Origin of the sequence: Collinsella sp. BIOML-A6 (assembly GCF_009875845.1) — a bacterium.
In the GTDB taxonomy this organism is placed as follows: domain Bacteria; phylum Actinomycetota; class Coriobacteriia; order Coriobacteriales; family Coriobacteriaceae; genus Collinsella; species Collinsella aerofaciens_H.
The window spans coordinates 1-45,043 of record NZ_WWSL01000021.1 but is presented as its reverse complement, the minus strand read 5'-3'; the positions used below and the strand labels follow the sequence as shown (position 1 = coordinate 45,043).

Here is a 45,043-nt window from a genome sequence, read left to right as displayed (position 1 = left end):
AGGTATCGGGTTCCCACATTCATCCGCACATGTGCGGATGAATGTGGGAGGTGTTCGGATAAAGTTGATAATCAAGGCCCGATACCTTGGCGCATTCGACGCTATACTTGCCCGGATATGAGACTTCGTCAGGAGGTATTTCGTGGGTGGCTGCTCTATTATCCTGTTCCTGCCACTCCTCATGGGCGTCGGCTTCGCAATGGTGGTCCTTCCCATCGCGCTCTGGATCTATGTGGTCTGGGCGGTCATCATGCTCGTGCTGGTGCTCGCGGTCTATATAGCACTCTCCCGGCGCGGGGTGTTTAGGAACTATGGCGAGGATACCGGGTGGAAGCACTATGCTGCCAGGGGAACGAAGTGGGTGCCGATCATCTCGATGGTCTATCTGCTGTTGACGGGTGGCGCGGCAGTGGCGTTCCAGTTCATGGGGATGAAGACGCTGTTCGGTGCTAATCGCTCCGAGCCGGCTTCCGAGCAGACTGCCGATGCCCGGAGCGTGAAGAGCGCCGTCGTGCCCGACGTCCTCCTTGCGCGCTCGGAGGATCTGCGATGAGGGGCAACGCGACGGGCATGCTCATCGGCGCTGCCGTCGCCGCCGTCATCGTCGCCCTGATCATGTTTCTTGCCGGCGGGGTCTTCGCGGACATCGGCGACGATCTGGGCCCGCTGGTACTGGCGCCGTTTGTCTCCATCGCGTGCACGATTCCCTACGCGGCGCTCTTCGTCCACCGCGGGCAGCGCGCCCTGGAGGCGGACCTCACGGACGATGACGCCTTCCGCGCCCAGGTCGGCCGCGTGCGCCGCACGCGGTGGATCGGCCTGGGGCTCTGCGTCATCATCGCACTCTCGTTCGCCGTTCCCACCGCTCTTGGCCACATGGACGGCTATGGGCAGAGCGCCATCGAAGCCTTCCAACATTTGGATGAGAACCGGCGCGACTACGACGAACGGTACGGCGCGGGCGCCTACGAGCGCGACCTCAAGGCCTCCGGCCTCTCGCAGGGCGATTTTGACGACATCACCTTCGGCACGAACCTGCACGAGGTGATTCGCATGGTCGTGAACCCGCTCGCCTTGGGCAACGAGGTATTCTGGGGCGCGCTGTTTTGCTGCGTGATTGCGGTTGGCGGCATCGAGGTCGCGGTGGCCAAGCTGGCGTTCGACCCGCAGATCAAGGCGCTGCAGTCGGCGCATAAGGAGGAGGGAGCCAGCGCGGGCGGCCCGGACCTTCCCGAAGACGTGGCCGCCCTGCTGACCCGCGTGGGCAACACACCGGGTGTTCACGCGCGGCCGCTGTGGGAACCGGGGTCGGTCGGCTCGCCGCGCGCGGATGCGGTAAGCTCGCTCATCCAGAGCGTCGGCCTCTCCCACGTGCGCCAGGGCCTCTTCTGCGGCCTGGCCTTCTTCATCTCCGTGGTCCTTTCGCTAATCGGCGTCTTCCTCGGCCTGGTCGACTAACGCACCTGAACGATGGAACCAGGGCCGATCTTTCACCGAGCCGCTACGCAAGGCGGCTCGTGCTGAAAGAACGTCTCTGGTTCGATTTTGCACGCGTTGACTGGGGCGTTGGCGGTTCTGTATGATGTATGCATGCAGAACGCATGCAATGTGCGAGGAGGGCAACTTTGTCATGGGTGCCAATATCGCCGGCTTCCTGAAGGTCGCCACGCCATGCTCGCCCAGGGCGTCTGCTAAATCTTCGCTCGATATAGCCCAACGCGGCATCAGCTGATGCGCCTAAGGCTCCCGACCATATCGGCCGGGAGCCTTTTTGATCTTTTGAGGATGGAGAATAACGTGCCATTTCCCTCGGCTCGGCACCGCCCTTAACTTGCGGTGAAATAGTTCCTGTTGTGGGCTTCTGGGCTATAAAACAGGAACTATTTCACCGCAACTTATGGATGGGAGGGAGGTTTTTGTGCTGTGGAAGGGCACGGCCCCTCGTTTGGTACACTTAAACGTACTGGACAAGTGAAGAGATGGGGGAGAACGTGCTCAAGTTCGGTACCTACGTCCGTGTTGGAAACGCGGCCGAAGCCTATGAGCTCTTGCAGAAGAACCGCAACAACAAGGTTGTGGGCGGCGGCATCTGGATGCGTCTGGGTTCGCGTCGTGTGGCGACGGCGATTGACCTTTCGGCCTGTGGACTCGATCAGATCGAGGAGACCGAGACCGAGTTTCGCATCGGTGCCATGTGCACCCTGCGCCAGCTCGAGCGTCATGTCGGGCTCAACGCGCTTGTCAACCATGTCTTTGAGTTTGCCGTCCACGATATCGTGGGCGTGCAGCTGCGCAACACCGCCACGGTGGGCGGCAGCATCTACGGCCGCTTTGGCTTCTCGGACGTGCTCTCGGCGTTTCTGGCGCTCGATTCGTATGTTGAGCTGACGGGTGCCGGCCGCGTGCCGCTCGCCGAGTTCGTGCGGATGGGCTACGTGCGCGACGTGATCGAGCGCGTCGTGGTCGTTAAGCACGACTACCGCGCGAGCTATGAGGCCGTGCGCAAGGCCGCGACCGACTTCCCCTCGCTCAACGTCACTGCTGCCTGGTGGGACAACAGCTGGCATGTCACCGTGGGCGCCCGTCCGCTGCGCGCGACCCTGCTGCAGGGCGAGGGATGCGGCCTTACCAGCGAGCGGCCTTCCGAGGACGAGCTGCGTGCCCTAGCGGCGTCCGTACGCGCACTGAGCTACGGCACCAACCTGTGGGGCTCGGCCGACTACCGCCGTCGCATCTCGGCGCCGCTTGCCGTGCAGGCCGTGCGCCGCGCCGCTGGTATTGAGCTTTCGGCCGCACTTGCCCGCGAGCTCGAGGGCGTGCAGACACCTCAGTTTGCCACGGACGAGTATTCCTGCCGCCGCGTGCCCGGCGTCGATTCTAGCGAGGTGCGCTAATGGCTGCCAAACTCATCGATCTTTCCTTTACGCTCAACGGCCGCAAGGTCAAGGTTCAGATTGCCCCCGACACCATGCTCTTTGCGCTGCTGCGCGAGCAGGGTTGCGCGTCGGTACGCTGCGCCTGCGAGACTACCAACTGCGGCCTGTGCACGGTGTGGTTCGACGGCGACCCGGTGCTGAGCTGCTCGGTTCCCGCCGCCCGTGTTGAGGGACACGCCATCACCACGCTTGAGGGTCTCAAGGCCGAGTCCGAGGCGCTCGCCCACGCGATGGCTGCCGAAGGTGCCGAGCAGTGCGGTTTTTGCGCCCCCGGCCTTATCATGAACGTGCTGGCGCTTGCCCGCGCCGCCAAGGAAGATTCGAGCCTCGTCGCCACGCGCGAGGAGCTCTCGCGCCAGCTTGCCGGCAACCTCTGCCGTTGCAGCGGCTACGAGAGCCAGCTGCGCGCCATCGTCCGCTTCCTCATTGAGTCCGGCGTGCAGGTGGGCTTCGAGATGCCCGAGCTGCCGGTCAATAACACCAGCTCTGACGGCGTTACCTACAAGCAGATTACCCACAAGCAGCCCAAGAAGGACTCGAAGGCCCTGCTCGAAGGCCGTCCGGTCTACACGGGCGATATGGTGCCCGCCGGCGCGCTCATCGTCAAACTCAAGCGCAGCCCCTATGCTCGCGCCATGATCCGCTCCATCGATACGTCGCGCGCCCTGAAGGTGCCCGGCGTGGTGGGAGTTTACACCTATGAGGACGTGCCCAAGCGCCGCTTTACCATCGCCGGTCAGAGCTACCCACAGCCTTCGCCCTACGACCGCCTGATCCTCGAGAACCTCGTGCGCTACCAAAACGAGGAGGTGGCGATCGTCGCCGCCGAGACCGAGGAGGCCGCCGACAAGGCGCTCAAGCTCATCAAGGTCGACTACGAGGTGCTCGAGCCCCTGCTCGACTTTACCCAGGCGCTCGATAACAACATCGTGGTCCACCCCGAGGGCGACGTGACCTTTATGTTCCCGCAGGGCGGCGACGTTGCTCGCAACCTGGTGTGCAGCGGTACCAGCGATTATGGCGATCTGGACGAGGCTTTCGCCCAGAGCGACATCGTCTTTGAGCGCACCTACACCAGCCAGGCCACGCAGACCGCGCCCATGGAAACCTTCCGCGCCTTCGCGACGACCGACGCCTTCGGCCGCATCTCGGTGACCACCTCTACGCAGGTGCCCTTCCACGTGCGCCGCATGGTCGCACAGTCGCTCGATATTCCGCAGTCGCAGGTGCAGGTCATCAAGCCGCGCATCGGTGGCGGCTTTGGCTCCAAGCAGACGGGCTGCTGCGAGATCTTCGTGGCGTTCGTCACCCAACAGACCGGCCGTCCGAGCTACTGCTGCTATACCCGCGAGGAGACCATCACCGCGGGCAACTCGCGCCACCAGATGCAGATGACCGTCAAGCTGGGCGCCATGAACGACGGCACCATCACGGCCATCGACCTGCACACGCTGTCCAACGCCGGCGCGTACGGCGAGCACGCCACCACGACGATCGGCCTCTCGGGCCACAAGAGCCTGCCCATCTATAACCATGTGAAGGCGAGCCGCTTTAGGTGGGACGCCGTCTACACCAACACCAACCGCGGCGGCGCGTATCGCGGCTACGGTGCCACCCAGGGCCAGTTTGCCGTGGAGAGCGCCGTCAACGAGCTCGCCGACATGCTGCACATGGACCCCGCCGACCTGCGCCTTAAGAACATCGTGCGCGAGGGCGAGATTATGCCGCAGTACTACAACGAGAAGCTCAACGCCTGCGCGCTCGACCGCTGCCTGCTGCGCGCGATGGATATGGTCGGCTGGCGCGACAAGCCGCTGGCCGTGGACCTGGGCGACCGCGTGCGTGCTCTGGGCTGTGCGCTCACCATGCAGGGCTCGGGCATCTCCAGCGTGGACATCGCCGGCATCGACATGCGCCTGGAAGAGGACGGCTTCATTACCATCGGCACCGGCGCCACCGATAACGGCATGGGTGTCGACACGATCCTGGCGCAGATTGCCGCCGAGGAGCTGGGCGTGGAGAGCTCGTTGATCGTGGTACGCGGCGTAGACACCGACGTGTCGCCGTTCGACGCCGGCTCGTACGCGAGCTCCGGTACCTACGTGACGGGCCTTGCCGCCAAGAACGCCGCGGCCGAGCTGCGCGGGAAGATTTGCGCCAAGGCCGCCCAGATGTGGGACGTTGACGCCGCCGACGTGGTCTTCGACGGCCAGTACGTGCGCCTGTCCGACGAGCGTGCCGCTCGCGAGCGCGGTCGCTTCCTTACGCTGCGCGACTTTGCCAACCTGCGTGTCAAGAACATAGAAGGTGGCGACGCGCTGACCTCGCACGCCTCTGCCTGCCTGCCTGTTTCGCCCCCGCCGTTTATGGCTGGCATTGCCGAGGTCGAGGTCGACAAGGCCACCGGCAAGGTGACCGTGGTGGATTACGCGGCGGCTGTGGACTGCGGCACCGTGATCAACGAGGCGCTCGCTCGCGTCCAGGCCGAGGGCGGCATTGCCCAAGGTATCGGCCACGCGCTCTACGAGATTGTCGAGCACGATGACCGCGGCCGCCTGCGCACCGGCAACTTTATGAGCTACAAGCTGCCCACGCGCCTGGATATCGGCAGCATTCGCGTGGCCTTTGAGCCGAGCTACGAGCCGACGGGTCCGTTTGGTGCCAAGTCGATCGGCGAGGTCGTCATCAACACACCGCTCGCCGCCGTTGCCTCGGCCGTCGCGCATGCCACCGGCCACCAGGTCCGCTCGCTGCCGATCACTCCGGAGAAAGCGCTGCTGGGGGAGTAGGCGAGGCGCGGCTGTCGCCGCTCTTTGACAAGCCCGGAGAAACTGCAGCCTACTTTTCGACCGAATTGTGGGCTGCAGGGTAGCTAATTTGGGACGGGGCTTTTTTAGCTACCCCCACAAGCGGGGTAGCTAAAAAAGCCCCGTCCCAAATTAGCTACCCTGTTCCGCTGTAACTCGTGGTGAGGTCGTGAGCTACAAACGTGTGCGTGCGCTTGTCGTTCGTATCTGCTATCATTCCTAGTCTGTGCGCTCATGCGGGCGTGGCGGAATTGGTAGACGCGCCAGATTTAGGTTCTGGTGGGATTCCCGTGAAGGTTCGAGTCCTTTCGCCCGCACCATCGCACCTGCGTCGGCTCCCGCCGTCGCGACTCTTTGTTGCATAAAGGTACCAGCACCTCAGATAAGCTGGGCAGTATGAGGAGGAACGTGTTGAACATCACCGCTTCTGACGTCAAGGACGCCAAGCTCACCGCTACGGTCACCATCCCGGCCGCCGACGTCGACGCCGCGATCAAGAAGGCCTACAAGGACACCGCCAAGAAGTACCGCTTCCCGGGCTTCCGCGCCGGCAAGGCTCCCCGTCCGGTCATCGACTCCGCACTTGGCGCCGAGGCTACCCTCGCTCAGGCCACCAACGACCTGATCGCCGCCAACGAGCCCGCCGTCCTCAACGAGCTGGACATCGTCCCCACCAAGAACGGTGACTACAAGGAGCTCGACCTCGCCAAGGATCATGAGGACTACACCTACACCGTCGAGTTCTCCCTGCGTCCCGTCGCTGAGCTCTCCTCTTTCGACGCCGTCGAGATCGAGATGCCTCCCGCTGAGGTCACCGAGTCCGAGATCAACAACCAGGTCGAGATGCTCCTCAACTACCGCGCTACCTTCGAGGACGTCGAGGGCCGCGCCGTCGAGGCTGACGACTATGTGACCGTCGACCTCAAGGCCGTCGAGAACGCCGACAATTTCGCCGCCGAGGGCCGCATGCTCATCGCCGGCAGCGACAGCAACCCCGCCGAGCTCAACGAGGCCCTGATCGGCGCCAACGTTGACGACGTCAAGACCGTCACCTGGACCGACGAGGCTGAGGAGGGCGAGGAGGCCGAGGCCCATACCGTCGAGGTCACCGTCAAGGGCATCAAGGTCCGCAACACCCCCGAGCTCACCGACGAGCTCGTCAAGTCCGACTTTGGCTTCGACAGCATCGACGCCATGCGCGACGCCATCAAGCTCGAGATCGAGCAGGACAAGGCTTCCCGCCTGCCGGCCGAGAAGGAGAACCGTTGCGTCTCCGCTCTCGCCGAGCGTCTGCAGCTCGACGAGATGGACGCCGACTACGAGCAGTCCGTCTTTGAGGAGCTCGGCCAGAACTTCCTGTCTAACCTTTCTGCTCGCGGCATGACGCTGGACACCTGGCTGCCCGCTTCCGGCCTGACCATGGATCAGTTTGTCGGCGACCTGCACAAGCAGGCCAACGACGTTGCCCGTGAGTCCCTGGCGCTCGATGCTCTCGCCCGTGAGCTCAAGATCGAGGTTACCGAGGACGACATCAACGCCGAGTTCGAGAAGGCCGGCGTCAAGGACGTCGAGGCTTCCAAGGCCGAGTTCATTGCCGATGGCCGCATGCCTGCCGTCCGTGAGTCCATCCGTCGCTCCAAGGCCGTCGATCACCTGGTCGAGAACGCCAAGGTGACCGAGGTCGACGAGACCGCCAAGGACGCCGAGTAATTCTCGCCACCTTTCCCGCGAGCGCATGGATGCGCCCGTGATGGGGTAAAGTTATAAGCCGGTTATCCGGTTGCTTCGTACGGTGCCAGCCAATGCATAGCATGCGGGCACCGTACGTCTGTCTAGAACCACTATTGGTCCGTAAGAGAAATGGAGATGCGTATGATCGCTAAGTTCGATTCCGCCCTCGTGCCATACGTTATCGAGCAGACGCCGCGCGGCGAGCGCAGCTATGATATATATTCGCGCCTGCTCAACGACCGCATCATCTTCTTGGGCGAGGAGATTAACTCTGTCAGCGCCAACCTGGTCGTTGCCCAGCTGCTGCATCTTGAGAGCCAGGATGCCGAGAAGGATATCTCGCTCTACATCAATTCGCCCGGTGGCGAGGTCTACTCCGGTCTGGCGATTCTGGATACCATGAACTTCATTAAGCCGCAGGTTTCCACCATTTGCGTCGGTATGGCCGCATCTATGGCCGCCGTGCTGCTTTCGGCCGGCGCCAAGGGCAAGCGCTTCTGCCTGCCGCACTCCAAGGTCATGATTCACCAGCCCAGCGGTGGTGCCCAGGGACAGCAGACCGAGATCGAGATCGTGGCCGAGGAGATCAAGAAGACCCGTCGCGAGCTCAACCAGATCCTGTCCGACGCCTCGGGCCAGCCCATCGAGAAAGTCCAGGCCGATACCGAGCGTGACAACTACCTGACCGCTGCCGAGGCCCTCGACTACGGCCTGATCGACCGTATCGTCACCTCGCGCGATCTCGCCGCGAAGGAAGCCTAGGATGGCAGGTAACATGCAGGACAACTTCGACGAGAACGGCGACCCCATCCGCTGCTCCTTCTGCGGAAAAGAGCAAGGACAGGTACGCCGCCTTGTTAAGGGTCCGACCAACATCTTTATCTGCGACGAGTGCGTCGCCGCATGCTCCGAGATTCTTGAGGAGTCGCTGGCTTCGGACTTTATGGACGCTGCCCGCAACGGCAAGCTGCCGGGTTTCCTCAACGACCACGGCCAGGCTGCGTCCCAGCCCGCTGTTGACCCCGAGGCCGAGGGCTTTGAGCTCGAGGACGACCGTCAGGTCATCACGCACGTGCCGACGCCGCACGAGATCTATGACGAGCTTTCGGCCTATGTTATGGGCCAGGAGGACGCCAAGCGCGCCATGTCGGTGGCCGTGTACAACCACTACCGTCGCGTGATCGAGGGCGGTGCCGCGGTATCCGCCTTAGACGAGGCATCGGGCATGGACGCCCAGTTTGATGACGATATGGACGAGGTGGAGCTCGCCAAGTCCAATATTTTGCTGCTCGGCCCCACCGGTACCGGTAAGACGCTGCTGGCCCAGACGCTCGCGCGCATCCTCGAGGTGCCGTTTGCCATCGCCGACGCCACCGCGCTCACCGAGGCTGGCTACGTGGGCGAGGACGTGGAGAACATCCTGCTCAAGCTCATCAACGCTGCCGATGGCGACATTGAGCGCGCGCAGGTGGGCATCATCTACGTGGACGAGATCGATAAGATCGCTCGCAAGGCCGAGAACCTCTCCATCACCCGCGATGTTTCGGGCGAGGGCGTTCAGCAGGCGCTGCTTAAGATTCTTGAGGGCACGGTGGCCAGCGTTCCGCCCACCGGCGGCCGCAAGCATCCCCAGCAGGAGCTGCTGCAGATCGACACGACGAACATCCTGTTCATCTGCGGCGGTGCCTTTGTGGGTCTGGATAAGATCATCGCCGATCGCGTGGGCAACAAGGGCGTGGGCTTTAACTCCGAGATCGCCGGCCCCACCTCGGTCGATGAGAACGACCTGCTGCGCCAGGTGCTCCCGCAGGACCTCAACGCCTTTGGCATGATCCCCGAGTTCGTGGGTCGTACGCCCGTCGTCACCCAGACGCAGGCGCTCGACGAGGACGACCTGGTGTCGATCCTGACCGAGCCCAAGAACGCCGTGGTGCGCCAGTACCGCAAGATGTTCCAGCTCGAGGACGTCGATCTTGAGTTTGACGACGCCGCCCTGCACGAGATCGCCCGCATGGCGCTCGCCCGCAAGACCGGCGCTCGCGGCCTGCGCGCTATCTGCGAGGACGTGCTGCAGCAGACGATGTTCGACCTCCCCAGCGAGGAGGGCGTCGAGCGCGTCGTCGTAACCGAAGCCTCCGTCAAGGGCGAAGAACAGCCCCAGCGCATCTACCGTTCGGCGTAGGGCACGATGGGTACGCCGAAGTACATCCAGATCGAGAACACGCTTCGGTCCGAGATCGAGAGCGGGCGCTTCGAGTCGGGGGATTTGTTCTACAGCAACGCCGAACTGATCGAGCGGTTTGGGGTGAGCTCCATCACCGTGATCCATGCGGTGAACGACCTTGTAAACGAGGGTCTGCTGGTACGCTACCAGGGCAAAGGCACCTTCGTTTCCCGTTCGCGCCGGCACCGTCCCGTGCGCATCTCGGAGAGCGAGCGCTTCTTCGAGGGCGGCGGGGCGGCCGAGACGCGGGTGATCGGTCTCTCGTTTCCCGAGGGCGATGAACGCGACCCGGGTGTCGTCGAACGCCTCGGGCTCAGCGGGAGGGGCCGATACGCGGTTATCGAGCGCGTGCGCCTCTATAACGGGGTGCCCTATCAGCACCAGGTGTCCTACATCCCGCGACGCTACATCAAGCAGGATGTCAGTCCCTCGTATTACGAGTCGGTGTACCGGCGTCTTCGGGAGGATTTCGGTCTGTTTCTGTCGCGCGAGGCGGCGCATGAGGTGATGCGCATCGTGATGCCCGCCGACGAGAGGGTGCGCGCCGCGCTCTCTCTCACCGAAGTGGATCCGTGCGTGCGCAAGGAGCGCTGCACGATGCTCGCCGACGGTACGGTTGCCGAGTACATCATCATGCACAAGCGCTGGGACTTCTTCGAGCAGACCATCGATGAGAGCGCTCGTTAGGCACGAGGGCTCTCGGTCTGGGCTGGCCGCTTCGAGTTATCTCCGGGGCGGCCAGCCCCTTCAATCGCGGCGCTATATGGCCGGATGGGAGAGCACGGTCACGACCGGCCTACCTACCACGAGTTCGCCGTCGCGTACGAAGCCCTCTTCGCGCCCTTCGAGCTCTCGGACGAGCCAGAAGCGCATCTCGTCGACGCGCTCCCGTCGCGCCGGATCGGCGATGAGGTCGTGTTCCTCACGGGGGTCGTCTGCCAGGTCGAAATAGCGCTCGACCCCGGTCTGGCTGAACCAGATGTACTTGTCGCGCGGGGTGACGATGTAGTGGTGCGACTGCTCCTCCGTGAAGGCGTGCTCGCCGTGCACGTATGCGCGATCGATCGGCGCCCCGTCGAGCACCTCGCGCGCCAGCGATGTTCCGTCTACCTTCGCGGGCACGTCGATGCCGCACAGGTCGAGAAGGGTGGGCATGACGTCCATGAGCTCCACGACGCTTTCCGACCGGTGCGGGACGGTGCGGGCAATATGCGTGCCCATGCGAATGAAGAGGGGGATGTGCGCGGCGCCCTCGTAGGGGAGGAGTTTGCGCCACAGCGAGTGGTCGAAGAGCATCTCGCCGTGATCGGACAGGAAGACGATGATGGTGTCGTTGAACGAGCCGTCGCGTTTGAGCGCCGATATCAGCCGTCCCACCTGATGGTCGATGTGGGTGATGGCGGCATAGTATCCTGCGAGGGCCTCATGACGCATCTCGGCGTCGCGGCAGCCGTGCACACTCGCGGGCATCATGCCATCGCGCTCGGTCGCCTCGGTATCATCCCAGTCGCCGCAGGCGGGCTCGCGCAGGTCCCGTCCGATATAGCGGTCAAGGTAGGATTGCGGGGCGTCGAGGGGCGGATGCGGCCTCACGAAGCTCGCCATCGCGAAGAAAGGTCGGGTCCGGTCGCGCGTCTCCAGGAAGCGGATCGTCTCGTCGGCCACCCAGTTGGTGGGGTGCAGGCGCTCCTCGAAGATCCACGGGTGGCAGATCCACGAGTTGCATTCGGGGCCCGTGCTGTCGATGTAGGCGTCTGGGCCGATCTCGGCGCGCAAGAAGCGGAGGTAGTCGTCGTGCACGTCCTGGTGCATCCAATGGGGGATGTCGCCGCCCTGGTAGCAGCCCAGATACCCGTCGTGGAGTCTCAGGGTCTCGAAGCCGCAGGCGAGGCGCGGCGGGTGCACGTGGAGCTTGCCCACGCAGGCGGTCTGATAGCCGGCGTCGCGAAACTCCTGGGGCATCATATGGGGGAAGTTCCATGAGATGCCGTCCTCATAGCCTACGCGGCCGTGATGGCCCGGCGTCTGTCCGGTGAAGAGCGTGGCGCGCGCCGGAACGCAGGTGGGGCAGGCCGAGTAGGCCCGGTCGAAGAACGTGCCCTGTGCCGCGAGAGAGTCGAGAAACGGTGTCTTGACGTCGGGGTGGCCGGCAAAACCGAGGCAGTCGCCGCGAAACTGGTCGCACATGATGAGAAGGACGTTGGGCCTTGCGGGCGCCTCGGGGATCTGGGGTCCGGGCATGGCTTTCTCCTTTCTACTCCTAATGGGATTTGTACTCTGTTGCGGCCCGTGCCGCAACTCTTAGCATGAAAATAGCGGTGTCCCCGCTGAAGGAGCGGGGACACCGCCGGGGAGATGGCGCGGGGGTCAGCCCTTGGCGATGATGCCCAGGGCTGACAGCGCGACGGCCGCCACGAGCGCGATGAAGATCATCTTGGTCGAGGTCATGCCCTTACGTCCGAGGCCCCAGTAGATGATGCCGACGATCGCTGCTGGCAAGAGGCCCGGGAGCACCGTGTTCAGGGTGTTCTGGAGGTTGACGCTCGCGCCCGCCACGCTGGGCGTGACCGTGAACACCACGTTGATGTTGGATGCGATAAGCGACCCGACCATGAAGATGCCGAGCACGCTCGCCGAGGCAGTGAGGGCGTTCAGCTTGTCGTGCATGGTGGTGATGAGCGCGGTGCCCGTCTTATAGGCGAAGCCGGTCTCCCACCAGCGCAGAGCGAAGGTGAGGATGCATTCGACGGTCCAGAGGATCACGCCCAGAGGGTTTCCCTCGAGGGCCATGCTCGCAGCGAGCGCGCCGAAGATCGTGGGTACGAGGGAACCGAAGATGGCGTCGCCCACCGATGCGAACGGGCCCATAAGACCGGTCTTGAGGCCGATGACGGTCTCCTCGCCCTCTGCGCCCTCGTTCTCCTGGACGGCGAGGTCGATGCCGATGACGAGGTTGTTGAGGAAGTTCGACGTGTTGAAGAACTGGTTCTCCGTCCTCATCATCTGCTTGAGCTCGGGGGTGTGGTCCCCGTAGATCTTGCGCATGACGGGCAGCATCGCGAATAGGTACCCCGAGCCCTGCATGCGCTCGTAATTCCATCCGAGCTGGAACCCGAAGATGCTGCGACGGTTGATCTGATTGATATCGGCCTTGGTGACCGTGTAGCGCTTCTGCGCCTGCTCGGTGTTAGAGCTCATCGTCATCGTCCTCCTCCTGAGAGCTGCCGGCATTTTCGGTGAAGGGCCGAGCGCTCTGGGCCTTATAGTGGTTCACGGCGACGTAGAGGCCCACCAGGGCGATGCCGAGCATGGGCATGCCGATGAAGTTTCCGGAGAAGCCGTCGACGACCCCTGCCACCGCCCCACCGATGGTTTTGACGCCGTTAAAGAGGTAATTGAAGAACACGGTGACCACGAAGCCGAGAATCAGGTAGTGCCAGTTCACACGGACGGGCAGGTAGCGCAGGAGGATGGCGAAGCCGACGGCGGGGAGCACCGCGCCCGCCACGCCGAGACCCGTGCCCAGCCAGGCGAGCGGCCCGTTGAGGACATCCATCATCGCCTGCACCAGGCCCTGACCGAAGGCAAGGGCGAGGGCGGTGGGAAGTGCGCGGGAGAGCGCCCATGGGGCGATGCCGTACAGGAAGTTGCGCTGAATTCCCGCATAGTCCTCGCGTTCGATCAGCGTATCTATCCTGTGCTGGAAGAACGTGTTGCAGAAGCGGCCGAGTACGTCGGCGACGGTGAGAATCGCGGCTACGGGCACGGCGATGGCGGCGAGCGCCTGGGACGAGTCCATGCCGAGCGCTACGGAAAAGGCGGTGGCGATGATCGACCCGGTGTTCGCATCGATATGGCTCGACCCGCCGAAGGTTCCGATGCCAAGTACAGTGAGCTGCATGCTGCCGCCGATGAACAGTCCGGTGACGGGGTCGCCCATAACGAGACCCGCAACCATGCCGACAAAAACCGGCTGGTTGGCGGTCTGCCACCAGTTCTGTCCACACACGACGGTGAATGCAGCCAGGAGCGACAACAGCAGTATCTGAAGTGCACCGATCATGATTTCCCCTCTCTGTTAGATGGCTGCTTACTGTATATAACTATATATTAAGTTGTTGAAAATGAAGACAGAGGGCGGTCGCTTTTGTCCGTGAAAGGTAGGAAAACGCCCTTGGACGGTATGGGTGGTATCGGAGAGGCGCCGCATCCCTGCTATGGGCGGTACGCCGGAAGGGCCCCGGCGGCTTTCAGAGGGGGTCGGGTGGTCCTGCGCGAACTCATACGTATGCGCACCTCCTCCGAGGGCGCCGAACGGGCGATAGCCGACTATCTGATCGCCCATCGCTCCCGGCTCGGCTCCTTGGACGCCCGCGGGATCGCGGCGGAGGTCCATGTCGTACGCTCCACGGTGGTGAGGTTCTGCCAGCGTCTCGGATTCGTCGGGTACGCATCGTTTCGCTTCGCGGTGCAGACGGAGCTCTCCTACCTCATCTCTCATTTCGAGGAGATCGACCTCAATTACTCCTTCGATTTCGGCGACCAGCGCCTGGTGATAGCCCATAAGATCGGTTCGCTCTACCGCGAGATCTTCGACGACACCTTGGGCATCATCGAAGATAACGCCATCAATCGAACCGTGGGCGAGTCCCATGCCCCCGTGGCCGCGATAACCTCGTTCTGCGGCAACTCCCTGAGCTGCCTCTCGGACGTGTCCCTGTACGTTTCCTCGCGCGTGAAACGGCGCGGGCGTGCAACGGGAATCGCAACATCGTTCAAAAAACAACGCTTCCGCCTATTATAAATCTGCAGTTTATATATGATGAGAAACGGATAACTCATCATATGTTCTGGTTCTGGGGGTACCGAGCAAAATGCAGCTGCAATTCATTCCGGTCTTCATCGTATGCTTCCTTGCCTCGCTTCTGGGTCCGCTCTGCGGAATCGGCGGCGGGGTGATCATCAAGCCCATCGTCGATGCCATGGGGGTTATGAGCGTGAGCGCGGTGAGCTTTCTTTCGAGCATCTCCGTTCTCGTGATGTCGCTCTCGACGCTCACCCAGAATGCGGTGAGCCGGCAGTCGGAGATCGACACCCGGTCCATGGTCCCCATCGCGGTCGGTTCCGCCGTCGGCGGTGTTTTCGGCAAGGCGGTCTTCAACCGGCTCGGAACCGTTCTTCCCGACACCGAGCTCGTCGGCGCCGTCCAAGCGGCCATCCTCATCGTGCTCTCGCTGACGGTCCTTATCTACACTCTCAACAAAAGCCGGATAAGCGGAATGAAGCTCGAGCGCGCTGCCGCGCAGTCCGCCATAGGTTTCCTTGCCGGGGCATGCTGGTCGTTCCTCGGAATCGGGGGAGGCCCTTTCAACCTCGCCATCCTTGTCTTCTTCTTCAGTATGGAGAGCAAGCCGGCGGCTCAGGCATCTCTCTTCATCATCGCCTTCTCCCAGACCGCAAGCCTCATCTTCACGCTCGTCACGGGGAGCGTCCCGGCCTTCTCGCCGGTCGTGCTCGTCGGTATGGCCGCTATGGCGGTTCTTGGTTCGGTGGTGGGTAGGCGACTTCTGCGCCGTATGGATTCATCGGCGGTGGATCGTCTCTACATCTTCGCGCTTGTGCTCATCATTGTCATCTGCGTCTACAATTTCGTGCGCTTCGCTGTGCTGTAGGCTTTGACTGAAGGATCGGTATACCGGGGCGCCGCGGCATGGACCTTTCTCACCTCCCTAGATATTGTCACCGGTTTCCGTGAGACGCACCTCGTGACCTTCGCCCTGCTTCCCGTGGTGTCCGTCTTCATTGCGTGGCTCTACCGCAACCATGGGCGCGGTGCCGCCCGCGGGAACAACCTCGTGATCGACTGCGTGGTTTCGGGCAAGCGTATTCCGTCGGTGATGGCGCCTTTCACGTTCGTCTGCTTTGTAGCGACCCATCTGGCGGGCGGGTCGGCAGGCCATGACGTCATGGCGGTGCAGATCGGCGACACCATCACAGATTTCGTCTCTGGTCGCTTCGAGCTCGGCGAGTGCGATCACTAGGATCTGATCATGGCGGGAGCATGACGCGATTCATGACCCCGAGTGCGCGGAGTGCGTCGCCGTATTGCGCTCGACGCTCGTTGGGGTGCTTGAGGGCCGCGAAGAGGGGTTCGTCGCATCCGGTTCGCTCGTCGCCGAAAGCCCGATCGTGCCCTTTCTGAGGTAGTCGTCGGCGGTCGGCTCGAGAGGTGTCTGCCGACGATGGCGTCGCCGCGACCACCCCTATTCCCCTCGTATGGTTGTGCTACACTCATGTGCTGTTTTACGATTTGATGCGCAGGTCCCGCGACCTCGCGATCACGCCATTCGACTGGGAAGAGATACCCCATGGAAGAAATGCCCAAGAATTACGATCCGTCGACCAACGAGCCGGCGATCCTGCAGAAGTGGCTCGACGGCGGCTACTACAAGCGCCGCGAGGGTGTGGGCGACTGCACCGTCACCATTCCGCCTCCCAACGTGACCGGCAAGCTCCACATGGGCCACGCCACCGATGACTCCATCCAGGACGCCATCATCCGTATGGCCCGCATGCGCGGCAAGTCCACGCGCTGGGTGCTGGGCACCGACCATGCCGGTATCGCCACGCAGACCAAGGTCGATAAGAAGCTCAAAAGCGAGGGCATCAGCCGCCTGGAGATCGGTCGCGACAAGTTTGTCGACGCCTGCTGGGACTGGACCCACGAGTACGGCGGTATCATCGTCGAGCAGATCAAGCGCATGGGATGCTCTGTTGACTTCGACAACGAGCGCTTCACCATGGACGAGGACTATGCCCAGGCCGTGCGCAAGGTCTTCTGCGACTGGTACCACGACGGCCTGATCTATCGCGGCAAGCGCATCGTCAACTGGTGCCCCAACTGCACTACCGCTATCTCGGACGACGAGGCCGAGTACAAGGACGAGAAGGGCCACCTGTGGCACCTGCGCTACCCGCTGACCGAGCCGGTTAACGGCCAGGACTACATCGTCGTCGCCACCACGCGCCCCGAGACCATGCTCGGCGACACGGGCGTCGCCGTCTCTCCGAAGGATCCCGAGAAGGCCGCCTTTGTGGGTAAGACCGTCATGCTGCCGATCGTCAACCGTGAGATTCCCATCTTCTCCGACTATCATGTCGACGCCAACTTTGGCTCCGGCTTTGTCAAGGTCACCCCCGCCCACGACCCCAACGATTACGCCATGGGTCAGGCCCACGACCTGCCGCAGATCAACATCTTCGACGAGCACGCGGTGGTCGTCGAGGGCTACGGCGAGTTCACCGGCATGAACCGCGACGAGTGCCGCGAAGCCGTCATCAAGTGGTTTGAGGAGCACGGCCTGCTCGATCACGTCGAGGACCTCGATCACTCCGTCATGCACTGCTACCGTTGCGACTCCGCCCTGGAGCCGTGGCTGTCCGAGCAGTGGTTCGTCGCCGTCGACAAGCTCAAGGGGCCGGCGCTCGACGCCGTCAACTCCGGCAAAGTCACCTTCCATCCCGCGCGCTGGACGCAGACCTATACCACCTGGATGGAGAACCTCAAGGACTGGTGCATCAGCCGTCAGCTGTGGTGGGGCCACCGCATTCCCGTGTTCTACTGCGAGGACTGCGGCTGGGAGGACGCCCTCACCGAGGACACCGATGTGTGCCCCCAGTGCGGCGGCCATCACGTGCATCAGGACGAGAACGTGCTGGACACCTGGTTTAGCTCGCAGCTTTGGACCTTCGCCACGCAGGGCTGGCCGCAAAAGCCGGAGCTGCTCGAGGGGCATCACCCCACGACGGCGCTCGTCACCGCGCGCGACATCATCGCGCTGTGGGTCGCCCGCATGGTCATGAGCTCGCTGTACTTCCTGGACGAGGTGCCGTTTAAGGACGTCGTCATCTATCCGACGATCCTTGCCAAGGATGGCAGCCGCATGTCCAAGTCCAAGGGCAACGGCGTTGACCCCATGGACCTCATCGGCATGTACGGCGCCGACGCCATGCGCTACAACCTGCTCACGCTGTGCACCAACAACCAGGACGTCAAGTTTGACGCGAACATCGACAAGAAGACCAAGAAGCTTATCGACAGCCCGCGTACCGACCAGGCCAAGTCGTTTGTGACCAAGATCTGGAACGCCAGCCGCTTCCTGCTCATGAACATGGAGGGCTACACGCCCGGCGAGCCCGTTGTGAAGACGCCGGCCGACGCCTGGATGTTCAGCCGCCTGGCCAAGGCCGTGAAGATGGTCACCGAGGGTATCGAGAACTACACCTTTGGCGACATGGCCCGCGGCGTGCAGCAGTTCTTCTGGAACGAGGTCTGCGACTGGTACGTCGAGGTCACCAAGGCCCGCCTGAAGGGCGAGGGTCGTCTGCAGGCGCAGCGCAACCTGATTTTTGTGCTCGACACCTCCATTCGCCTGATGCACCCGCTCATGCCGTTTGTCACCGAGGAGATCTGGGATAACATGCCGGCGAGCGTGCTCGACCTGGACGCCGAGGGCAACGTTGACCGCGCCGAGGCGCTCATGATCGCCAAGTGGCCGGAGCCCGCCGACTACGCCAAGTACGTCGACGAGCCCGCCGAGCGCGCGTTTGAGCTGTGCCGCACCGTCGTTTCCGCTGCCCGCGCCACGCGTTCGCGCTACCGCTTGAGCCCCAAGGACGAGCTCGACGTGGTCGTGCGCGCCGGTTCCGAGGACATCGAGAAGCTCGAGAGCCTGCGCTCGACCATCGAGCCGCTTGCCAACACGTTTTCGCTGGTTATGGGCACCGACGTTGAGAAGCCGGCTGCGAGTATTGCCGTGGTCGACAGCGGCGTCGAGGTCTTTGTGGTACTCGAGGGCAAGGTCGACCTTTCGGCCGAGAAGGCACGCCTGGAGAAGGAGATTGTCGCGGCCCAGAAGGAGCTCGCCGGCTGCGAGAAGACGCTGGCCAACGAGGGCTTTGTGGCTAAGGCCGCGCCCGCGGTGGTCCAGAAGAAGAGGGACCGTGCAGCTGAGCTCAAGGAGATCCTGGCGGCGCTGACTGCTCAGGTTGCTGACTTCTCGTAGGCGGTACTGGGGGATGCGGTTTGGGGCATTGCTCGCTACTGCGGACACCTATTCCGCCGTTCTAACGAACGGCGGCTGGCTCGACGCTGCAAACGCCTCTGATGGCCAATCTGCCGTTCAACTTCGGGCGCATGGGCATAAGCCCTATGCGCCCTTGTTTCACGGCACCTTGGCTCATCAGAGGCGTTTTCGCTGACTATCCTCAACCTATACTGTTTTATTTTTCTATGAATGGCGGTTCTGAAAATGCCTAAGCGTTCTGGCTTGTATGCCGTTCCTTTTGAGTTTGATTTGCTTTCGTTTGGTGAGGCTCTGGGGCTTGCTGCTGATACGGGGCGGATTTCTGGGGATGCTGGACCTCTGCTTGAGACGGTTGTCGATATGCTCGATGAGCTGGGACGTCCGGACGAGTATTTCGATTGCATTCAGGTTGCCGGTACCAATGGCAAGACTTCGACCACGCGTTTTTCGGCTGCCATCCTTCGCGGTGAGGGGTTAAAGACCGCGCTGTATACGTCGCCGCAGTTGGTGCGTTATCCCGAGCGCATGGAGGTCGATGGGCGCGTCGTGAGCGATGAGGCGTTTGCCCGTGGCGTTTCTGCCGCCGTCGAGGCGGGGCATCGCGTGAATGCTCGTCGTGTGGCGGCGGGGGAGCGCGCCTATGCCATCACGCCGTTTGACCTGCTGACGGCTGCCGCGCTGGTGGTGTTTGCCGAGGCCGCGGTAGATGTTGCTGTGCTCGAGGTTGGCATGGGCGGCCGTTGGGACGCCACGAGTGCGACCGATCCCGTCGCCGTGGCCATTACGGGTATCGGACTCGACCACACGCGCATTTTGGGCGACACGCTCGAGGCCATTGCGGGGGAGAAGGCCGCGGTCATCAAGCCTGGACGTCTGGTTGTGCTGGGTGAGGGTACGCACGAAGCGAGCGTTCAGCGTGTGATGGATGCTCGCTGCCGTGAGTGCGGTGTGGTGCCGTTGGTGGTGAGCCACTCCACGACCAAGGTGCCGGCGCATGTGGGCGATACGGTTGAGTTCAGCTGCACCACGCCGCGCGCAATCTATACGTCGAGCATGGTCAAGCCGGCCTATCAGCCGCAGAATGCTGCGTGTGCGATTATGCTGTGCGAGGGCTATCTGGGTCGCGAGCTCGATCATGACAAGCTCGATGCGTCGCTTATGGGCTGCCCCACGCCGGGCCGATTTGATGTGCTGGGAACCGATCCACTTAAGCTGATCGACGCCTGCCATAACCCTCAGAGCTGCGAGAACTTTGTGAGCGCGCTGGACGAGATCGATCCGTGCGTGAAGAATCGCCCCACGCTGTTATGCGCCGCGCTAGCCGACAAGGACGTGGCAGGTATCGTTGACGTGCTTGTTCCGGCATTCCCCCGCGTGGTCGTGACCCAGACTGATTCTGATCGCGCCCTACCGGCAGAGGAACTCGCTGCTCTGGTGGACGCCGACAAGCTTACGGGCGTTTACCCCAGCGTGTCCGAGGCCCTCGCCGCCTTCGATGCCGCCGACGAGCCCTTCGTAGCCGCCGGCACCATCACCCTAGCCGGCGAAGTTGCCGGCCTGCTGCGCTAGCCAAATTGGCTGCCCCGTGCCCCGAGTTGACCTGCTCGCCACGAAATGGGCCTATTTACTACGTTTAATCGACTGCCCTCGACCACGCCGAGACTTGTGAAATTAAAACCGCAGGTAGAATGCTTGCCGACTTTCAAAGAATACCCGAATGGTCGACCCATGCGGGTTAAACGTAGTAGATAGGCCGTTTTCGTGGCGCATCTCTAGACTGTCAAATTGGTCGACTTGGCCTCATGGCAGTTGCGGTGGAATAGTTCCTGGATTATGCCTCTGTGGGCCAATCTGGGAACTATTCCACCGTAACTTATTGAGTGGCTATTGGGTAAGGGCTAGTCGAGGTGGACCGGATCGTGGGGGTAGGCGTTGAGAATCTCGACGCCGGACTCGGTAACCAAGGCCAGGTCCTCGATGCGGACGCCGGTGTGGCCGGGAAGGTAGATGCCCGGTTCGATGGAGAACGTCATGCCAGGCTCTACGACCTGCTCGTTGACGAGCGAGACGTCGCCTGGCTCGTGGTCCTGCAGGCCGATCGAGTGGCCCAGGCGATGCGTGAAGTACTTGCCGTAGCCAGCGTCCTCAATCACGTCGCGCGCGGCGCGGTCCAGGTCGCACATATGCACGCCCGGGGCGATGAGCGCCTCGGCAGCCTCATTGGCGCGGCGCACGATGTCGTAGATGTGTGCGGTCTCCTCGTCCGGCTCGTCCCAATAGAATGTGCGTGTCATGTCCGAGCAGTAGTTGCGATAGCGTCCGCCAATGTCGAACAGCACCACGTCGCCGCGCCTGAGCGCGGTATCGTCGGGTTCGTGATGCGGGTCGCCGGCGTTGGCGCCAAAGCTCACGATGGGCGGAAAGCTAAAGCCCTCGCAGCCGTGCTTTCGATACAGGCCGAGCATCTGCTCGGCAATTTCGCGCTCAGTCACGCCCTCGTGAACGAGCTTGATGGCGTCGGCCATCACGGCGTCGTTAGCGGCCGAGGACACGCGCATGAGCTCCTGCTCGGCGGCATCCTTGTGGGTGCGCGCGGCGGTGACGGCAAAGTCGCCCAGGAAAAACTCGCTCGCGGCGTGACGATCCATAAGGGGCATCAAAAAGCCGGAGCGCATAACGGCATCGATGCCGAGCGGTTTGGTCGGATCGACCTCGCGAGCGATAGCCTCGGCCACGACGTCAGTATCGGCGTGATATGCGACGCGGGCATTGTCATACTCGGGCAGCTGATGCAGTGCGTTGACCAGGATCACGGGCTCGGCATCGCGCGCGAGGAGCACGCCACAAAACCGCTCGAACATATCGGCATAAAAGCCGGTCAGGTAATAAATCGACCATGGGTCATTCACGAGCAGCTGTGCGCCGGGGTGCTGAGCCTCGAGCGCATCGAGCACGCGCGCCACACGCTGGTCATCGACATGTGCCATACATCGTCCTTTCGCTAGGGTGCTACCATGGTATCCCCAATGCCAGGGTAGTCAATTTGGGACGGGGCTATTTAAGCTGCGTCAAACATGTGGAATGATTTTTCTGGGACGGGGATTAAATAATCATTGGGTTCCGAATGATTATTTAATCCCCGTCCCAGAAAAATCATTTGAGCGAGAGTTCGGGCAAAAGTAGTCATAAGGGGCCCGTCCCAAATGGGCTGCTTTCAAAACTATGGTGGATTACGGGGCTGGACCTGTATTACTTGACCATGGAAAAAATCGCGAAATTAAAACCGCAGGTAGACGGCTTATCAAAAATCGAGAATTGCCGGTATGGATGGGGTTCTCCGAATCAGCCCCGTAATCCGGCATAGTTTTAAAATGGCACCAAAGTAGGCACAAGCTAAATACCAATTTCCAAGGATAGTTGCGGTGGAATAGTTCCGGATGCCGGGGTTTTGTCGGAAATCAGGAACTATTTCACCGCAATTGAGGAGGGGCGGGGTGGATGGTGGGGTAGCTAAAAGAGCTCCGTCCCAATTGAGCTACCTAGGCGGGGTCGATGTCCATGCTGGCGATGAGGTCGGTACCGGTGTCTAGGAGGTTGGGGAGGACTACATCGCTCATGCGGATGGGGGCTTTGACTACAAGGCCGCGGATGAGGTCCATCGCCTGGGCGTGGAGTTCGAGCGGGATGGCTTCGGCCGTGCGCACGGGGAGCAGGGCTTCGTCGCCGCCGGATACGGCTACGGTGGTGGTGAGCACGCGCATGGGGCAGGTGAGCTCCTGATGCGCGAACGTATCGCCGCGGGGGCAGCTGTTGCCGGTCACGGAGCGCACTTCCACCACGGCGCCATTGGCGTCGCGCTCCACCTCTACGGTCAGGAGGCATTCGGATGGGCAGGTGGTGCAGTTGAACTGCAACGTTTCGATTGCGTTTATGCTCATAGCCTTACGCCTCCTCAACAGGATCGACGGACAGGACAATCTCGTTAACGCCCAGGTCGAGTGCGCGCTGAATTACCTTTGCCGGTAGTGGGAAGCTCTCCATTACGCTCGGTTTAAACGGGCGGACCTTGCCTGCGATCAGTTCCTCGTCGCCTGCCAGAATGCGCACGCGGGCGGCGTCGACCGGTCGGCGTACGCGGAAGTTGAGTTTGGTGAGCGCCACAGCCGTAATGCGGCCCGGCAGTGCGTAGCCTGCGATTCCGGCGGGGGAGACCGTGAGCTGGCAGCCTGCATCCGCCACTCCCGCCGCGGTGCCGACAGCCCCCAATGCCCACGCCGCCGCTGCCGCGCCGGCGCGTTCGGACTCGGTCGTCACATTGTCTGCCAGGTCGTGCACGTGCAGCACGTTGCCGCAGGCAAAGATGCCCGGCACGACCGTCTGCAGACTCTGGTCCACTACGGCGCCGCGCGTACGTGGGTCCAGCTCCACGCCCGCGGCAACCGAAAGCTCGTTCTCGGGAATTAGGCCCACCGAAAGCAGCAGCGTGTCGCACGGAACAACGCGCTCGGTCCCCGGAATGGGTGCAAGATGCTCGTCGACCTGGCTCACTTCGACGGCCTCCACGCGGTCGCGCCCGATCACGCGCGTGACCGTGGTAGACAGATGCAGCGGAATGCCAAAGTCATCCAGGCAGTTCTTCACATTGCGGCGCAGACCGTTGGCGTACGGCATGAGCTCGTACACGCCCTCGACCGAAACCCCCTCGAGCGTGCAGCGGCGCGCCATGATGAGCCCGATGTCGCCCGAGCCCAAAATGACGGCGCGCGAGCCGGGTTTGAGGTTCTCGATATTGATATATCGCTGCGCCAGGCCGGCCGTAAACACGCCGGCGGGACGACTGCCGGGGATCTTGATCTCGCTGCGGGTGCGCTCACGGCAGCCCATGGCAAGGACGACCGCGCGCCCGGTGAGCTGCAACATGCCGGCGGGGTTCATGAGCGTGACGGTGTGAACCACGGCGTCTTCCGTGGACTCGCCCGAATCAAGCCCAATCACCATGCTGTTCAAGAACAGCGCAATGTCGGTTTCGTGCACCTGGTCGATAAAGCGCTGCGCGTACTCGGGGCCGGTGAGCTCCTGCTTAAAGTGCGAAAGGCCAAAACCGGGGTGGATGCACTGGCGGAGGATTCCGCCCAGATGCTGCTCGCGCTCCACGATGGCCACGCGCGCGCCTGCCTTATGCGTGGCAAGTGCGGCCGCCATGCCGGCAGGTCCGCCGCCGATAACGACCACGTCGAACGCTTGCGTCTGCACCGCCTCGGTAGCTCCGGTCTCCGCGCATCCGTCGCGTATATCAAGCGTCGCCATCCTAGCGCACCCCCTTCAAAGGTCCCTCAACGAGCCACGAGCCAGTGTCCTCAAACAGCACCTCGCTAGGGTCGCAGCCTAGCTCGCGGGCCAGGATCGCCACCACGCGGCTCTGGCAAAAGCCGCTCTGGCAGCGGCCCATGCCGGCACGGCAGCGGCGTTTGACTCCCTCGACCGAAACCGCGCCCGGGCGGCGTCGAATCGCGGCCATAATCTCGGCCTCGGGCACTGTCTCGCAGCGGCAGACGATCTGCCCCCACGCGGGATCGGATTCAATGAGCTCCTCCTTGCGCGCAAGCGGCACGCGGTCGAAGTCGTCCGGCGCGCGGCGAATTGGGTTCCAGTCAGCCCGCTCGTGCAGCTCCACGCCCGACTCACGCATCACAAGCTCCATGCGCTCGGCAATGGCCGGCGCACTCGCCACGCCTGGCGACTGAATGCCCGCCGCCTGAAACAGCCCCGGCACCACGGTCGACTGCCCAATAAAGAAGTCGTTGGTCCCCTGAATGACCGGACGCCCACCGGCAAATGCGCGCACCACGCGGCGCGTATCCAGATCGGGCACCAGCTTGCGAGCGCCGGTCAGCAGCGCGTTCACATCGCTCGCATAAGTCTGTGTGTCGCCCGGCTCGCGCACGGCGGCGGTCGCGGTAATCACGGTGTTCCCATGTACGGTGCCCGTGACGATAACGCCCTTGGACACCGGCGTGGGCACGGGGTAGAGCGGCATGAGCGCGCGCGACTCCTTGTCCAGCACCACGATGTTGCCCTGACGCCAGACCATCTGGAACTCCTCGGCGCCTGCCATATGCGAGATGCTCGCGGCACCGTTGCCCGCGGCGTTAATCAGATAGCGGCAGCGCACGTTGCCAGCGGGGGTCGCCAGCGTAAAGCGGACAGCCCCGTCGGTAGCCTCGCCGCCAGCAACCACAATCGCTTCCACCGGTGCGGACCGCATAAACGTCACGCCGTTGGCCACGGCGTTCTCCAGCGCGGCGATGGCGACCTCAAACGGATCGACAAAGCCAGTCGAAGGACACCATAGCGCGCATGTTGCGTCGGCGCTGGCACGCGGCTCCAGCTCGTGGATGCGCTCGGGGCCGATAATCGACAGCTCGGGTACGCCGTTGGCAAGGCCATTGCTGCGCAGCTTCTCCAGTTGCGCACGGTCTTCATCGTTGAAGCCCAGCACCATCGAGCCGGTTCGGCAAAACAAAAAACCGAGCTCCAGGGCCCAAGTACCATACAGCTCGCAGCCACGGGCATTGACCTGTGCCTTTACCGTGCCCGGCGCCGGATCGTAGCCGGCGTGCACCAGGCCGCCGTTGGCCTTCGATGCGCCCAGCGCGATGTCGTTGCCCGCTTCGACCACGCAAATGGACAGGTCATAGCGCGCGAGCTGCCGCGCGATGGCGCACCCGGTGATGCCCGCGCCCACAATCGCGATATCAAACGTTTCTGTCACAGTGCCTCCCAGACGAGTTGACAGGCTGTCAATAGGACTATCCTACGGTCTGCACACCCCCAGCGCGGCGGCAATGCGGCGAACAGCTCCACAACACCCGCCAACGGCAGGCGAGGGGAGACCCAGCAGCGTCGACAACCTCGTCTGCCGGCTTTGATATCGGAGGTTTGTCTCGTTCTGTAACAGTAAGCTGAGGATTTGGGTTCCAGATGTTACAGATTGAGATTGAAGTCGGGGAGGGATTCTTCTGTCTCGATCTGTAACATCTGGGGGCTGTTTTGGGGTCTAGATGTTACAGTGCTGACTCGATAAAACGACAAAAACGAACACACTGCTTACCTGCGGGTTTAAGTACGGCAACAACGGCACAAGCGCGTAAAAACGGGTTAGCACACACACTTGGGATAATTTGGGGATACGAAAGCCACGCGGACGTGCGCCCCAAATATCCGTGTTTATTAACACAAAGATCACCATGCCGCCCAGGGTTGTGACGTCGTCGGGCAGCTCGTAGCTCCTCCCAGTCATTCCTCTTCCTCCATCCCTATGCGGCCTCGTCCGTGTTCCAGCCCATCAGGTCGCTGGGCGGACAACCAAGAACCTGCGAGATAGCCAAGAGCTTGTCGGCTCCAGGAATGTAATCGCCACTCTCGTACTTCGCGAAAGTGCTGACGTTCACTCCGACCTTGGGAGTGACCTCAGCCTGAGAAAGGTCAGCTCGGGTGCGTGCGACGCGGATATCCCCGCCAGCTCCTTACTGAAATCCTATCGTTCCTCCTTAGAGACGTTTTCATGTCTGTCGAATTTCATTATGAATAGTTATATGTCCCTTTCAAGCAATTAAGCAACATCTTTTTGCGTAAAGACATTTTTTGTTTACTATTCACGTAACGTAAAGAAAGGAGTGAGGATGAACCTTCGTCTAAGAGAGCGCCGAGAAGCCCTGGGGCTAAGCCAAAAGGAGCTTGCACAAAAAGTTGGCAAGTCATTCCGAACTATTCAGTCTTGGGAGCGCGAGGAGAGCTATCCGAACGCAGAGCTCGTAGGTGCGCTCTGCGAAGTATTCAACACCGACCCCAACGACCTGCTCGGATGGTACGAGGAGCATCCCGAGGGCAAGCCGACGGCGCCGGCAGGCGCGGAGGGCGAGCTGATCACTTGCTACCGGCAGAGCACCGAGAAGAGGCGCTCGAAGATCCTGGAGACGGCACGCGACCAGGCCGAGTTGTCCAAAGCTCGGGTTGCAGCGCCTGAAGGCGAAGGGCTGGAGGCGAATCAAGTAAGGTCCACGTAGGCATTCAAAGGAACCGCCTGCGAGATTGGCAGATAACATGGGAATGTGCGATTCAGTCGACCGCCTGGTGGACCTGTGCGACGAGGTCATTGAGAGCGACCCGCCCAGTCTCAGGCAGAAGGTGGTGGCTAGGTACATGACGACATTCGGAAATAATATCGAGCGTGAGACCGGAACGAGGGTGACGGCCGGCGTCAACCCCGGCATGATCGACATCACGTCCATCGAGACGATCCGCGACCTGTTGCTCGACCACAGGGACCGCATGGAGTACGAGTACATGATGGCCAAGGCGACCTCCGGCCAAATCGAGTCGACCGAGACGGCCACCGTCGAGGCGACCGTCGCGGTCGACTTCAACCAGACGATCAAGCGGATATCGAGCAGCCAGGGCCTGTCGCCCGAGGATCTCGCTGTGAAACTAGCCCTCGCCGACCTGCGGTTCGCCGCCGAGGTAAAGACGAGGGAGGCTTCGCCGGGAAGGCAAAGGACACGCTCGGCCTCGCATCCAAGGGCGCGGGGCTCGTCCCACATTCGCCAGCGCCATCGGCACGCTCGCAAAGCTGTTCGGAGCCTAGGCAGGCTGCCACGAATTAAATCGTTGGCAGACTCAAGGCTTCATCTGTCATTTGACTAGGCGCAAGAGGTCGAATCCACAGAATCACCTCGATTTCTTCACCATCATTGTAACTAATTGATTACACTTCTAGCTAAGGAGAGGGATGGACAACATAGGGCTCTTCCTTCATTTTATGAAGGAAATCGTGGACAAGAACAACTTCATCCTCGTGGAACGCGAGGCAAGTCTGGAGTTCATGGCGGGCATGGGAATCACCATGGACGAGCTCAAAAACGTGATCTTATCGCTCACGCCAAGAGATTGTTTTGATGGACCCGAGGCGGACCGCGACTCGCGATACCCGGGATGGATAGTTGCTGAATTCTCACCCAAGGCATTCGGCAAGACGCTGTACCTAAAGATGTCCATAAAACGCAAGGCCGAGCGATGCAAATGCCTCTCTGTAAAGTTGTACCGGGATAGATCGGAGGTCCCGAGATGAGCGAGACGAAGAGCACTTTCAGCACCTATTGCATTGAATGCGACCAGGAAGTCGAGGCACGCGAAGAGCGTCGTACCGAGACGATGCGCATCAGAAAACAGGATATTACGTATGAGGCCACGGTCGCGGTATGCCCCGTCTGTGGAGCGGTTATTGCGGACGCGCGCATAGAAAGCGAGAACCTCGCAGCCGCCTATGCCGCCTATCGCGCCGCCAATCACTTACTTTCCCCCGAGGAAATCAAGGCCGTCCGCGAACACTACGGCCTGTCGCTGAGAGATTTCAGCCGCTTCCTTGGCTTCGGTGAGCAAACTGTGGCTCGATATGAGTCTGGCGCGCTGCAGGACGAGGCTCACGATGGAATGATCAGGCTGGCAGCAAGCCCCGCTGGCGCCCTGTCACTTTTAAACGTAAAGAGAGACAAACTGTCTGAGAAGATCATCAGCACCGTCGAAAACTTTGTCGACTCCCAGGCTCCGGATCGCTTCAGCACTTTAGATTATAGCTGGCCGCCACTTGAGGCATACTCGCCGTCGAGGACGAACGGGTACCGACCGTTCGACTGGTCGCGCGTGTGTGGCGCCGTTGTCATTCTTGCCCACCGCTGCAAGAGGCTCTATAAGACCAAACTGCAGAAGGCCATGTTCTTCCTCGACTACTACTGCTATGGCATGACGAGCACCTCCCTCACGGGAATCGAATACGCACATGCCGACTATGGCCCCGTCATAAACGATAAGGACACTTTGCTCTATGCCCTGCAGCAACAGGACAAGATAGAGCTTGTCCCCAACGGCTGGGGCGAAATCGTAAAACCACTCGTCGAACCAGAGGAAACGTTTGACGAAAAGGAACTCGAGTACATCGATCTTGTAGCCAGATTCGTCGACACGTTTGACACCGCAAGCGAGATATCAGAGTTCTCCCATGACCTATCGGCATGGAAGGAAACGGGGAGCGGCAAGGTCATCGACTATCCAAAATATGCAGCAGAGGTCGTAGACGCTGTTGACACCAGAATGGCAGTCTAAAGGACCTATGACGGAACAGGGCGGGTCCCAGCAAAAGGCCAGTTATTGCAGATGACGCAACAACTGTTCCAGACATAAAGAAACCCCACCGCGTACGGCTGGAACCTTGGCGCGGTGGGGTGACAACAAGGATGCCGGAGTAACACGGAGATAGCTCCGGGCAACCTAGGGACATTACCAAGTGTCTATACACGCTCGCCGAGGCAAAGGACATCCTGGAGCGGCTACACGGGACCTTGCTCAAGGCGCCGTTCATCATGGCGTGCTTTGGTTCATGCCGGTCGAGTGAGTCGCTGGGCGTCCGCACCGATGAGGTCATGTCATTCGCGGCAGGATCAACAACGCTCGCAACGGTCGACCTCGTGCGCCAGATGGAGCAAGCGGGTATCGAGCCAACGGCGGACAGTGTACTCAAGACGCGGAAGTCCATACGCACAGTCGTTGTGCTGCCAGATGCCGCCGGGCGCCTGCTCGAAATGGCAGGCGAGCGCCGCGCGGCAGGCTCCGAGTGGCTAGCAGATCGCGGGGACGGACTGCCCATGAACCGAGGGATGTGCAATCATAGCTGGAAGAAGTGGTGCGCAGCCGAGAGCATCGAGCACATCCCATGGTCGAACCTCCGCAAATCGTGGTGAACCATCTGCGAGATGGAGCTACACATGCCCTGGGACCTCATGGAAATGCTCATGGGCCACTCCCTGCCGGGCGTGTCGGGGCGACATTATATTCGCCGCTCCCGTGAGCAGGTAGCGCGTTCCGTTTGCGACGCACTTGGGATAAATTGGGATATTTCCCAACAAACCAGCAGGTAAAACAGGTGCGGTTAATAGTTGCAGATTTAGATGAACCTATCAGTCGATTTCGAATGTCTAAATCTGTAACAGTTAGACCTGTTTTTGCTGAGTTGCTGTTACAGATTGAGACATTCGGCCTGGACGTTTTCCTTTGTCTCGATCAGTAACAGGAAGGGGAGATTTTGGGGCTCAGATGTTACAGATTGAGATGTTTTGCTGACGGCTTACCCGTTTATCTCGATTTGTAACATCTGGAGTCGATTTTCTTGAGTAGTTGTTACAGATTGAGACATTGGGTTCGGAGATTTTTCTTCGTCTCGATTTGTAACGTTTAGCCGAGTTTTTGACCCGTAGATGTTACAGATTGAGATGTTTGTGTCCGCGCCAGCCCCATATCCAGCTGTGGCCCCATATATACAAACCCCGTGGTAAACTTGACCGAAATGTAAATAATCCGAAAGGTACACCTCAATGTCCAAGTATATCTCCGAGCTCATGTCGCCGCAGCTTATGGGCGTCATCTATGCCTTCGTGGGCTTTATCATCGCCCTGTACGTGCTGTCGGTCGTCTATGTGTTCATCGACGCTCGCCGCCGCGGCGCCAGCTCCTACGTGGCATGGGGCATCATCGCCCTCATCCCGTTTGTGGGCCTCATTGCCTACCTGGTCCTGCGCCCGCACTCCTACGCGGCCGACCGCGAGGAGCAGGAGCTGGACATGGCCCTGCGCGAGCGCCAGCTTGCCCAGTACGGCACCTGCCCGCAGTGCGGCGCGCCCATCGAGAAGGACTTTGTCGTGTGCCCGGTTTGCGATACCCAGGTTCGTAACGTGTGCCCCAGCTGCCATCGCCCGCTCGATGCGCACTGGAAGGTCTGCCCCTACTGCCGAACTCGCATCCAGTAACGCATCCATCGCCGGGCCGGCGGCAAGCCACGGGCACCGCGCATCCCGCGCAAGCGCCCCGCACCACGGGCATCGCGCGCCACACGCAAGCCGCACGCGCACCCCACACCCCGCCCCCACACGATGAAGCATGCGTAAAAAATCGCCCGCCGTGCCATTAAGGTGCGGCGGGCGCTTGTATACCAAGGTAACCTGCCTATAATGATGCAAGTCAAAAACGCCGCGCCCATCAAGCGCCACAGGCGCCGGGCGTCCGCACTTGTACACCAGGCATCCGAGAGGAGAAAACATACCCATGAAGGCACTCTACAATGACGGTTCGGTGGCCGAGCTCCCGCAAGACGAGGTCACGCACGTCATCCGCCACTCCGCCGCGCACATCATGGCGCAGGCCATCAAGCGCCTGTACCCCGAGGCCGACTTTGCCTACGGCCCCGCGACCGACAACGGCTTCTACTACGACGTCGACCTGCCCGAGGGCGTTAAGATCAGCGAGGACGACTTCCCCGCGATCGAGGCCGAGATGAAGAAGATCGTCAAGGAGAACCTCAAGTTCTCCGTGTACGAGAAGCCCCGCGCCGAGGCCATCGCCCTTATGGAGGAGCGCGGCGAGAAGTACAAGGTCGAGCACATCGGCGACCTGGACGACGACGCCCGCATCACCTTCTACCAGCAGGGCGACTACATCGACATGTGCGTCGGCCCCCACATCTGCTACACCAAGGCGCTCAAGGCCTTTAAGCTCACTGGCGTCTCGGGCGCCTACTGGAAGGGCGATAAGGACAACAAGATGCTCACCCGCATCAACGGCGTCGCCTTTGCCACCAAGGAAGAGCTCGATGAGCACATGCACATGCTGGAGGAGGCCAAGAAGCGCGACCACCGCAAGATCGGCCGCGAGATGGACCTCTTTATGATGCGCGACGAGGCTCCCGGCTTCCCGTTCTTCCTGCCCAACGGCATGATCCTTAAGAACACGCTGCTGGACTACTGGCGCGAGATCCACCACAAGGCCGGCTATGTGGAGATCTCCACGCCGCTCATCATGAACAAGCAGCTGTGGAAGACCTCGGGCCACTGGGACCACTACAAGGACAACATGTACTCCACCGTCATCGACGACGAAGAGTACTGCATTAAGCCTATGAACTGCCCGGGCGGCGTGCTGGTGTACGCCTCCAAGCCGCACTCCTACCGCGAGCTGCCCATCCGCGCCGGCGAGATTGGCTTGGTGCATCGCCACGAGCTGCGCGGCGCCCTGCACGGCCTGTTCCGCGTGCGCTGCTTTAACCAGGACGACGCCCACCTGTTTGTGCGTCCTGACCAGCTGACCGACGAGATCGTGGGCGTGGTCAACCTTATCGACTCCGTGTACCAAAAGTTCGGCTTTAAGTACCACGTTGAGCTTTCCACCCGCCCCGAGGATTCTATGGGTTCGGACGAGGACTGGGCTCGCGCCGAGGAGGGCCTTCGCGCCGCTCTGGAAAAGCTGGGCATGGACTACGAGGTCAACGAGGGTGACGGCGCCTTCTATGGCCCCAAGATCGACTTCCACCTGGAGGATTCGCTCGGTCGTACCTGGCAGTGCGGTACCGTCCAGCTCGACTTCCAGATGCCGCTCAACTTTGATCTGGAGTACGTGGACGCCGACGGCACCAAGAAGCGCCCCATCATGCTGCATCGCGTGTGCTTTGGCTCCATCGAGCGCTTCATCGGTATTCTGATTGAGCACTTTGCGGGCAAGTTCCCCACCTGGCTGGCCCCCGTGCAGGTTAAGGCACTTCCGGTTTCCGAGAAGAGCCGCGACTACGCCCACGAGGTGTGCGCCAAGCTGGAGGAGGCCGGCATTCGCGTGGTCTGCGACGACCGCGACGAAAAGATCGGCTACAAGATCCGCGAGGCCCGCAGTATCGATCGCGTGCCCTACATGCTCATCCTGGGCGAGAAGGAGGTCGAGGCCGGCAACATTTCCGTCCGCGATCGCTCCAACGAGACCGTTCAGATGAGCGTTGACGAGTTTGTTGCCAAGGTTCTCGAGGAGATCAAGACTCGCGCCTAAGGCAACCCAACAGAAACAACGAAAGGCGACCGTCCACAAAGGGCGGTCGCCTTTTTTAATGCCAAAACGAGAAAAAGCCGCTGGTAGAGCGCCTTTTTTGTTGTGCAAAAAGGTACAGGTTTTTGTAGAGGGCTATGGAGATGTGTCCTCCCGCGCCGCAATTTGTGCAATCTGGGAAAACAGTCCGAATTAACTTGTATAATGGCTCGCGTCGAAAGATACAATAACCTGTACTTTTGCGACTGCGGCTAGCTGCGAGCGAGAAGATGTTCTAAACGCCCCGGTATTTGCGTGCGTCGCAAAGCCAGAAAAGGGGGCGAGAGATGGAGCAGACAACGCGGCGCCAAGAGCAACTGCCGGGCGCATTCAACGGCGCAACTACCAACAGCCAGCATGGCCGCGTCCGCTGGTATCTGGTCCACACCCCCAACGGTAAAGAGCGCGAGACCTGCGAAAAGGTCCGCCGTATTATCCCGCACGATCTGATGCAGGACGCTTTTGTGATGCAAAAGGAGTTCTGGTTTAAGCGGGACGGCGCCTGGTCGCTCCAAACCAAACCCATGTACAAGGAATATTTCTTCGTCGCCACGCACGATGCCGCAGCGCTCGATAGGGCTTTGGCTCAACTGAGCTTTGGCTGCCGCATTGCCGGCAGCAGGGAGCGGGCCTATGCGCCTATGCCGGACGATGCGCAGGAGTGGTACCGCAGCGTGCTGGACGACGACGGAGTGGTGCGCAACAGCGTGGCGCGCATAGAAGATGGCGTGCTGCACATAGAGCAGGGTCCACTTGTGGGGCAAGAGGCCCGCGTTAAAAAGGTCGACCGTCATAAGCGCTGGTGCCTGGTGGACGTGGGCGAAGGCGTCTCCGCTTTTAGGGAGCTGCTTCCGCTGGACGTTCCCAGCAAAACGTAAGGGATACGTTGCACCGGCAATTTATTTGGTTTTTGAATTTGTGGATTGGGGGGGGGGTTCCTGGGGACAGGAACGAAAGTTTTATTGTGACTGCTAAAGAAGTAACAGAGAATAATGCGCCCGTGGGGGCGACGCTCATTGCTCGGGCCATGGACCGGCGCAAGGGCACGGCGGGTGCTGGGGTCGGCTCCGCTGCAAACACGGGTGCGGTGAGCCTCCCGGGCTCGCCCGAGTTCGCTGCAGAGTCCCGTGCGCTCGACACGCGATCGCTTGGCTACCGCTTCGTGAAGCGCACGTTCGACATCGCGTTCAGTGCGTGCGTCTGCGTCGTGGCTCTTATCCCTGGCACGGTTCTTTGCGCGTTCATTGCGGCCGACACCAAGGGTGCTCCCATCTATGCGCACGAGCGGGCTGGGCGCTTCGGTCGCCCCATCCGCGTGCTCAAGTTCCGCTCCATGGTCGCCGACGCCAACGACGTGGAGAAGTACCTCAGCCCCGAGCAGATCGAGGAGTGGCACCGCGAGCGGAAGGTCACAAACGATCCCCGCATCACCAAGCTAGGCCGCGTCCTGCGCAAGACTTCCCTGGACGAGCTGCCCCAGTTCTTCAACGTGCTTGCGGGCCAGCTCTCCGTCATCGGCCCTCGCGCCATCACCTACGAGGAGCTCGGGAACTTTACGCACGAGCAACAGGTGCAGGTGCTTGCCGTCCCGCAGGGCATTACCGGTGCCTGGCAGTCGGGCCCGCGCAACCTCGCGACCTTCGAGAACGGCCTGCGCCAGGAGTTCGAGCTTGCCTACGCGAAGGGTGCCAGCCTCAAGGCAGACTGGAAGGTCTTCTTCAAGACCTTTGGCGTCATGTTCGGCAAGAAGAAGACGGGGAGGTAGCGCATGAGTGCTGACAAACCCCTCGTCTCGATCGTGGTGCCGACCTACAAGCGCTCTGACAGGATTCGCGTGGCCCTGGACTCAATCGCCGCGCAGGACTACGGCGCGGAGAACATCGAACTGATTGTAGTGAGCGACAATCGGCCGGAGTGGCCGGAAAGCGCCGAGACCGACACGGCGGTCGCCCCCTATGCCGCGAGCCTTCCGCACTTTAGGCTGCTGCACACCTCCGGCCAGACCGGCGGCGGGGCGGCGCGCAACTACGCCTGCCGCCAGGCGACGGGCGAGTACCTCACGTTCCTCGACGATGACGACGAGTTCCTGCCTGACAAGGTGTCCACCCAGGTCGCCTTCATGCAGGAAAACTCCCTCGACATGAGCTGGCAGGATGTCTCGTGGTATGACGAACGTGGCCGGCTTGTGGAGCACCGCAGGCTCGACCATTGCGAGGACTTCTCCACCGAGGGTCTGCTGCGCGCGCACCTCCTAACGCCGATAAGCCCAACGGCCATCTATATGCTCAGGCGCGACCTGTTCGACCGCACTGAGGGTTTCGGCGAGGTGGCGACCGGCCAAGACTGGTGGCTGATGCTGCGCTGCATAGAGGCTGGCGCCCACATGGGCTACATGCCCGAGGTGCACGTGAGGCAGTACCTCCATTCCGGCGAGAGGCTCTCGCTTGGCAAGAACAAGGTAAACGGCGAGGTCGCAAGGCACGAGGTGGTGCGCGGCTACTACCCGCGCCTCAGCAAGAAGGATGTGCGCTACATCGAATTTCGCCACAACGCCGTGCTCGCCTTCGCTATGAAGCGCAGCAACCAGCCAGGCCAGGCTGTGATTTACGCCTTAAAGGCCATTGCCTCATCGCCCGCCGCCTGCGTCTCTGAGGCGCTGAAGTTCTTCGGCAAGGCGAAATCCTAACTATTTCATATGTGTGCCTGCTCTTAACGAAAGGTTGAATGATATGTCCGAAAAAATGAAGATAGCAGTCGCCGGCACCGGCTATGTGGGGCTCTCGTTGGCCGTTCTGCTCTCGCAGCACAACGAGGTGCGCGCGCTCGACATCGTCTCCGAGAAGGTAGAGAAGATTAACGCTTTTCAGTCGCCCATCCAGGACGACGAGATTGAGCTCTTCCTGGCCGAGGCTAAGGCGGGCACGAGGAAGCTCGACCTGCATGCAACCGTGGACGTCGCCGAGGCCTATACAGGCGCGGATTTCGCCATCGTGGCCACGCCAACGAACTACGACTCGGACCGCAACTTTTTCGACACCTCGTCTGTTGAAGCCGCAATTTCGGCAATCCGCTCGGTGAACCCGACGGCCTGGATTGTCATCAAGTCGACCATCCCTGTGGGTTACACTTCGTCGCTTCGCGAGACGCTTGGCGACAGCCGCATCATCTTCAGCCCCGAGTTCCTTCGAGAGAGCAAGGCGCTCTACGATAATTTGCACCCTAGCCGCATCGTTGTGGGCGCGCCCAAGGACGACGAGGAAGCTGTGAAGGCCGCAAAGACGTTTGCTGGGCTGCTCGCCCAAGGCGTCGGCCCCGCCGAGCTTGAGCGCACCAACCCTGATGGCACGACGGGCATCCCGCAGCTCGTTCTTGGTACCACCGAGGCGGAGGCCGTGAAGCTGTTCGCCAACACCTACCTGGCACTTCGCGTGGCGTACTTCAATGAGCTGGACACTTACTGCGAGATGAGGGGACTCAACACCAAGGACGTCATCGATGGCGTGTGCCTAGAGCCCCGCATTGGCTCCCACTACAACAACCCCTCCTTCGGCTACGGCGGCTACTGCCTGCCCAAGGACACCAAGCAGTTGCTGGCCAACTATAAGGACGTGCCTCAGAACCTTATCGAGGCCATCGTCGATGCCAACCGCACTCGCAAGGACTACATTGCAGACGAGGTACTGCAACTGCTGTGGGACAAGGTATACGAAGGCAAGGAGAAGCCCGTGGCGGGCGTGTACCGCCTGACCATGAAGTCGAACTCCGACAATTTCCGCGCCAGTTCCATCCAGGGCGTTATGAAGCGCGTGAAGGCCAAGGGAGTGCCGGTCGTTGTCTACGAGCCAACGCTGGACGCGCCGGAATTCTTCGGTTCCGAGGTGACGCATGACCTTGAGAAGTTCAAGGCCGAGTGCGACGTGATCATTGCCAACCGGTGGAGCGACGATCTGGCCGATGTTGCCGGCAAGGTGTATACCCGCGACCTATTCAAGAGGGATTAGTATTTGTGGCGATTACTGCTGATAAAAAAAAGAGACGGCTGCTCCTTCTGACGAGGAGGTTCCCCTTTAACCGCGGCGAGGTCGCCGCTGAGTCCTATCTCGAGAACGAGATAGGCGTTCTTTCGACCTATTTCGACGAGGTGCTCGCCGTGGGGACCGAGGCGCAGCCGGGTGACGCGCCCACCTGCGCGCTGCCGGGCAATGTGACGCCCCTGGCCTTGGGTTGCGGTAATACCTCCAAGGACAAGGCTTTGCTTGCAGTCAAAGGGATCGCGTTTCCCCTTTTGGGCGGTGCGGACGTTCGTGAGGCCTATGCCACAGAATCCGTTCATGGAATCGGAAAGCGCGTGTTTCGGGGCTACTTTGCCGCGAGGGCGAAGGCAAAGGCGGACGTGCTTGCGGAGGAACTGGTCCGCTTTGGCTTTGAGCCCACGCACATATACAGCTTTTGGCTTTACGACACCGCTTTGGTCGCTGCTTGGCTGACCGGCACGTACCCATGTGCACGCGCCGTTGCGCGTGCACATGGGTACGATCTGTATGCAGATCGTACCGATGTGCATTATTTGCCCTTCCGGGGATACCTCCTATCCAAGCTTTCCGGAGTGCTTCCCTGCTCGAAAGACGGGGAGGAATACATAAACGCGAACTGGCCGGGCCATGAGGGCAAGGTGACGACCTCCTATCTCGGAACGCGGGAGATGCCAGACAAGTCCGGCGAGCCGTTGACCTGCCCGTTGCGGGTCGTCTCGTGCTCGCGTATTGTCGACGTTAAGCGCGTGCCTCTTCTTGCTAAGGCTGTCACCCTTCTTGATGCCGAAGGGCTTCGCGTCGAATGGACCCATTACGGCGACGGCCCACAGCTCGAGGAGGCGAGGGCCGCCTGCTCGTTGCTGACGCACTCCACCGCGAAGTTCGCGGGGGCTTTGCCGAACGACGCGCTTTTGGGGGAGTACGCAGCGAAGCATTTCGACGTCTTCGTGAACGTCTCGTCAAGCGAGGGCCTGCCGCTTTCGATCATGGAGGCCTGCGGATTCGGCATTCCCGTCATCGCCACGGACGTTGGCGGAACCCACGAGATAGTAAGCGATGGCGTCAACGGCTTTCTCCTACCTAGCGACTGTGGACCGGAAGATGTCGCCGCGGCCATAAAGCGATTCGTCTTTTTGGGCAAGGCCGAAGGGTCTTCTATGAGGCGCGCTGCAAGGGCCGTTTGGGAGAGGGACTTCCGTTTGGAGGCCAACGTGGAGGGGCTTGTGCGCTCGCTCGGAGTCGATTACAGAAACGAAGGTGAATGATGGGCCAGATTGCGCAGAAGATGACCATGCTCAAAAGGTGGAGCAAAATGCTCACTGGCAAGACGGCTGTGGCCGTAGAGCAGAGCATGGGCAGGGCCTATAATGTCGGACAGTTGTCCGGGTACTACAACGATTTGACCGGCAAGGTCACTGGCAGTACTCTGCTCGACGAGGGCGGTGTCCCTGTTAGCGTCATCGCCGGTGGGGCGCGGGTGCATTTCCCCATCGCCATTTTCCAATACGGTTTGGGCTGTTACGACTTGAGCATTCTCAGGTCGGATGAAGTTGAGCGCTTTCTCGACGCACTAAGGGTATGCTCGGATTGGGCGATCGGCGCCCAGCGGGATGACGGCTCTTGGGACGCATTTGGTCCGATAGGCAGCGCTAAGTACTCCGTCTCCTCGATGGCCCAAGGCGAGGGGTGCTCGATGCTGCTGAGGGCCCATGCGGCTTTCGGGGACGAGTGCTATAGAGTTGCGGCGCTGAAAGCTGCCGAGTTCATGCTTATCGACATGGACAATGGCGGCGTGTCGTCGCATGACGGGGGAGAACTGTTCCTGGAGGAGTACCCTCAACGCCCCAGGCGCAGTGTCATGAACGGTTGGGTGTTTAGCCTTTTCGGTCTCTATGACGCATCGTTGGTCGACGCGCGCTTCGCCGGGCCATTCAAGCGCTCTGCGGAGACGTTGGCTTGCCATTTGGATGACTACGACGCCGGCTTCTGGTCTTATTACGACATGGAAAAGCGTATCGCCTCTCCCGCCTACCATCATCTACATATAGCGCAGCTCCGCGCAATGGCGGATCTTTCAGGCGACGCAAGGTTCGCGGTGAAGGCCGAGGTATACGAGCGCTATCAGGAATCTCCGGCCAACCGCAGGAAGGCGATTGCTAAAAAGGCGCTGCAGAAGCTGATCGAGAAATCCGATGCGGTGATCGTCCAATGAAGAAGGCCCTCTATATCGTGACCTCGATGGACACCGGCGGGGCCGAGACGGTATTCATGAAGTATTACCGGGCTTTGGACAAGTCGCGCTATCAGCTCGACTTCTGTGTGTCGTCCGACGTGCCGGGCTTTTACGACGCCGAAATCGAGTCGATGGGCGGCAGAATTGTGCACACAGTCAAGAAGACCGAGGCCGGGCCGGTCGCTTCGTTCAAGCGGCTCATGCAGATAGCCCGGGACGGCGGTTATTGCTGTGCTGTCAGGTCGTCTCAGCACAGTCTTTCCTGTCTTGATTTGCTCGCCATGAGATTCGGAGGCGTGTCCAGAACCATATTCAGGTCAAGCAACACGGGTACAGTTTCGAACAGCAAAAAGGAGACCCTGCTGCACAATCTTTTCAAGCCCCTTGTCAGGGTTGCGGCGACCGACTTCGCCGCCCCGTCTACCGAGGCGGGCGTCTACATGTTCGGCAAGGCGGGGGTATCGGGGCCGCGTTTCCATCTCATGAAGAACGCGCTCAACCTCGAGGACTACGCCTATGACGCTTCGACACGGGACGATGTTAAGCGCGAACTGGGCGTTTCTGCCGAGTCCTATGTCGTCGGGCACGTCGGGAGGTTCAGTGAGCAGAAGAACCACCTCTTCCTTGTCGATGTTTTTGCTGAAATCGCCCGGAGAAGGCCAGACGCCGTCCTCATTCTCGTCGGCAAAGGCGAGACACGCACGGCCGTTGAGAGGCGCGTTGCCGAGCTCGGATTGACCGATAGGGTGGTGTTTGCCGGGGTTAGGAGCGATGTCCGCCGTCTCTATTCGGCTATGGACGTCTTCATCTTCCCCTCTGTCTACGAAGGCCTGCCGAACGTCGTCGTCGAGGCGCAGGCAAACGGACTCCCTTGCGTGATTAGCGACTCCATCACGCGGGAGGTTGGCATTTGCGAGAACGTCGTTTACAAAAGTCTGGGCGACGCTCTGGACGAATGGGCCGACGCCGCGCTCTCCGCGGATCGCATAGGGTCAAGCGCCAGTGCGAGGGATTTGAAAGGCTCGGGCTATGAAATCAATTCGGAGCTTCCCGGTTTCGTGAGGCTGGTATTCGGATGAACTTTATCGAAACATCGCTTTTCTACTTTCTTGTCGTTTTGCTTTCAGCGGCGCTTGCGCGCATGTCGGAAAACGGCAAAAGTAAGGCTGGGCTGGTCGCTGCCGTGGTTCTTCTTACCGCCGTCGGGGGCTTGAGGTCGTATGCGGTTGGGCAGGATACCCTGGGTTATAAAGAGGGAATCGAGTACTTCTACGCGTATGGGACCACGATGTGGAACCATACGTTCAGCGTTCCGTACGGTGTCTTCACAAGTGCGGTGCTCCATATCTGTAACAATTACTCGTTCTTGCTCGTCGTCGAGTCGCTGATCACCAACGCCTTTTTTGCTTTCAGGCTTTGGGATTTTAGACGAACGGCATCGCTCTCGTTTGCGATGTTCGTCTATACGGCAACGGTGTTCCCGCTGTCTATGTGTCTGACGTGCCAGATGATTGCAGTCTCGCTGGTTTTCTACGCAACCAGGTTTTTAGAACAGAATAAGCCGTTGCTTTTTTGCGCTTGGTGGGCTGTTGGCGCTCTTTTGCACGCGTCCGCCCTGATAGGGGTCCTATTCCTCATCTACTACCTATTTTCCAACAAAAGCAAGAGCCGATCGCAGTTCGCCGCGAAGATGCTTGCATCGGTTGCCCTGCTGTTCCTGGCAGCTTATGCGGGCTCTAAGCTCGTCGACCGGTATGCGCGTTACTCCGTGAACGAATCGAGCATCGGGTTGATGGTTTTTGCGCAGGCGACCGTCCTCGCGATCGCATATTTCGTCAGCCGCGAAACTGCGAATGTTGCCCCGGTTGAGAGCGACGGAATGTCGCGGCTCAAAGCCAACCGGATGCCGCTCGTGTTTTACGCTTTAGGCATTTTGGCTTCGGCGTCCTCTTATGTGATTGCCAACGCCGGCCGCATAGCCTATTACTTCACCGTATTAGGCCCCGTGATTTTCGGAGGCTTCGTGAAGGACGCTCGGAAAATAAAAGCCCGTTTTTGTCTTGGCTGTTTTCTAGTTGTCTGGTTCCTTTTCTACGCCTTTTATGCCTATCTGCTTCATACCGGGCTTGGTATCGAGTCTTATTCGTTCGTCTGGATGGGGTAAATAGTGCCCGAAACCGTTTCGGGCATATACGAGCAAAGTCTACGTTGGTGGTTTGCATACGCCCAGGGCTTGTTCCATGTGTAGCGCAGAGAATTAAAAAGTAAAACGCTTTGTTTAAGCTCGGACTTAAGGAAATTGTATATATGGAAAGCAAAATTAAAAAATACCTAAGTGACCCGTGGATGGCCTACTGTGCCTTTACGTCGAAGGGTCTAACGAAATGGGTTTCCGACAGGACGCACCTTCGATTGATGCATCGCGCCAAGTTGGGCATGTGGCCTAGCATAGACTCGCCGGTGACCTTCACTGAGAAGATGCAGTGGCTGAAGCTTAACGATCACAACCCTGCGTACACGACCATGGTCGACAAGTACCGCGCTAAGGACCTCATTGCCTCGCGTGTGGGCTCCGAGCACGTGGTCAAGACGTTGGGCGCCTGGAATTCCGCTGATGACATCGATGTGAGTGGGCTACCGGAGAAGTTCGTACTCAAAACGAACCACGACTGCGGCGGCGTGCTCATCTGCACTGACAAGGGACACTTCGATCTCAACAGTGCCAAGGACTTTTTTCGGGGTCATTTGAAGCAGAATTATTTTTACGGGTGCAGGGAATGGCCTTACAAGAACGTGAAGCCCGTCGTGTTCGCCGAGGAGTTCTTGGAGAGCGAGGGCGATAATGCCCGTGATGAAGACGATAACTGGGAAGGCATCGACGAGTTCGACTTCTTCTGCTTTGACGGGGAACCCCGGCTGATTTCTTATTGCCACGGGGACAAGAACGATTCTGAGAAGAGGTACAACGATTTCTACGACACTGAGTGGAATCTGCTGCCTTTGGCGATGGGATACGCGAGTTCCGAAGAGACGATCCCTGCCCCGGAGCAGCTCAGCGAGATGCTCGAGCTATCAAGGAAACTGAGTGACGGTGTACCTTTCTTGAGGGTCGACCTCTTCATCTGCAAGGGGCGCGTTCTCGTCGGCGAGCTGACTTTCTACCCGTGGGGCGGGTTTACGCCTTTCAGCCCCGCTGAGGCGGAGAGGACGTTGGGGCAAATGGTTTCTTTGCCCCAACGTGAAAACGAGGAATGATGGCAAACGAAAGCTGCATTCAGTGCGTGCGCATGGATAATCAGCCAGTAAGCGCGTTCCGGCGTTTCTTCATGGAGGTTTAGTATGTCCGACACAAAAGACCTCCGGGCGAGGTCGGCAAGCGCGGCAAAGTGGTCTCTGGCAACCGAGATTATCGCCAAAATCATCTCGCCTATCTCGCAGCTCGTCTTAGCGAGGCTGCTGGCGCCAGAGGCGTTTGGCATGGTGGCGACCGTCACCATGGTAGTGAGCTTTGCCGACATGTTCGCGGACGCCGGGTTCCAGAAGTACCTGGTGCAACACAGCTTCCGAGACAAAAAAGACCTGCATGCCAACGCTAACGTGGCCTTTTGGACGAACTTCGGCATATCGGTGGTCCTGTGGTGTCTCATTGCCATATTCAACGATCCGGTGGCCACCTTCGTGGGCAATCCGTCGCTGGGCTTTCCCTTGGCCGTGGCCTGCCTCTCTCTCCCGTTGACGTCGTTTTCGAGCATTCAGATGGCGTTGTTCCACCGTAATCTCGATTTCAAGTCGCTTATGCCGGTGAGACTGACGTCGACCTTACTTAACTTCGGCTCGACGCTTGTACTGGCGTTTATGGGATTTGGTTACTGGTCACTTATCGTTGGCACTTTGGCGGCGAATATTGTAAATGCAGTGGGGCTGACTCTGCTGTCTGAGTGGAAGCCGCGTTTTTTCTACTCCTTCAACATGCTGAAGGCTATGTTCTCATTCAGCGGATGGACGCTTTTGGAGTCGTTCACCATATGGCTTTCCTCTTGGGCGGGCACCTTTATCGTGGGGCATTTCCTGGGTGCGGCTGAGTTGGGATATTACAAGACGCCAGTCACCTTTGTGAGCGGGTGCTTCGGGATTATCACGAACGCTACGACGCCCATCTTGTTCTCGTCACTTTCGCGCCTTCAGTTTGATCGGGAAGAATACGTTGCTTATCTGCGACGCTTCCAGTTCATGGTGGCATTGTTCCTGTTGCCGTTGTCTGCGGGTATCTTCGTATTCCGCGAGCCTTTGGTGGCCCTGTTGCTCGGCGATCAGTGGGGCGAGGCGACGCTCATGTTCGGGTTGTATGGGCTGGTGCAGGGGCCGATGGTGCTGCTCTCATACTACAGCAGCGAGATGTATCGCTCTCTTGGTAAACCGCGCGTGTCTACGCTTGTGCAGGTGATGTACCTCGTGTTGATGACGCCGCTTATGACCGTGGCGGCTATGCAAGGGTTCGATGCCGTCGTGTGGGCTGATGCGGGATTGAGAATCCTTTTGATTGCTATCAACCAAGTGGTCACATATTTCGTGGTTGGCCTTTCGTTTGGGCGCACTATGTTGTCGCTCAAGGAGCCCATTTTCTGCACATCGATGATGTGCGCATTTGCATGGGTGACGTATGGACTCGCATCTAGCAACTGGCTTGGCGTCGGGTTGGACATTGTAGGGTGCGTCGTTGTCTATTTCGCGATTTGCTTTGCTTTGCCCAAGAGTAGGAGGGTGCTGCTGAAGCTGGTCAAGGGCGGCGGCTTTAAAACGTTTTGAGGTCTGTAATTAACTTGTTGGGAGTTCCATCTCAGGACTTCCTTAAAACGAAAGAGTGGGGTATATATGCAGGATAGAAAAGTCCTCGTCACTGGCGCCGCCGGCTTCATCGGGGCGTTTCTGGTGAAGCGGCTGCTCGAAACCACCGACGACGCGATCATCGGTCTGGACAACGTGAACAGCTACTACGACCCTGGCATCAAGGAGGCTCGCCTGCGAATGCTGGCGGAGGTGGACAAGGCGGGGCGTTTCGCCTTCGTGCGCGGCGACCTGTGCGATGCCGCGTTGATAGAGCGCCTGTTCGCTGAGAACGGCTTCGACGTTGTGGTGAACTTGGCCGCCCAGGCCGGTGTGCGATACTCCATCGAGAACCCCAAGGCCTACATAGACAGCAACCTGGTAGGGTTCTTCAATATATTGGAGGCTTGCAGGCGCCACCCGGTGAAGCATCTTGTCTACGCGAGCTCTTCCTCCGTCTACGGCGGCAACGAGAAAGTGCCTTTCTCGGAGGACGACCGTGTAGACTCTCCGGTGAGCCTGTACGCCGCCACAAAGAAGTCCAACGAGCTAATGGCCGCGGCCTACTCCAAGCTTTACTCCATCCCAGCCACGGGCCTGCGCTTCTTTACGGTGTATGGGCCCATGGGAAGGCCCGACATGGCATACTTCGGCTTCACCGAGAAGTTGCGTCGTGGCGATACGATTAAGATTTTCAACATGGGCGATTGTAAGCGCGACTTTACGTACGTGGACGATATTGTGGAGGGCGTGCGCAGGGTCATGGACGGCGCTCCTGAGGTCAAGATCGGTGTTGATGGTTTGCCAATGGCCGCTCATCGCGTGTATAACATCGGCAATTCGAATCCCGAGAACTTGCTGATCTTCGTTGATACGCTGCAGCGTGTGCTGGTTGAGGAGGGCGTGCTCCCCGCCGATTACGATTTCGAGGCGCATAAGCAGCTCGTTCCTATGCAGCCTGGTGACGTGCCTGTAACCTATGCGGATACTGGCGCCTTGGAGCGCGATTTTGGTTACAAACCCGCAACGCCGCTCGAGGACGGTCTTCGTGAATTCGCGAAGTGGTATCGCGAGTTCTACGGGAATTAGCTGGGTGATAGCAATGTCGAATGTATACAGCAGTGACCGTATTCGCTTTGGGGGTGTTCCTATAGTTTTGTCAACTGGGAAATGCTCTCCGTGCGACAGAATCGCGGCATGCTGACGCCAAGCCATTAG

General features: G+C 60.4%; 39 protein-coding genes and 1 tRNA gene. 32 read left to right on the top strand and 8 right to left on the bottom strand.

Going from position 1 to position 45,043, the window contains the following annotated elements; all coding sequences use genetic code 11:
* The first annotated feature begins 142 nt into the window (after positions 1-142).
* From GT495_RS07895 to GT495_RS07855, 9 genes are all read left to right on the top strand, one after another.
* Positions 143-553 (top strand): hypothetical protein, encoded by a 411-nt coding sequence (locus tag GT495_RS07895; RefSeq protein WP_161162207.1) that lies wholly within the window; start codon positions 143-145, stop codon positions 551-553.
* Positions 550-1,458, top strand: a complete 909-nt coding sequence (locus GT495_RS07890; RefSeq protein ID WP_152073944.1) for a hypothetical protein — start codon at positions 550-552, stop codon at positions 1,456-1,458. The genes GT495_RS07895 and GT495_RS07890 overlap by 4 nt, the downstream gene beginning before the upstream one ends.
* Positions 1,459-1,991: 533 nt before the next feature.
* Positions 1,992-2,894, top strand: a complete 903-nt coding sequence (locus GT495_RS07885) for an FAD binding domain-containing protein (RefSeq protein WP_204986907.1) — start codon at positions 1,992-1,994, stop codon at positions 2,892-2,894.
* Positions 2,894-5,725, top strand: coding sequence for a molybdopterin cofactor-binding domain-containing protein (locus GT495_RS07880; protein WP_161162205.1), 2,832 nt, complete (start codon positions 2,894-2,896; stop codon positions 5,723-5,725). The genes GT495_RS07885 and GT495_RS07880 overlap by 1 nt, the downstream gene beginning before the upstream one ends.
* Positions 5,726-5,979: 254 nt before the next feature.
* Positions 5,980-6,063: transfer RNA gene (locus GT495_RS07875), tRNA-Leu, on the top strand.
* An 88-nt stretch (positions 6,064-6,151) separates the two neighbouring features.
* Entirely contained in the window at positions 6,152-7,453 is a 1,302-nt protein-coding gene (gene tig / locus GT495_RS07870) for a trigger factor (RefSeq protein WP_370457623.1), read from the top strand.
* 162 nt (positions 7,454-7,615) lie between these two features.
* Positions 7,616-8,236, top strand: a complete 621-nt coding sequence (locus GT495_RS07865; RefSeq protein ID WP_161162204.1) for an ATP-dependent Clp protease proteolytic subunit — start codon at positions 7,616-7,618, stop codon at positions 8,234-8,236.
* 1 nt (position 8,237) lies between these two features.
* Positions 8,238-9,656, top strand: coding sequence for an ATP-dependent Clp protease ATP-binding subunit ClpX (gene clpX, locus GT495_RS07860; RefSeq protein ID WP_161162203.1), 1,419 nt, complete (start codon positions 8,238-8,240; stop codon positions 9,654-9,656).
* A 6-nt stretch (positions 9,657-9,662) separates the two neighbouring features.
* Positions 9,663-10,385, top strand: coding sequence for a GntR family transcriptional regulator (locus GT495_RS07855; RefSeq protein WP_161162202.1), 723 nt, complete (start codon positions 9,663-9,665; stop codon positions 10,383-10,385).
* Between the two features lie 72 nt (positions 10,386-10,457).
* Here the strand turns inward: GT495_RS07855 and GT495_RS07850 are convergent, their stop codons facing one another.
* From GT495_RS07850 to GT495_RS07840, 3 genes are all read right to left on the bottom strand, one after another.
* Positions 10,458-11,939 carry an arylsulfatase gene (locus tag GT495_RS07850; protein WP_161162201.1) on the bottom strand — a complete coding sequence of 494 codons (1,482 nt, stop codon included), beginning with the start codon at positions 11,937-11,939 and terminating at the stop codon, positions 10,458-10,460.
* A 126-nt stretch (positions 11,940-12,065) separates the two neighbouring features.
* Complete coding sequence (locus GT495_RS07845; RefSeq protein WP_156062870.1) at positions 12,066-12,896, bottom strand: PTS system mannose/fructose/sorbose family transporter subunit IID; 831 nt, start codon at positions 12,894-12,896, stop codon at positions 12,066-12,068.
* Positions 12,886-13,758, bottom strand: coding sequence for a PTS mannose/fructose/sorbose/N-acetylgalactosamine transporter subunit IIC (locus tag GT495_RS07840; protein ID WP_370457624.1), 873 nt, complete (start codon positions 13,756-13,758; stop codon positions 12,886-12,888). Before GT495_RS07840 ends, GT495_RS07845 begins: the two co-directional genes overlap by 11 nt.
* Positions 13,759-13,962: 204 nt before the next feature.
* Here GT495_RS07840 and GT495_RS07835 point away from each other — a divergent pair, with 204 nt between their 5' ends.
* The 5 genes from GT495_RS07835 to GT495_RS07815 all read left to right on the top strand — a co-directional run bounded on the left by GT495_RS07835 (position 13,963) and on the right by GT495_RS07815 (position 20,353).
* The gene (locus GT495_RS07835) at positions 13,963-14,502 is read left to right on the top strand and encodes a MurR/RpiR family transcriptional regulator (protein WP_161162695.1); all 540 of its coding nucleotides are present in this window, start codon (positions 13,963-13,965) and stop codon (positions 14,500-14,502) included.
* Between the two features lie 70 nt (positions 14,503-14,572).
* Positions 14,573-15,370 (top strand): sulfite exporter TauE/SafE family protein, encoded by a 798-nt coding sequence (locus GT495_RS07830; protein ID WP_156062872.1) that lies wholly within the window; start codon positions 14,573-14,575, stop codon positions 15,368-15,370.
* A gap of 3 nt (positions 15,371-15,373) precedes the next feature.
* Entirely contained in the window at positions 15,374-15,739 is a 366-nt protein-coding gene (locus GT495_RS07825) for a hypothetical protein (RefSeq protein WP_161162198.1), read from the top strand.
* Positions 15,740-16,066: 327 nt separating this feature from the next.
* Positions 16,067-18,763: a valine--tRNA ligase gene (locus tag GT495_RS07820; protein WP_161162197.1), complete on the top strand. Its 2,697-nt coding sequence runs from the start codon at positions 16,067-16,069 to the stop codon at positions 18,761-18,763.
* Between the two features lie 246 nt (positions 18,764-19,009).
* Complete coding sequence (locus GT495_RS07815) at positions 19,010-20,353, top strand: folylpolyglutamate synthase/dihydrofolate synthase family protein (protein ID WP_161162209.1); 1,344 nt, start codon at positions 19,010-19,012, stop codon at positions 20,351-20,353.
* Positions 20,354-20,682: 329 nt separating this feature from the next.
* Here the strand turns inward: GT495_RS07815 and GT495_RS07810 are convergent, their stop codons facing one another.
* From GT495_RS07810 to GT495_RS07790, 5 genes are all read right to left on the bottom strand, one after another.
* The gene (locus GT495_RS07810) at positions 20,683-21,771 is read right to left on the bottom strand and encodes a Xaa-Pro peptidase family protein (RefSeq protein WP_161162196.1); all 1,089 of its coding nucleotides are present in this window, start codon (positions 21,769-21,771) and stop codon (positions 20,683-20,685) included.
* A gap of 552 nt (positions 21,772-22,323) precedes the next feature.
* Positions 22,324-22,722 (bottom strand): DUF1667 domain-containing protein, encoded by a 399-nt coding sequence (locus tag GT495_RS07805; RefSeq protein ID WP_161162195.1) that lies wholly within the window; start codon positions 22,720-22,722, stop codon positions 22,324-22,326.
* A gap of 4 nt (positions 22,723-22,726) precedes the next feature.
* Complete coding sequence (locus tag GT495_RS07800; RefSeq protein WP_161162194.1) at positions 22,727-24,091, bottom strand: NAD(P)/FAD-dependent oxidoreductase; 1,365 nt, start codon at positions 24,089-24,091, stop codon at positions 22,727-22,729.
* A gap of 1 nt (position 24,092) precedes the next feature.
* Complete coding sequence (locus tag GT495_RS07795) at positions 24,093-25,556, bottom strand: NAD(P)/FAD-dependent oxidoreductase (RefSeq protein WP_161162193.1); 1,464 nt, start codon at positions 25,554-25,556, stop codon at positions 24,093-24,095.
* A 544-nt stretch (positions 25,557-26,100) separates the two neighbouring features.
* Positions 26,101-26,295 (bottom strand): helix-turn-helix transcriptional regulator, encoded by a 195-nt coding sequence (locus GT495_RS07790; RefSeq protein ID WP_161162208.1) that lies wholly within the window; start codon positions 26,293-26,295, stop codon positions 26,101-26,103.
* Between the two features lie 171 nt (positions 26,296-26,466).
* On the opposite strand from GT495_RS07790, the gene GT495_RS07785 reads away from it, so the two are divergent.
* From GT495_RS07785 to GT495_RS07700, 18 genes are all read left to right on the top strand, one after another.
* Positions 26,467-26,850: a helix-turn-helix transcriptional regulator gene (locus GT495_RS07785; protein ID WP_161162192.1), complete on the top strand. Its 384-nt coding sequence runs from the start codon at positions 26,467-26,469 to the stop codon at positions 26,848-26,850.
* Between the two features lie 25 nt (positions 26,851-26,875).
* The gene (locus tag GT495_RS07780) at positions 26,876-27,487 is read left to right on the top strand and encodes a hypothetical protein (RefSeq protein ID WP_161162191.1); all 612 of its coding nucleotides are present in this window, start codon (positions 26,876-26,878) and stop codon (positions 27,485-27,487) included.
* Between the two features lie 85 nt (positions 27,488-27,572).
* Complete coding sequence (locus tag GT495_RS07775) at positions 27,573-27,911, top strand: type II toxin-antitoxin system MqsR family toxin (protein WP_161162190.1); 339 nt, start codon at positions 27,573-27,575, stop codon at positions 27,909-27,911.
* Complete coding sequence (locus GT495_RS07770; protein ID WP_161162189.1) at positions 27,908-28,942, top strand: type II TA system antitoxin MqsA family protein; 1,035 nt, start codon at positions 27,908-27,910, stop codon at positions 28,940-28,942. The genes GT495_RS07775 and GT495_RS07770 overlap by 4 nt, the downstream gene beginning before the upstream one ends.
* 257 nt (positions 28,943-29,199) lie before the next feature.
* Complete coding sequence (locus GT495_RS07765; protein ID WP_161162188.1) at positions 29,200-29,577, top strand: hypothetical protein; 378 nt, start codon at positions 29,200-29,202, stop codon at positions 29,575-29,577.
* Positions 29,578-30,207: 630 nt separating this feature from the next.
* Positions 30,208-30,639 carry a zinc ribbon domain-containing protein gene (locus tag GT495_RS07760; RefSeq protein ID WP_152073934.1) on the top strand — a complete coding sequence of 144 codons (432 nt, stop codon included), beginning with the start codon at positions 30,208-30,210 and terminating at the stop codon, positions 30,637-30,639.
* 295 nt (positions 30,640-30,934) lie between these two features.
* Positions 30,935-32,698 carry a threonine--tRNA ligase gene (gene thrS / locus GT495_RS07755; RefSeq protein ID WP_117842538.1) on the top strand — a complete coding sequence of 588 codons (1,764 nt, stop codon included), beginning with the start codon at positions 30,935-30,937 and terminating at the stop codon, positions 32,696-32,698.
* Between the two features lie 323 nt (positions 32,699-33,021).
* Positions 33,022-33,612, top strand: a complete 591-nt coding sequence (locus GT495_RS07750; protein WP_117847613.1) for a hypothetical protein — start codon at positions 33,022-33,024, stop codon at positions 33,610-33,612.
* An 86-nt stretch (positions 33,613-33,698) separates the two neighbouring features.
* Positions 33,699-34,499: a sugar transferase gene (locus tag GT495_RS07745; protein ID WP_199410718.1), complete on the top strand. Its 801-nt coding sequence runs from the start codon at positions 33,699-33,701 to the stop codon at positions 34,497-34,499.
* Positions 34,500-34,502: 3 nt separating this feature from the next.
* Positions 34,503-35,420 carry a glycosyltransferase family 2 protein gene (locus tag GT495_RS07740; RefSeq protein WP_161162187.1) on the top strand — a complete coding sequence of 306 codons (918 nt, stop codon included), beginning with the start codon at positions 34,503-34,505 and terminating at the stop codon, positions 35,418-35,420.
* 43 nt (positions 35,421-35,463) lie between these two features.
* Positions 35,464-36,735, top strand: coding sequence for a nucleotide sugar dehydrogenase (locus tag GT495_RS07735; RefSeq protein WP_271807643.1), 1,272 nt, complete (start codon positions 35,464-35,466; stop codon positions 36,733-36,735).
* A gap of 5 nt (positions 36,736-36,740) precedes the next feature.
* Entirely contained in the window at positions 36,741-38,033 is a 1,293-nt protein-coding gene (locus GT495_RS11135) for a glycosyltransferase (RefSeq protein ID WP_117638202.1), read from the top strand.
* Positions 38,033-38,980, top strand: a complete 948-nt coding sequence (locus tag GT495_RS07725; protein ID WP_161162186.1) for a D-glucuronyl C5-epimerase family protein — start codon at positions 38,033-38,035, stop codon at positions 38,978-38,980. Before GT495_RS11135 ends, GT495_RS07725 begins: the two co-directional genes overlap by 1 nt.
* Positions 38,977-40,080: a glycosyltransferase family 1 protein gene (locus GT495_RS07720; RefSeq protein WP_161162185.1), complete on the top strand. Its 1,104-nt coding sequence runs from the start codon at positions 38,977-38,979 to the stop codon at positions 40,078-40,080. Before GT495_RS07725 ends, GT495_RS07720 begins: the two co-directional genes overlap by 4 nt.
* Positions 40,077-41,165 (top strand): EpsG family protein, encoded by a 1,089-nt coding sequence (locus tag GT495_RS07715; RefSeq protein ID WP_161162184.1) that lies wholly within the window; start codon positions 40,077-40,079, stop codon positions 41,163-41,165. The genes GT495_RS07720 and GT495_RS07715 overlap by 4 nt, the downstream gene beginning before the upstream one ends.
* A 143-nt stretch (positions 41,166-41,308) precedes the next feature.
* Entirely contained in the window at positions 41,309-42,256 is a 948-nt protein-coding gene (locus tag GT495_RS07710; RefSeq protein WP_117564573.1) for an ATP-grasp fold amidoligase family protein, read from the top strand.
* A gap of 84 nt (positions 42,257-42,340) precedes the next feature.
* Complete coding sequence (locus GT495_RS07705) at positions 42,341-43,807, top strand: lipopolysaccharide biosynthesis protein (protein ID WP_117564572.1); 1,467 nt, start codon at positions 42,341-42,343, stop codon at positions 43,805-43,807.
* 66 nt (positions 43,808-43,873) lie between these two features.
* Positions 43,874-44,914, top strand: a complete 1,041-nt coding sequence (locus GT495_RS07700) for an NAD-dependent epimerase/dehydratase family protein (RefSeq protein WP_117638206.1) — start codon at positions 43,874-43,876, stop codon at positions 44,912-44,914.
* Positions 44,915-45,043: the final 129 nt, after the last annotated feature.

What these genes read in the sequence shown, in the direction of transcription:
- GT495_RS07890 (WP_152073944.1), top strand. Translation starts at nt 550, where the DNA reads ATGAGGGGCAACGCGACGGGCATGCTCATCGGCGCTGCCGTCGCCGCC.
- GT495_RS07880 (WP_161162205.1), top strand. Translation starts at nt 2,894, where the DNA reads ATGGCTGCCAAACTCATCGATCTTTCCTTTACGCTCAACGGCCGCAAG.
- GT495_RS07865 (WP_161162204.1), top strand. Translation starts at nt 7,616, where the DNA reads ATGATCGCTAAGTTCGATTCCGCCCTCGTGCCATACGTTATCGAGCAG.
- clpX (WP_161162203.1), top strand. Translation starts at nt 8,238, where the DNA reads ATGGCAGGTAACATGCAGGACAACTTCGACGAGAACGGCGACCCCATC.
- GT495_RS07855 (WP_161162202.1), top strand. Translation starts at nt 9,663, where the DNA reads ATGGGTACGCCGAAGTACATCCAGATCGAGAACACGCTTCGGTCCGAG.
- GT495_RS07850 (WP_161162201.1), bottom strand. Translation starts at nt 11,939, where the DNA reads ATGCCCGGACCCCAGATCCCCGAGGCGCCCGCAAGGCCCAACGTCCTT.
- GT495_RS07845 (WP_156062870.1), bottom strand. Translation starts at nt 12,896, where the DNA reads ATGAGCTCTAACACCGAGCAGGCGCAGAAGCGCTACACGGTCACCAAG.
- GT495_RS07830 (WP_156062872.1), top strand. Translation starts at nt 14,573, where the DNA reads ATGCAGCTGCAATTCATTCCGGTCTTCATCGTATGCTTCCTTGCCTCG.
- GT495_RS07820 (WP_161162197.1), top strand. Translation starts at nt 16,067, where the DNA reads ATGGAAGAAATGCCCAAGAATTACGATCCGTCGACCAACGAGCCGGCG.
- GT495_RS07815 (WP_161162209.1), top strand. Translation starts at nt 19,010, where the DNA reads ATGCCTAAGCGTTCTGGCTTGTATGCCGTTCCTTTTGAGTTTGATTTG.
- GT495_RS07810 (WP_161162196.1), bottom strand. Translation starts at nt 21,771, where the DNA reads ATGGCACATGTCGATGACCAGCGTGTGGCGCGCGTGCTCGATGCGCTC.
- GT495_RS07805 (WP_161162195.1), bottom strand. Translation starts at nt 22,722, where the DNA reads ATGAGCATAAACGCAATCGAAACGTTGCAGTTCAACTGCACCACCTGC.
- GT495_RS07800 (WP_161162194.1), bottom strand. Translation starts at nt 24,091, where the DNA reads ATGGCGACGCTTGATATACGCGACGGATGCGCGGAGACCGGAGCTACC.
- GT495_RS07785 (WP_161162192.1), top strand. Translation starts at nt 26,467, where the DNA reads ATGAACCTTCGTCTAAGAGAGCGCCGAGAAGCCCTGGGGCTAAGCCAA.
- GT495_RS07775 (WP_161162190.1), top strand. Translation starts at nt 27,573, where the DNA reads ATGGACAACATAGGGCTCTTCCTTCATTTTATGAAGGAAATCGTGGAC.
- GT495_RS07770 (WP_161162189.1), top strand. Translation starts at nt 27,908, where the DNA reads ATGAGCGAGACGAAGAGCACTTTCAGCACCTATTGCATTGAATGCGAC.
- GT495_RS07765 (WP_161162188.1), top strand. Translation starts at nt 29,200, where the DNA reads ATGGCGTGCTTTGGTTCATGCCGGTCGAGTGAGTCGCTGGGCGTCCGC.
- GT495_RS07760 (WP_152073934.1), top strand. Translation starts at nt 30,208, where the DNA reads ATGTCCAAGTATATCTCCGAGCTCATGTCGCCGCAGCTTATGGGCGTC.
- thrS (WP_117842538.1), top strand. Translation starts at nt 30,935, where the DNA reads ATGAAGGCACTCTACAATGACGGTTCGGTGGCCGAGCTCCCGCAAGAC.
- GT495_RS07750 (WP_117847613.1), top strand. Translation starts at nt 33,022, where the DNA reads ATGGAGCAGACAACGCGGCGCCAAGAGCAACTGCCGGGCGCATTCAAC.
- GT495_RS07740 (WP_161162187.1), top strand. Translation starts at nt 34,503, where the DNA reads ATGAGTGCTGACAAACCCCTCGTCTCGATCGTGGTGCCGACCTACAAG.
- GT495_RS07735 (WP_271807643.1), top strand. Translation starts at nt 35,464, where the DNA reads ATGTCCGAAAAAATGAAGATAGCAGTCGCCGGCACCGGCTATGTGGGG.
- GT495_RS07725 (WP_161162186.1), top strand. Translation starts at nt 38,033, where the DNA reads ATGGGCCAGATTGCGCAGAAGATGACCATGCTCAAAAGGTGGAGCAAA.
- GT495_RS07720 (WP_161162185.1), top strand. Translation starts at nt 38,977, where the DNA reads ATGAAGAAGGCCCTCTATATCGTGACCTCGATGGACACCGGCGGGGCC.
- GT495_RS07715 (WP_161162184.1), top strand. Translation starts at nt 40,077, where the DNA reads ATGAACTTTATCGAAACATCGCTTTTCTACTTTCTTGTCGTTTTGCTT.
- GT495_RS07710 (WP_117564573.1), top strand. Translation starts at nt 41,309, where the DNA reads ATGGAAAGCAAAATTAAAAAATACCTAAGTGACCCGTGGATGGCCTAC.
- GT495_RS07705 (WP_117564572.1), top strand. Translation starts at nt 42,341, where the DNA reads ATGTCCGACACAAAAGACCTCCGGGCGAGGTCGGCAAGCGCGGCAAAG.
- GT495_RS07700 (WP_117638206.1), top strand. Translation starts at nt 43,874, where the DNA reads ATGCAGGATAGAAAAGTCCTCGTCACTGGCGCCGCCGGCTTCATCGGG.